The sequence below is a fragment of the Micromonospora sp. NPDC005324 genome, from assembly GCF_040607155.1.
In the GTDB taxonomy this organism is placed as follows: Bacteria; Actinomycetota; Actinomycetes; order Mycobacteriales; family Micromonosporaceae; genus Micromonospora; species Micromonospora trifolii.
Genome location: NZ_JBEXGE010000041.1, coordinates 1 through 55897 on the forward strand (window position 1 = coordinate 1; position 55897 = coordinate 55897).

The following is a 55897-nucleotide window of genomic DNA, read 5'->3' on the forward strand; positions in this document are numbered from 1 at the left end:
GACCTGCCCGTCCTTCACGAACACCCGCTGACCACAACCCACAGCGCAGTACGGGCAGACGGACCGGGCCATCGAATCGGCGGTATCGGTACGGGCGGTGAGCGCACGGGACCCGTCGGACTTCGCCGCGGCGCCCCGGCCCAGCGGGTCCGTGCCGGTGAGCTGGCGGTAGACCGGCCAACCCTCGAACCAGCTGCGCACCCCCATCGCCGCACCTTCCCGACCAATCCCGCCAAATATGAACACTCTGACGTTAGATGAGGTGCCGGCCCGGTCGCAGCGGGATCACCAACAGTCATGCCTCCCCCGGCCCTTGGTGTGGGCCGGAAGAGGCATGGAGTACGGCGTTGGTCAGTGCGGTTGCAGCTGGTCGCTGAAGGTCCGGTAGCGGCGCAGCTCCCAGAACAACCAGCCGATGCTGATGATCGCCAACACGACGAAGACCAGTGAGCCGGAGAAGGTGTCCCAGAGGGTGTGCAGGACGACGACACCGACGAACGTGCCGATGAACCCGAAGAGCCGAGCGACGCTCGGGCTCGCCAGCAACGCCCAGAGCGCGCCGGCGGTCAGCCCCGTCCAGGCGGTGTGGCCGGCGGGCGCCGTCAGACCTCGAATGAAGAGCGTCTGCTCCACCGCGCCGATGTTGCCCTGCGAACTCAGCAGCGCGCTGAACGCGTAGCCCATCGTCTCCAGCGCAGCGAAACCCATGCCGGCGGCGATGCCGATGATCAGCCCGTCGGAGGGAACCCGGCGACGGCGCTGGGCCACCACCGTGAACAGCAGCACCACCGGGACGATCAGCTTCGCCGACTCCTCGATCAGTGCCACGAACAGCATCGGCAGGGTGCCGAGGCCGCGCAGGGTGTCGTACTCCAGGGTGCCGGCGACCACAGTGCCGATCACACCGCCGAAGAACGCCGACGTCACCAACACCGACGCCGGCACCTGCCACCGCCCGGTGCGAGCCTGCGCGAACGTCAGGAACGTCAACGGCACCAACGTCGCCCCGAGCAGGATCAACGCCGGTACGAAATTCGGATTCTTGGTGCTGACCAGGGTCCGCAGCACGGCCAGATAGAGGACCAGCCCGACGACGAGCACCCCGACCCACGCCCACCGGCGCCAACGATCACCCATACCGCGCAGTCTGGCGGACCCAGATTACGAAGACCAGCCCCGGCATCGAGATCCTGACGACTCCGCACGTGCGCGCCACCGGGTGGTGCTGGTCCCTTGATCGTTGGCAGCTGAGCTGTTCGACACGCCGAGCGGCGCCCTGCTGAGCTGCCACCGATCGACGTGGCGATCCCGCGCACGGGGGACGATCATCCGGGGGGAGCAGGTTGGGCAGGGCCGCCGGGCTGCGGTCGGCGATCCCACAGCACCAGGCCGGTGAGCAGCATCGCGACGCCCAGCCCGACCATCGCCAACCCCACCGTCGTGCGCGCGCCCCCGTCCAGGTGGCCCGCCACGATCCACCCGCTGTCCATCCCGAACGCCAGCGGCATCAACCCCTGCGGGATGACCGGTATCCACCCGACCGTCAGCAACCCCAGTGCCCACGCGGTCGACGTGTTCTCCCGATACCACTGCACGTCCCAGGTCAGCGGGAGCACCGTCTCCGGGGGTCGGCTCCGCTGACCGGCCGCGGCGAGCACCGCCGTGCCGCGCCGAGCGAGCCGCTCGTCGGCCAGCCACACGCCACCCCACCAGGCTGCGGCGCCTCCGAGCAGCCCGACCAGCGGCAGCAGCGGTGCCGTCTCCGGCGGACCCCAGACCACCAGGGCGAGCACCGGCGCCGAGGCGAGCAGCCCAGCAGCGGTGGCGACCAGCACGCTGACGATGTCGGTCGGGTTGTCGGCAGCGGTGGGATGCCGCGGGTCGGCCACCGGGCGTACGCGCAGCAGCGACACCCACACCGGCACCGCGGCGCCCGCGCCGAGCAGGGCCGGCAGGGCGCAGAGCGCGGCCAGCGGGTCGACGTCGGGGGCGAGGAGGATGCCCGCGACGGTCAGCAGCACCCCGATCGGGGTGACCAGAACCAGCCACGCCAGGGCCCGACCCCGGACCTCGGCCCGTTCGCCGCCGGGCGTGGTGAGCGGCAGCCACAACGCGGTGCCGTCCAGCCCGACCAGCCCGGCGGACATCGCCGCCGCGCCGAGCACGGCGAGCGGCCCGGCCCACGGCAGCAGCAGGTCCACGTCGGACAGCAGCGGCAGTCCGGCGAGCAGCGCCCCGTACACCACAGCGAACGCCAGATACTGCAACCGCAGCGGATGCCGTGTCCAGGCACGCAGCTCACGGCCGACGACCGCCCGCGTCGCGGCCGGCACCCACCCCAGCCACTCGCGCTCAGCCGCGGCCGGTGACACCGCCGTGGTTCGGCGCGGCCGGAACGGCGCGCCGGCGGCGATCACCTTTCGGACAAGCATGATGTACGCGGCGGCGCAGAGCGCCACGATGCCCACCAGGGCCGCCATCCTGCGCACCCCTTGCCCGGTTGGCCCGGTCACGGCGGCGACCGGCCAGGCGCTCGGCACGTACGCCATGGCCCGGACCACCTCCTGCGGCGCTGCCACGAGCACTACCGACACCCACGGAAAGACCGCCCAGAGCGACCCGGCGACACCCATCGCCGTACCGGTGAAGATGCCGGTGAGCAGCGCCCCGGGCCGGGCCGCCGGCGTGGCCGACGACCTCCAGAGCGATGGCCGAGCCGATCAGCCCGAGCAGCCAGAGCAGCACCGCGCCGCCGGCGGTGACAAGGACCGCGACGGCGCCGTACCGGGCGGCGTGCACCGGCAGCGCGGCGAGTGCCACCAGCGAGACGGCCGGGCCGATGCCGATCGCCGACGCGGCGAGCAGACCGATCGCGGCCGGGACTCCGCCGATCGGCTCCAACCGCAGGTGGGCCGGCCGGACCCGGCCGCGGCCGCCGCCGAGCAGCAGCGGCAACACGATCCAGCCGAGAACCCACGTCCCGGCGAGCAGGCCGAGCGTGTGCGGGTCGCCGTGGAGCGCGTACCGGATCAACCAGGCGGCGGCGAGCAGGCCGACCAGGCCGGCCACAGTGGGGCCGGGGTGCTCGCGCAGCGAGCGACGCAGCATCGTCGCGCGCATCCGGGCCGGTACCGCGATCGCGCCGAGGGTGCCGCCCAGCCGACCGGGGGCGACGGGTTGCGCGCTCATCGTGCCCCGGTCAGCCAGTCCAGACCGGCGCTGCCGGAGGCTTCGGCGCCGACCAACTCGACGAACCGGTCCTCCAGGCTGCTGCCGGCGGCAACCTCGACGACCGACCCGGCGGCGACGACCCGGCCCTGATGGATCACGGTGACCTCGTCGCACATCTGCTCGACGAGCAGCATCGAGTGGGTGGACAGCACACAGGTGCCGCCACCGGCCACGAATCGGCGCAGCACCCGGCGGATGGTGGCCGCGGAGACCGGGTCGACCGCCTCGAACGGTTCGTCGAGCACGAGCAGCCGGGGCGCGTGCAGCAGCGCCTGGGCGAGACCGAGCTTCTTGCGGGTGCCGGTGGAGCAGTCGGCCAGTGGGGTGCCGGCGCCCTTGGCCAGGCCGAGCACGTCGATCAGTTCGGCGGCACGGTCGGTGGCCGAGGCCCGGGGTAGCCCGCGCAGGCCGGCGCTGTAGCGCAGCAGTTCGGCGCCGGTGAGGCGTTCCGGGAAGTCGAGGCCGTCGGGCAGCACGCCGGTCAGCGCGCGGGTCAGTCGACGCTCGCGCAGCGCGTCGTGGCCGAGGATCCGGATCTGCCCGGAATCCGGGGTGACCAGGCCGACGGCCATCCCGATGGTGGTGGACTTGCCGGCGCCGTTGGGCCCGACGATGCCGTGGAACGTGCCGGGGTGGACGGTCAGATCGATGCCGTCCACCGCGCGATGTGCCGCGAAGGTCTTGACCAGGCCACGGATCTCGAGTGCCGGGGGGATCACGCGCCGAGCATAGGTGACCTTGCACGGCGGCGCGGCCCGCCGCTCGACAGTCCACAGTGGACGCGGCCGCTCATACGACGTGTACCAGCCGGAAGCGTTCGGTCACCACCAGGGTGTCGTCGTCCACCGTGAAGCCGGGGTCGCCCAGCTCGGCACGCACCTCGGCGCTGTGCCAGAACGTCTCGTGCCCCGCACGCCACTGGGCCACCGACTCGTCGCCCTCCCCCTCGGCCAGGGCGTGCGGCAGGTCGACCTCGGCGAGCCGGACCACCCGTACGTCGGTCAGCTCGATGGCCGCGACCCGACGGCCGGCGGAGTCCACCACGGCGGACAGTTGACCCACCTCGGGCAGCGGCTCGTTCGCGCACTCGTACCCGACCAGCAGGCCGGTCGTCGACGTCTTCGCCCCGGACAGGATCGCGCCCACGAGCTTGTCCCGCAGGGGCCCCGGAAACGCGAACTCGGCAAGAGGTAGTTCGTCGAGGTGCATCCGCGGAGCGTACGCGACCCGGCGCGTGTGAGGGACCGTCGCACCACATCTTCATGATCGACCGGACCAGACCGCGCCGACGAGTCGGCCGTCGGTCAGGTGTGGTGGATCGGGGTCGCCAGGTCGCTGAGCGGGCGACCCGAGCCGCCCCAGGTCTGGGCGGTGATCTCGGCGGCGATCGCCACGGCCGTCTCCTCCGGTGTCCGCGCGCCCAGGTCCAGCCCGATCGGCGAGCAGAGTCGGGCCAGCCCGCTCTCCGGGACACCCGCCTCACGCAGCCGGCGCATCCGATCGTCGTGCGCGCGCCGGCTGCCCATCGCGCCGATGTAACGGGCTGGCGTGGCGAGGGCGACCTGGAGCAGGGGCACGTCGAACTTGGGGTCGTGGGTCAGGACGCAGAGCACGGTGCGGTCGTCGACGCTGGTCGACTCCAGGTACGCGTGCGGCCAGCGGACGACGAGGTCGTCGACGTCCGGGAAACGCGCACGGGTGGCGAACACCGGGCGGGCGTCGCAGACAGTGACGTGGTAGCCGAGGAACTTCCCGATCCGGGCCATCGCGGCGGCGAAGTCGATCGCACCGAAGATGATCATCCGGGGTGGTGGCACGTACGACTGGACGAACACGGCCACCTCGTCGCCGCGCTGCTGCCCCTGCCGGCCCAGGTGGATCGTGCCGGTGACGCCGAGGGCGAGCATCCCGGTCGCCTGCCGGGCCGCCGCGTCGTCCAGGTCGGGTGCGCCGAGGCTGCCCGCGACCCGATCGGGCCAGATCACCAGTTGGGCGTTCTCGGCCGATGCGGTGGCGACCGGGCGGCCGTCGCGGATCGCGGCGAGGATTTCGTCGAACTCGGTCATCGCGACGCTCGGTTGCACCAGGACCTGGATGGTGCCGCCGCAGGTCAGCCCGACGTCCAACGCGTCGTCGTCGTTGACGCCGAAGGTCTGGGTGTGCGCCGCGCCGGTCTGGATCGCGGTCCGGCAGAGTTCGTAGACGGCGCCCTCGACGCAGCCGCCCGAGATGCTGCCCACCACGTCGCCGTGCGCCGAGACGGCCATCGCCGCGCCAGGTTGCCGGGGCGCGGACTGCCAGGTCCGCGCGACGGTCGCGACGGCGAACGCGACGCCCGCGGCACGCCAGCCGGCCAGCCCGTCGACGATGTCCCGCATGGCCGCACGATCCGCGAGCCCTGGCAGCAGCGTCAACGGCGACCTAAGCAGTTGCTTAGGTCGCCGTTGACTTTGACCAGCGCCGGGCAGAGATTTTGCCGGACTGCGGAGGTGCGACATGCAGGTGCCGGCACCGTTCGAGTACGAGCGAGCCACCAGTGTGGACCATGCGATCAGCCTGCTGGAGCGGCTGGGCGGGACAGCCCGCCTGATCGCCGGCGGGCACAGCCTGCTGCCGATGATGAAGCTCCGGCTGGCCAACTTCGACTATCTGATCGACATCAACGACCTGCACGGCGAGTTGGGCTACGTCGAGGCGGGCCCCGACGAGGTCCGCGTCGGTGCGCTGACCCGGCATCGGGAGCTCCTCGAATCACCCGTGCTGGCGGCAGCGTTCCCGATCTTCGCCGACGCCGAGCGGGTGATCGCCGACCCGGTGGTGCGCAACCGGGGCACGCTGGGCGGCTCACTGTGCCAGGCCGACCCGTCCGAAGATCTGTCGGCGGTCTGCACGACGCTGGACGCGCGGTGCGTGATCCGTGGGCCGGGCGGCGCGGAGCGGGTCGTGTCGATGGAGGAGTTCCACGTCGGGCCGTACGAGACGGCCGTCGCGGACGACGAGATCCTGGTCGAGATCCGGCTACCGGTACGTCCCGGCTGTGGCAGCGCGTACGCCAAGGTCGAGCGCCGGGCCGGCGACTGGGCCGTGGTGTCGGCCGGCGCTGCGGTGTGGCTCGACGGCGGCGCGATCGTCGACGCCCGGGTCGGGCTCGCGGCGGTCGGCCCCAACACCACTGGCATCCCGGAGATCTCGGCGGCGCTGCGTGGGCAGGAACCCTCGGAGAGTCTCTACGAGCAGGCCGGGGCGATCGCGGCGGACAGCTGCGACCCGGTGACCGACCAGCGCGGCAGCGCGGACTACAAGCGGCATCTGGCCGCCGAGCTGACCCGGCGGACCCTGCGCCGGGCCGTCGATCGGGCGAGGAGCTGAGCATGCAGGTCACCATGACCGTCAACGACGTCGAGGTCACCCGGGAGATCGAGGCCCGGCTGCTGCTGGTGCACTTCCTGCGCGACGTGCTGGGTCTGACCGGCACGCACTGGGGCTGCGACACCAGCAACTGCGGCACCTGTGTGGTCTGGCTAGACGGCGAGCCGGTGAAGTCGTGCACGGTGCTCGCGGCCATGGCCGGCGGCCACCAGGTGCGGACCGTCGAGGGCCTCGCCAAGGGCGCCGAGCTGGACCCGATCCAGCAGGGGTTCATGCAGTGCCACGGTCTGCAGTGCGGTTTCTGCACGCCGGGGATGATGATGACCGCGCGGGCGCTGCTCGACCGCAACCCCGACCCGAGCGAGACGGAGATCCGGGAGGCGATCTCGGGTCAGATCTGCCGGTGCACGGGTTACGCCACCATCGTGCGCTCGGTCCGCTGGGCCGCCGTGGCCGAGGCGCAGGCCGCGGCCCAGGTCACCGAGACCACCGAATCGACCGAGGCCGGCGAGATCGACAACGCCGGCCAGCCCGCGGAGGCCGTCGCATGACCACGGTTCACGAGCGCGTGGACACGTTCCACGACAACGACCAGAAGCCCGTCGGGTACGGCCGGATGCTACGCAAGGAGGACCCTCGCTTCCTGCGTGGGCGCGGCCGGTACGTCGACGACGTCCAACTGCCCGGCATGCTGCATCTCGCGATCCTCCGGTCACCGGTGGCGCATGCCCGGATCGTCAGCATCGACACCAGCGCCGCCGAGGCGTCGCCCGGGGTGAAGGCGGTGGTGACCGGGGCAGCCCTGGCGCAGCAGAACCTGGCCTGGATGCCGACGCTCTCCAACGACGTGCAGGCCGTGCTCGCCACCGACAAGGTGCGTTTCCAGGGCCAGGAGGTGGCCTTCGTCGTCGCCGAGGACCGGTACGCGGCGCGTGACGCGCTGGAGCTGATCGACGTCGAGTACAACGTCCTCGACCCGGTGATCGACGCGCGCCGGGCGTTGGCGCCGGACGCACCGCTGATCCGCGACGACCTGGACGGCAAGACGAACAACCACTGCTTCGACTGGGAGACCGGCGACGAGGCGGCCACCGAGGCGGTCTTCGCCCGCGCCGACGTCGTGGTCAGCCAGGATCTCGTCTACCCCCGGGTGCACCCGGCGCCGATGGAGACGTGCGGGGCTGTCGCCGACTACGACGCTGTCGACGGCAAGCTGCGACTCTGGTCGACCACCCAGGCCCCGCACGCGCACCGCACGCTCTACGCCATCGTGGCGGGCCTGCCCGAGCACAAGATCCAGGTGATCGCGCCGGACATCGGCGGCGGGTTCGGCAACAAGGTCCCGATCTACCCCGGGTACGTCTGCGCGATCGTCGCCTCGATCGTCACCGGCAAGCCGGTGAAGTGGATGGAGGACCGCTCGGAGAACCTGATCAGCACGGGGTTCGCCCGTGACTACATCATGCGGGGGGAGATCGCCGCGACCCGCGACGGCCGGATCCTCGGCATCCGCACCAACGTGCTGGCCGACCACGGCGCGTTCAACGGCACCGCCGCCCCGGTGAAGTACCCGGCCGGTTTCTTCGGGGTCTTCACCGGCAGCTACGACATCGAGGCCGCGTACTGCAAGATGACTGCGGTCTACACCAACAAGGCGCCCGGCGGCGTCGCGTACGCCTGCTCGTTCCGGATCACCGAGGCGGTCTACCTGGTCGAGCGGATCGTCGACTGCCTCGCCGACGAACTCGGCATGGACCCAGCCGAGCTGCGGTTGAAGAACTTCATCCAGCCGGAGCAGTTCCCGTACACGACGAAGACCGGCTGGGTGTACGACTCGGGCAACTACGAGCCGACGATGCGGCTGGCGATGGAGATGGCCGGCTACGACGAGTTGCGCCGCGAGCAGGCCGAGAAGCGGGCCCGGGGCGAGCTGATGGGCATCGGCATAGCGTTCTTCACCGAGGCCGTCGGCGCCGGGCCGCGCAAGGACATGGACATTCTCGGGCTGGGCATGGCGGACGGCTGCGAGCTGCGCGTCCACCCGACCGGAAAAGCAGTGGTACGCCTCAGCGTGCAGTCGCAGGGTCAGGGCCACGAGACGACGTTCGCGCAGATCGTCGCCGAGGAGATCGGGATCCCCCCGGCGGACATTGAGGTGCTGCACGGCGACACCGACAACACCCCGTTCGGCCTCGGCACGTACGGCAGCCGCTCGACGCCCGTCTCGGGCGCTGCGGCGGCCCTGGTGGCCCGGAAGGTTCGCGACAAGGCCCGGATCATCGCCTCGGGAATGCTCGAGGTGTCGGTCGCCGACCTGGAGTGGGAGAAGGGCGCGTTCCACGTCGCCGGTGACCCGGGCAGGTCCGTCACCATCCAGGACATCGCCCTGCGCGCGCACGGCGCGGGCGACCTCCCCGAGGGCATCGAGGGTGGCCTGGAGGCGCAGATCTGCTACAACCCGTCGAACCTGACCTACCCGCACGGCGCGTACATCTGCGTGGTGGACATCGATCCCGGCACGGCGCAGGTGACGGTCCGACGGTTCATCGCCGTCGACGACTGCGGCACCCGGATCAACCCGATGATCATCGAGGGGCAGGTGCACGGCGGGCTGACCGACGGGGTCGGCATGGCCCTGATGGAGATGATCGCGTTCGACGAGGACGGCAACTGCCTCGGCGCGTCCCTGATGGACTACCTGATCCCGACGTCGCTTGAGGTGCCCGACTGGGAGACCGGCTTCACCGTGACACCGTCGCCGCACCACCCGATCGGCGCGAAGGGCGTGGGCGAGTCGGCGACGGTGGGTTCACCGCCCGCGATCGTCAACGCGGTCATCGACGCCCTGAAGCCCTTCGGCGTCCGACACGCCGACATGCCGCTGACGCCGTCGCGGGTCTGGGACGCGATGCGCGGCCAGGCCCGGCCGCCGATCTGAGGAGCCGAGGATGACCACCATCGCCGACCGCGCCCGGGAGCTGACCGACACCCGGGAGCCGTTCGTCCACGCCACAGTGGTCCGCGCGCAGGATCCGACGTCGGCCCGACCGGGCGACGACGCGGTGATCCGGTCCGACGGCTCGATCGAGGGCTTCGTGGGCGGGGTGTGCGCCGAGAGTTCGGTGCGGGCCGCCGCCCTCGACGCCCTGCGCGACGGCAGCGCCCTGCTGCTGCGGGTGCTGCCGGAGGGCGCGACCCCGTTTCCGGACACGCCGGGGGCGCGGGTGGTGGTCAACCCGTGCCACTCCGGTGGGGCGATCGAGGTCTTCCTCCGACCGATGCTGCCGGCGCCGGCAGTGCGCGTGGTCGGTGACACCCCGATCAGCGCCGCCGTCGCGACCCTGGCCGCTTTCCTCGACTTCGACGTCGTCGCCGCCGACGACAGCACCGGCTGCACCGCGGTCGTGGTGGCCGGGTTGGGCCGGGGCGAGCCGGAGGCGATCCGGGCCGCACTCGACGCCGACGTCGGGTTCATCGCGCTGGTCGCCAGCGGCAAACGTGGCGTGGCCCTGCTCGACGACCTGGGGTTGACCGACGCGGAACGCGCCCGCGTCCACACCCCGGCCGGGCTGGAGATCGGCGCGCGTACACCGGCGGAGATCGCCCTGGCGATCATGGGTGAGGTGGTCCGGGCCATCCGGGTGGACGGCTTGGCCCCGGCCTCCGGCGCACCGGCCGCCCGACCGCAGCAGGCCGTCGACCCGGTGTGCGGAATGACCGTGCTGGTCGGGGTGGAGACGCCGCACGCGCGCGTCGACGGGCAGGACTTCTGGTTCTGCTGCGCCGGTTGCCTCGCGAGTTACACGGCGGCGTGACAGGTGTTCCTGACCGGCGTGGTGCTCGCGGCGGGTGCCTCGATGCGGTTCGGCGAGGCCAAGCAACTGCTCCCGTACCGGGGGCGGACGCTGCTCGACGCCACACTCGACCTGGCCCGCTCGTGCGGCTTCGACCAGCTGCTCGTCACGGTGGGCGGCGCGGCGGACGGCATCCGCGAGCGGGTGGACCTGACCGGCTGCCAGGTCGTGCAGAACCCGGCGTTCAGCACCGGCTGCGGGTCGTCGGTGCGCACCGCCGCGCGCGCTGTGGACCCGCGCGCCGACGCGCTCGTGCTGCTCCTCGGCGACCAGCCCGGCGTCCGTGCCGCGGACGTCCGCCGGGTCGCCGCGGCGGCCACCCCGCTGGCCGTCTGCCGGTACGCGGACGGCCTGGGCCATCCCTTCCGCTTCGGACGTGAGGTGCTGCCCGAGTTGTCCGACCTGCACGGCGACAAGGCCGTCTGGAAGCTCCTGCACTCCGGGCGCCACCCGGTGACCGAGGTGACAGTCGACGGGCCGGTGCCGATCGACGTGGACACTCGAGCCGACTACGAGCGCCTGCTGGCGGGCGAGGCATGAAGGACGCTCAGGCCGTCCGGCACCGCCTCGACGCCGTCGACTACCTGGTCGACGACGGCATGGCGATGGCCCTGTTCCTGGCCCTGCGCCTCGGCCGGCCCCTGCTGCTGGAGGGCGAGCCGGGGGTCGGCAAGACCGCCGCCGCGAAGGCGTTGGCCCGCGCGCTGGAGACACCGCTGATCCGGTTGCAGTGCTACGAGGGGCTCACCGCCGGCGAGGCGCTCTACGAGTGGAACTACCAGCGGCAACTGCTGGCGATCCGGCTCGCCGAGGCGCACCACACCCGGCTCACCGACGCGGACCTGTTCAGCGCGGAGTACCTCCAGGAACGCCCGATCCTGCGGGCCGTACGCCACCGGGGGCCGGTCCCGCCGGTGCTGCTGATCGACGAGATCGACCGGGCCGACGACGAATTCGAGGCGCTGCTGTTCGAGTTCCTCGGCGAGGCCGGCATCACGATTCCCGAACTCGGCACCTTCACCGCCCGCACCCCACCCGTCGTGGTGCTCACCTCCAACCGCAGCCGGGAGTTGCACGACGCGCTGCGCCGCCGCTGCCTGTACCACTGGATCGACTTCCCCGAGCCGGCCCGCGCCGTGGAGATCGTCCGCCGGGCCGTACCGGGCGCGACCGGACCACTGATCCAGACGGCCGTGCAGTTCGTCGGCGACGTACGCCACCGGGAGTTGGAGAAGGCGCCCGGGATGGCGGAGACCATCGACTGGGTGGGCGCGCTGTCGGTGCTGGGCGTCGCCGACCTGGCTGCCGACGGTGTCGTACAGACCATCGGCACCATCGCCAAGACCCCCGACGACCGCGTCGTGGTCGCCGCCGCGCTCGGCGCCTACCAGGAGAGTCCGCCATGAAGATCACCAACGAGTTCGCGGTCACCGTTCCGATCGAACGGGCCTGGGCGGTGCTCACCGACCTGGAAGGGCTCGCGCCGTGCCTGCCGGGCGCTCGGTTGACCGGCGTCGACGGCGACGTCCACCAGGGCCGGGTGCGGGTCAAGGTCGGGCCGGTCGTCTCGGAGTTCGCGGGCACCGCCCGGTTCGTCGAGAAGGACGACGCCGCGTACCGCGGGGTGATCGACGCGAAGGGCCGTGACGCCCGCTCAGCCGGCACCGCGTCCGCGCTGGTCACCGCCCACCTGCGGCCGGACGGCGACCGGACGTTGGTCAGTGTGGACACCGACCTGAAGATCTCCGGCAGGCTGGCCCAGTTCGGCAGCGGCATGATCAAGGAGGTGTCGGGCAAGCTTCTGGCCCAGTTCGTCGCCAACCTGGAGGCCAAGCTGGCCGCCGAGGTGCCGGCCCCGCATCCGAGCTCGGAACCCGTGGCGGCCACGTTCGCCGCGCCGCCCGAGGCGACCCCGGTCGCGTCCGCCACGGCGGTCGCGACCACCCCCGCCACCGCCGCCGTCGCACCCTCACCCGTCGAGCCGTCGCCGGTCGGGTCGTCGCCGGTCGGGCCGTCGCCGGTCGGGCCGTCACCCGTCGGGCCGACGGCCGATGCCGTACGTGTCGCGCCGACCGCCGAGCCGGAGGCGCTCGACCTGCTCAGCATTGCCGGCGGGTCGGTCACCAAGCGCCTCGTACCGGTGCTCGTCGGTCTGGTCGCGGTCGGCGCGGTGATCGCCTGGCTGGTCGCGCGCCGATGAGCCCGGGTGTGCTGCGCGGCGTCGACCGGGCCGCGTTCGCGGTGGCGATCGCCGGCCGACTGCGCCGAGCCGGCGTCCCGGCCGGGCTGACCACAGTCGACGACTTCGTCCGGGCGCTCGCCGCCAGCCCACCCGACTCGATGTCGTCGCTCTACTGGGCCGCCCGGATCAGCCTGGTGCGACGGCACACCGACGTCCCCGCGTTCGACCGGGTCTTCGCGGCGATCTTCGCGGACCCACCGCCCTTGCCCCGACCGCAGCGGTCGGCGCCCCGGGCGAACGGACCCGACGACGTGTACGTCCGGGTGCCGGCCGACACCGACGACGCGGGGTCGGGCGGCGGGCTGCCGTGGGCGACAGTGCCGCCGGAGGTCGCCGAGACACCCGAACACGACAGCGTGCTGCGGCTGCCCGAGCGGCGTCCGAGCGCTCACACCGGGCTCGCCGACCGTCCGTTCGACGAACTCGACGCGGCACAGGTCACGCAGCTCGGCGACGCCCTGCGCGCGGCCGTCGCCGGCTGGCCGACCCGACGCACCCGGCGGCACACCGTCGGCTCGGCCGGCGCCCGGATAGCGTTGCGGGCCACCATCGCCCGGGCCCGGCGTACCGGCTGGGAGCCCGTCGAGGTCGTCCGCGCTCACCCGGTACGGCGGCCACGCCGGGTCGTGCTGCTCTGTGACGTCAGCGAGTCGATGCGGACGCAGGCAACCGCGTACCTGCATCTGATGCGGGCGTTCGCGGTGGTCGCCGACGCGGAGGTGTTCGCGTTCGCCACGACGCTGACCCGGCTCACTGTGGTGCTCCGGCACACCTCGGCGGCCGAGGCGGTAGCGCAGGCCAGCGCCGCCGTGACCGACCGGTACGGGGGCACCCGGATCGCCACGAACCTGCGCGCCCTGCTCACCTCCCACCACGCGGAGTCCGTACGCGGGGCGGTGGTGGTGATCGGGTCGGACGGTTGGGACAGCGATCCGCCCGCCGACCTGGCGGCGGTGATGGCCCGCCTGAACCGCCGCGCGTACCGGGTCGTCTGGTTGAATCCGCGCGCCGGCGCACCCGGCTTCGCCCCCCGGGTCGGCGGCATGGCCGCCGCGCTCCCCTACTGCGACCGTCTGCTGCCGGCCGGCACTTTCCAGGACCTGCTGGTCGTCGCCCGTCAGCTCCAGAGCGTCACGTGCACCGACGGCCGGAAGTGGCCGACGCTCACGCCCGCGCCGCGCATCATCGCCTGAATCGCCCTCGGCGTCGACGAGAAGCGCGACAGCTCCTCGGCGGCCGACATCGAACCGGGGGTGGCGAGCACCTGCGCATGCCACACCGCCTCCATCGTCGCGTGTGGCCCCACCACCTGCCCGAGCTGGCCCTGACGGACGTCCGTCGCGACGGTGAACGCGAGGGCTGGTGCCACCCCCCTGCCCCGTTTGGCCTCCCCCAGCGCGGCCGCGTGGCTCTGGAAGATCTGCTGCCGCTCGTCCGGCACGGCCAGCCGACGCAGCAGCGCCGGGACCGCGCCCCACTCCGTGGCGGCCGACGGCCCGAGCAGCCAGGTCTGCTCCCGCAGCTGCCCTGGGGACGCCGCCAGGCCGGCCAGTGGATGTTCCGGACCGACGGCGATCACGAGCCGGTAGTTCATCACCGGCCGGCAGCCGATGGCGCTGTCGACGACCGACGGTTGCGGCCCGATCGCGATGTCCGCGGCACGGGTCAGCAACAGCGACTCGAACGACCCCGGGTTGCGCACGCTCAACTCGACGTCGAGGTCGGCGGCCCGCTTGGCGAAGAGTTCGATCAGCCCCGGCGCGGCGAACTCGGCGAACAGGCTCGACGCGGCGACCCGCAGCAGCCGTCGGCCGCGCTTCGCGGCGCTGACCTCCAGCATGGTGCGGTCCTGAAGGCCCAGCAGTTCCGCCGCGCGACTGGCCAGCCGCAGCCCACCCGGAGTGAACGCGAGGCCCGCCGCCGTCCGGGCGAAGAGCTTGTCGCCGAACTCCCTGCGCAGCTGGGCGATGTGCAGCGACACCGCCGACTCGGAGACCTGGAGCTCCGCGGCGGCCTGTTTGACCGAGCCCAGCCGGACCACGGCGACGTACGCGCGCAGCTGTGTCGGGGTCATCGGCGTCACCCACTTCCCCGCGATCGCGTGGCTCGGCTCGGCGTCGAGACGAACGTCGATCATCTCCCGCTGGTCCGGCCCACCGCCAGCGGCCGATCATCTGATCGTCGGGCCCGGTGCCGTTCACCATGGACCGGAGCAGTGACGACTGCTCCGGTCAGCTCTCGGTGGTGGCCGCCTGGTTCCCGGACACGCAGTACACGTCGCCGGAGTTCGCGGCGTGCGGCAGGTCGTGCAGGTGCGTCGCCAGGTCGGTCGCGGACATCCAACGTCGGAAGGTCATCGACTTGTCGTCGCCCACCGCCACGTCGAAGCCGTCGAAGCCGAGCGCGGTCAGGCGGTCGAGACACCGATCGGCGACCGCGCGCGCGATGGTGGTGAACTCGAACGACAACGCGGGCAGCGGGCGGCTCAGGCCGGCCAGCACCTCGTCCTCGAAACCCTCGACGTCGATCTTGGTGAAGGTGGGCACGCCGTACGTCTCGATCAGCGCGTCGACGGTGACCACCGGGACCTCGATGTCGGCGTCCCACACCTGGCCCTCCCACCCGCCCGCGCCCTCCGCCGCCCGGACGAAGTCCGGTGAGGCGGTCGACACGGTGGGGTTGGCGGAGTTGACGTGCAACCGGGTGCGCCCGGGAAGCCCGCCACACACGGCGTCGACAACTGTCACCCGGTCGTCGTCGGCGTAGATCGCCCGCAGTGCGCGCAGACACAGCGGCTGCGGTTCCACGGCGACCACCCGGGCACCGAGGCGGCGGAAGCTGGCGATGTGGTCGCCCACGTGCGAGCCGATGTCGAAGACGAGGTCCCCGCTGCTGACGAAGCGGGAGTAGAAGGCGTCCATCCTCGCGTCCCGCTCGGGATCGCCGTAGTAGACGTCGAGCGACCGGTGCAGCAGGGCCAGGGCCGGGTCGGTCCGGAGCGCGGCGATCCTGGCGTCGGTGGTAGCCGTCATCTGTCTGCGTCCAGTCCGTAGAGGTGGCCGGGTCACGGCCCGAAGGCGGTCAGGAACCGGTCCCGGAAGGCGTCCATCCGCCAGACCGGCGCCTGCGGCCCGGGCTTCAGCCCGTCCTGCCAGCCCCACCCGGAGATGCGGTCCAGCACGGCCCGGTCCCGGGTGATGATCGAGATCGGGACGTCGTGGCTGGCGTTCTCGCCGGTGACGACCGCTGCGGGTTGGTGGTCACCGAGGACGATGAACACGAGGTCGTCGTCTCCGTAGGTCCGCACGTAGGAGATGAGCGCGCCGAGGGTGTACTCGATGGACTTCCGGTAGTCCGCCCGGATCTGGGTGGTGTTGCGGCGCTTGTCGTCCGACCTGCCCGCGGTCCCGCGGTAGACCGCGCCGTCGCCGACGTCGGCCCAGTCGAGCAGCGGCGGGACGGGCGTCCACGGCGCGTGACTCGACACCAGCGCCAGCTCGGTCATCACGGTGCCGTCGCGCTTCGCCTGCTCCAGGCGCTGCCAGCTGGCCAGTGTGTACTGGTCAGGCGGGGTGCCGAAGCTGAACTTCGGGCCACGGTACGCGAGTGTCCTGGCGTCGTAGAACCGGTCGTAGCCGAAGAAGGAACCCTCCGGCCACGCCCTGGTGACGGCGGGCATCACGCCGACGGTCTGCCAGTTCGCCCGTCGGAAGGCGCCGTTGAGGGTCATCCGGTCGCTGGCCAGCAAGGTGCGGTGCCGCTGGTCGTTGTCGATCCAGAGGCCGGAGAGCAGCGTGTCGTGCGCGAGCCAACTACCGCCGCCGAAGGTCGGCGAGGTGAGGAAGCCGCTCTGCGCGGCGAAACCGGCCGCGCCCAGTTCGCCGGCGCCGCGGTCGAGGACGGCACCGACCTGCGGCGCGAACTCCGGGTCCTCGACGGCGTCCCGGCCGTAGCTCTCCACGAAGGCGACGACCACGTTCTTGCCGCGCAACGCGGTCAGTAGCTGGTCGCCAGGGGTGTCGCCGAACCTGTCGGCCTCGATCAGGGCCCCGAACGTCTCGCGATCGTCGAGGCGAAGGCGCACCTGGAAGCCGTGACCGTTGGCCAGGGTGGTGGCGGACGTGTCGGCGACCGGCACACCCTCGACCACCCGCACGTTGAACGCGGCGCAGGCCACCCAGACGACCACCAGCGCGGCCACGATCCGGGTGGTCCCGGTGCGGTGCCGGACCACCAGCCGCCGCAGTCGCCGCATCGACAGCGTGACCAGTGTGGGCAGGCCCACGAGCACCACCGCCAGGGTGATGGCGACGCCGATGGCGGCGGGTCGACCGTACGACTCGCTGAGGAAGGCGAACCCCTCGTCGAGGAGCGCCCAGTCGAGCACCGGGTCGAACGCCCGGCTCAGCGAGGCGGTGAACCCCAGGTCGAGCAGCTTCAACAGGCCGAGCAGACCGAGGGCCACGCCGGCGAGCGTCGCGACCAGTCGGCTGCCACGAGACGGCAGGGCGAGCAGGAGGGCCACGACCAGCAGCGCCTCCAGGGGGATCCGCGCGAACGCCGCCGGGCTGAGCCGGCCGAAGTCGTACGGCATGGTGAGGACGAGCAGCACGAGCAGCGCGGCCAGCACGGTCGTCAGCCGGGCCGCGATGGAGCGTTTCGGCCGATCCTCGACGTCGGTGCCGTCGGCGGTACCGCCCGCGACCTCGCCCCTCATCGCCCTCCGTCCCTGGCTCGGCAGCTGACGTACGCGCGTCAAGAGCGACAACCCGGGCATCCTTCCATGATCTTTGTTGGGCGCGGCATCCGGGCGGCTCAGACGCGGGCGATCCCGCGTCGGGCCACTGTGACAGTGGGGCGGTCCGACCAGGGCAGCCCGTCCGGCCGGCCCGAGCCCAGCGCCGTTGCGGCGCTCGGGGCACTGTGGCTCGCCGAGTTGCTCGCGTGAACCATCGCGGCCGGGGTGACGGGGCGGCGGCGGTGCCGGGTCGTCCAGAGCCACGTCACATCACGCCCGAACGACTCGACCAGCAGCGCCACCGACAGCACCAGCACCATTGTCGTCAGTGGCGCGGGCAGCACGTCGGCCATCGCCACCGTCAACACCACGCCCTGGATCGCGGCGACGACCTTGCTCCAGTAACGCGGCGGCGCGGATCCCCGCATCCACCCGAACACCCAGGTCGCGGCGCCGAAGAGGTAGCGCATCGCGCCGATCACGAGCACCCAGCCACCCACCGCGGGGGCCACGTGCAGGCAGAGCACCAGGACCAGGAAGGAGTCGATCTCCATGTCGAAGCGCGCGCCGAGCTCGCTGGTGGTCCCGGTGCGGCGGGCCGTGTACCCGTCCACGGCGTCGAGGGCCAACGCCACGCTGGTGAGGACGACCATCACTGTGACCGGCGCCGATCGGCCGATCGAGTCGGCGGCCAGGGCCGTCACGCCGCCGACGAGGATCGCCCGGCTCAGGGTCACCCGGTCGGCCGGGCTGAGCGTACCCGCGCCCGAGCGGGACATCCCCCGGCTGAGCAGGGCGCACAGGACCGACCCGTACGCCAGCCCCGCCACCCAGCCCGCCGCGCCCAGACCGACAGTCTCCGCCAGCACCGCCAGCAGGCCGATCTGCACGAGCAGTCCGATGACCGGACCAGTTCGAACCGTTGACATCGTGCCTCCGTGACTCTGGTGGGTGACCCTGACCGTCATCACGGAAAATATGACCGATCGGTTCATTCTGAACGCGACCCGGCAGGGTCCCGCGGAGGGACGTGCCCCTTCGGCGGCCGGTTAATCGTCCACCGTGGGCGCAGGCCGACCGCCGGGCCGTCGGTCAGGGTGTCGGCAGGGTCAGCACGTCCGCGCCGTCGTCGGTGATGGCGATGGTGTGCTCACTGTGCGCCGTCCGGCAGCCCGTCGCGCTGCGGAGGGTCCAGCCGTCGGCGTCGGTGACGAGCGTGGCGGTGTCCGCCATCACCCACGGCTCCAGTGCCAGCAGCAGCCCCGGGCGCAGCCGGTATCCCCGGCCGGGACGCCCCGTGTTGGAGACGTGCGGGTCCTGGTGCATCGTCGAGCCGACGCCGTGGCCGCCGAACTCGGTGTTCACCGAATATCCCGCCGCGTGAAGGACCGAGCCGATCGCGTGGGAGATGTCACCGATGCGCACGCCGGGGCCGGCGGCGGCGATCCCCGCCTGCAACGCGCGCTCGGTCGCGTCGATCAGCCCGACGCTTCCCGCTGGCCGCACGTCTCCCACGATGAAGCTGATGGCCGAGTCCGCGACGACTCCCCCCTGGGAGACGGCGAGGTCGAGCGAGAGCAGGTCGCCGTCGGCGAGCGCGTAGTCGTGCGGCAACCCGTGCAGCACGGCGTCATTCACCGACGTGCAGATGTAGTGGCCGAACGGTCCGCGCCCGAAGGACGGCTCGTAGTCGACGTAGCAGGACTGCGCCCCGGCCTCGGCGATCATGGCCTGCGCCCACCGGTCGATGTCCAGGAGGTTGGTGCCGACCACGCAGCGGCTCTTCAGCGTCTGCAGGATGCCGGCGACCAGCGCGCCGGTGTCCTTCGCTCGCAGCACGTCGGTGGGGCTCAGGATCTCGATCATGCAGCGCCTTCCTCGGGTCACCAATAAGTATCCCGGCCATATTATCCCGGTACTAGAATCGGGTCATGGTCAGGTTGCCGCTCACTCCCGAAGAGCTCGAACGCGGACAGCGCCTCGGCGCGCTCCTGCGTCGAGCCCGTGGAGAGCGTTCGATGCTCCTCACCGCGCTGGACGCCGGCGTCTCGCCGGAAACCCTCCGAAAGATCGAGTCCGGCCGGATAGCCACCCCCGCCTTCCCGACCATCGCGGCGATCGCCGACGTCCTCGGCCTCTCCCTCGACGCCGTCTGGTCGGAGATCAACACGTCGGACGGCGGCGCCGAACTCCCCCGACCGACGCGCACCGCGCGCGAGCGGTTGGCCTCCTAGTCTCGACCCCGCTGGCGCGGGACGACGCGTCGGCCGGCGACCGCCAGACGACGCTGGCCCCGGCCGATGAACGACCGGGACCAGCGGGTGGTGCGCTCAGGAGGCGGCGATGCCCTCCATGCCGATGCCGTCGGCGAACGTCGGCAGACCCTCGACAGTGGTGACGAGATTCAGGGACCCGTCCTCGTGCACCTTGTAGCCCTGCACGTTGCCGGCGGTGGCGTTCTGCACGTACAGGAAGCCGTCGCTGGTGGTCATGTCGATCGACCCGCCGTTGGTGTCGGCGGCGACGTTCCTGACGATTTCGAGCTTGCCGTCGTCGTTGACCCGGTAGGAGCTGATGGTGGAGCTGCCGGCGTTGGCGACGAAGAAGTAGTCGCCGACGCGCTGGATCCAGCACGTCGCCTGCTGGCCGTTGGGCACCGACGGGCCGACCTGGTCGAGGGCGCCGTCGTCCTCCAACTCGAACCGGCTGACCGCGTTCGCGCCCGACTCGGTGACCAGCAGCGAGTCCTCGGTGTCGAAGGTGAAGCCGAACGGGGTGTTGCCCGCGTCGCTGATGACGGGGTTGCGGGACAGTTTCCCGTCGCGGCCGATCTCGTAGCTGAACATGACGTTGGCACCCTTTGTCGACACCAGGACGAACTCGCTGTCCGGGTCGATCTTGACCTGGGCCGGGGCGGTCCCGAACGCGGGCGGGTTGCCGTTGTGCAGCCCGAGCGAGCGGTTGGCGTCCTCGATGCGCGACAGGCGCCCCTTGCGCAGCTCGAAGCCCTGCACCGAGCCCTCGCCACCGGCGTTGAGGACGTAGACGAGGTCGCCACGGGCCGCGACGCTGACCGGCAGCAGACCGCCGGACCAGATGACCTGGAGCTTGTGCAGCTTGGTGCCCTCCACCCGGAAGACCGTCACGGTGTTGCTGCCGGCGTTCACCGCGAACAGCAGTCCGCGGTGGTAGGTCAGAGAGCCCTGCGAGGCCAGCGCGTCGAGCGGCGCTCCGATGGTGAAGCCGCCCAGCCCGCCGGTCTCGTACTCGCCCGCCTTGGTGAGCTTGCCGTCCTCGTCGCGGTCGTACACCTTGATGGTGTTGCCCTCGGCCTTGTTGGTCTGGACGAAGACCGCGCCCTCGTCGCCGTGGTGGTGATCACCCCCCTTGCGGTCGTCGTGGTATCCGGGGCCACCGCCATCGGCGAAGGCGGTCCCGGGGATCGATCCGATGCTGGTCAGACCTGCCAGGAGGGCTGCCGCGAGCGCGACACTGCGCTTCATCACTGACTCCTTGTGCACCCGAAGGGAGGAATACGAGTTTTCCTCTCCTTCGAAAGCTATCGGAGCAGGTAAGCGTCATGCCCTCACTTACCCTAAAGCGGTAATTTCGTGCCGTTCTGTGAAATCACCAGACGAACACGCGACAGTGGCCTACGGCGAAGCGGACCTTCGGCGGGCGACGGCGAAGCGGGGCAGCAGCGCCACGGCCCGCGCCCGATGAGCCGCGCATCTTGGCCGGCGCGCGGGAAGGTCCGGGTCAGCGGGGATCGGGCCACCACGGTTCGAGGAACGTGGGGTCGGCGACGTACTGCGCCACCTGCGTCCGCTGCTCCGAGGTCAGCGACAGCGCCTGGAATCGGGCGCCCCACTCGGGCACTCGGTCGGCCTTGTCCAACGCGGTGGCCAGCTCGATCAGGCCGGCCAGCGCCATCGCCTGCTCGACCACCGGGGCGTCCTCGGCGCGGCGGCGCATCCCCGAGTCGAGCGCCCGGTAGGCGGCCCGGTCGTCCATCTTGAACTCGCGCAGGATCCGCGCGTTGTCGAGCACCCGGGCCAGCCCGTCAAGCTCCTTCGACCCGCCGTACTCCACGTCGTTCGGCTCGTCCCGCTGGATGAAGACGATGGAGTTGCCCGACGGGTCGACGATGCTGAACCGCGACGACCCGGCGCGGTAGCGGGTCATCCGGGGTAGACCCTTGACCAGCACCTTGCCGTAGCTGCGGCGCATCGCCTCGGCGAACACCGCGTGGTACGACGCCACGGCGTCCACCATCACCAGGCAGCCGCCGGAATGCTCCTTCGCCGGGTCCAGGTCTTTGGGCGCCGGGCCGTAGTGCAGCTGGAACCCACTCCAGGTGAGGGCCAGGTACACATATGGCCTGAGTTGTTCATATGCCACCTCGAACCCGAGGGCTCGCCAGAACGCCAGGGTCTCCTCCGGGGCCGCGCAGTGCAGTAACGGAACAGTGGTCTCGTTCGGTTGGACGCGGTCCTCGATGGTCGTCATGGTCACTCCCGGTCCGGTCGGCAGGTCGGCCATTGTGCCAGCACCACCGAGCACTTTCGACCACTTCCGCCTCCTACCGAGGGAGGAGGCGCGCTCCGACCAGCAGCCGCAACCGGGGCTCGGGGTCGGACGCGATCCGCGGGCGCGACCGCGAACATCTACAGACATGACTACCGATGTGCGCCGGGCGACGCGCTGGAGCCGCCCACTGATGTTCCTGGTGTCCGTGATGGCGGTGCTCGGCGTCGTCGCCGTCGTCGGCATCCTCGTCGACCCGCGCGTCCTCACCGGGGTGCCGATCTGGCTCAAGCCGTTCAAGTTCGCTGTGTCGTTCGTGCTGTACGGCGCGACGCTCGCCTGGATGCTCTCCCTGCTGCCGCGCCGCAGCCGGGCCGTCGAGAGGGCGGTCGTCGTCATCGTCGCGGTGGCGGTCGTCGAGAACGCGTGGATCGTCGGTCAGGTGGTACGCGGGCAGGCCAGCCACTTCAACGACAGCACCCCGGTGAACACCGCGCTGTTCGCGGCGATGGGAGCGGCCATCATGGTGCTGTTCTTCGCGCACCTCGTCATCGGGATCGTGGTCCTGATCCAGCGGATCCCCGATCGGGTCGCCGCGACCGCCGTCGGCTGGGGGCTCGGCCTGTCCCTGCTGGGCATGCTCGCGGCGGTGCCGATGGCGCTGCCGATGCAGGACCCGGGGATCGAGGGAATCGGCGGGGCGCACAGCGTCGGCGTGCCCGACGGTGGGCCGGGGTTGCCGATCGTCGGCTGGAGCACCACCGGCGGTGACCTGCGGATCGGGCACTTCGTGGGGCTGCACGCCCTCCAGGCGTTGCCGATCCTGGCGATCCTGCTGAGCCGGTTCGCCACCCGGTTGGACGAGCGCACCCGCGCCCGGCTGCTGGTCGTCGCTGGCGGCGCGTACGGCGTACTCACAGTGCTGTTGACCTGGCAGGCCCTGCGCGAACAGCCGCTGCTGCGGCCGGACGCCGTCACCCTCGCCGCGGTCGCGGCCCTGGTGGTCGCGACGGCGACCGCGACCGGCCTGGTGCTGGCCCGCCGACGTCGCCCGGAACTGGCGCTGGCCGCGTGACCGCCACGCTGTTCTCGCTGACGTTCGCGGTAGCCGCGCCGTTCTGGGCGCTGATGATCCTGCTGCCCCGCTGGTCGTGGACCGCCCGGATCATCGCCTCGCCGCTGATCGTGCTGCCGGTCGTGGTGATCTACGCGCTGCTGGTGCTCCCGGCGTTCGGCGACGTGCTGCCGGCCGTGACGTCGCCGACCCTGGCCGGGGTGCGCGACCTGCTCGGCACCTCCGACGGGGCGGCGGCGGGTTGGGCGCACATGATCGCGTTCGATCTGTTCGTCGGACGGTGGGCGTGGTTGGACAGCCGGGATCGGGGGGTGCCGGCGCTGGTGATGGCTCCGGTGCTGCTGCTGACCATCCTGCTCGGACCGCTCGGCCTGGCCGCCTACCTCGCGGTCCGGGCCCGGTGGCGGCGGCCGGCGGCCGCCGCGACCGGCCCGCAGCACCTAGGCTGACCACCGTGAGCTGGCCGGGGCGACTGTTCGACATGCGGGACCCGGTTGTGCGGATGGCGCTGCTCATCCTCGCCGGGGTGCAGTACCTGCTCTTCGTCCCCCACGCGGACCGCCCACCCACGCCGACACAGTGGATCCTCGGGGTGCTCGCGTTCACAGTGGGGCTGGCAGTACACCGTTGGCCGGTGGTCAACCTGTCGGCGCAGGCCGCACTGCTGACGGTCGCGATCAGCCTGGTCGACGACTACACGATCAACCAGGTTGGCGCCAGCTGGGCCCTGCTCGAGGTCACCATGCGCGCGCGTCGCGCCCGGACCATCTGGCTGTCCTCGGCGCTGCTGGTCGTGGTCGACCTGACCGACTCGGTCGGCGACCCGGTCGGCCAGGTCGCCTCCGGCGTCGTCGGGCTGGCTCTCGAGGTCGGGGTGCCGGTGCTGCTGGGCCTCGTCATCCGCGCCAACCGGGAGCTGAGTCGACAGGCCGTGGAGCGGGCCCTGGCCGAGCAACGCCAGCACGAGTCGGAGAGCCGCGCGGCCCGCGCCGACGAACGCAGCGCCATCGCCCGCGAGCTGCACGACGTCGTCGCGCACCATGTGGCGTCGATGGTCCTGCGGGTCGGCGTCGCACGGCACGTGCTCACCGACCTGGACCCCCGGGTGGGCGAGGTGTTCGACGACGTGCACGGCACCGGCAGCGCGGCCCTGACGGAGCTGCGCCGGCTGGTCGCGGTGCTGCGCAACCCCGACGGGGTACGCGGCGACGCGGCGCTGACCGCTATCGAACCGTCCGCGCTGCCGGCGGCGATCGGCGCGTCCATCGACCGGGCCCGGCAGGCGGGTGTCACGGTGGAGGCCGATCTCGATCCGGCGATCGGTTCACTCGACGCGGTGCGCGGCATGGCGGTGCTGCGACTGACCCAGGAGGCGCTGACCAACGTGGCCAAACACGCGGGGACGTCCGCGCTCGCGCACCTCGTGGTCGCCGTCCGGGACGGCTCCGTGCACTGGGAGGTCACCGACAACGGGCGCGGCGGGGTGCCGGCGGGCGTGCCGGCCGGTGGCGGGCACGGCATCACCGGGATGCGCGAGCGCGTCGAGGTCCTCGGCGGCCGGTTGGAGGCGGGCCCGACCGGCGCCGGGTGGCGGGTGCGTACCGTCCTTCCGGCCGTGGCCGCAGCGTCCGCCGACGCGCCGGTCGGATCGGTGCCCCGCGAGCGGGAGGCCCCGGCCGGGTCGCCCGCGCCGGGGCCGGCGTGATCCGGGTGCTGCTGGTCGATGACCAGCACCTCATCCGAGCCGGGCTGCGCATGCTCTGCGACGCCCAACCCGACATCGAGGTCGTCGGGGAGGCCGACAGCGGCCGTGAGGCGATCCCGCTGGCCGGGCGGCTCCTCCCCGACGTCGTCGTCATGGACCTGCGGATGCCCGGTGTCGACGGGATCACCGCGACCAGCCGGATCCTCGCCGAACGCCCCACCACCCGCGTCCTGGTGCTGACCACGTTCGGCGACGACGACCACCTCTACCCCGCGCTGACCGCCGGAGCGTGCGGGTTCCTGCTCAAGGACGCGCCCCCGACCGAGCTGCTGGACGGCATCCGCCGGGCCGCCGTCGGTGACAGCCCGTTCAGCCCGGAGGTGCTGCGCCGCCTCGTGCAGCGCGCGGTGCACGCCCGCCCCGGGTCACCACCGGCCCTGCCGGGCCTGACCGCCAGGGAACGGGACGTGCTCAACCTGGTCGCCGAGGGCCTGTCCAACACCGAGATCGCCGACCAGCTCCACATCGGTGTCACCACGGTCAAGACCCACATCACCAGCCTGATGACAAAGACCGACAGCCCCAACCGGGTACGCCTGGCCCTGTTCGCCCGCGGCGTCTGACGCTCAGGCCCGCATCCGGGCGGACACGGCGATGACGAGCGCCAGCGGCACGATCAGCAGGGCCGGGGCGACGACCGGCAGGTGCAGGGCGACCAGGGCGCCGACCGCCGCGCCGACCATGAGGGCCAGCAGCACCTGAACCTTGGGGCGCAGGCTGGCCCACGGGCTGCGCGCGGCGACCCCGGCGATCAGGCTGGTGAGCGTGCCGGTCAGGTACGTGGAGGACAGGCCGGACACGCCGAAGCGTTGGATGGCACTGCTCTGCACGCCCAGCGCGACAGCGGACAGCATCAGCAGCGCCAGGTGGACACCCCCGTCGGGGGTGTGCAGCGTGACCTCCCAGACAACGGCGAACACCACGAACACCGCCAGCTCCAGGACCAACGCCCAGGTGACCCGCCGAGGCCAGACCGGATCGTCCGGCTGTGCCGAGCCGACGACGCGTGCGCCCGCCAGGACACCGACGATGAAGCTGACAATGGCGCAGCCCGAGGTCAGGGCCAGGTCGGCTTCACCCCGGCCGGCCGAGAGCCCGAGCAGGACCATGTTGCCGGTCATCACGCTGGCGAAGGCGCCGCCGAGGGCGAGGAAACCGAGAGCGTCGGCGCTCCCGGTGAGGAAGGTGAGGACGACGACGAGCGCCTGCCGTCGCCGCAGCAGTTGCTCGTTCCCGTGCGGGGCGACGCGGGGGCGGGTGACGCGGGGCGCTGTGCTCGACACTGTCGGCCGCCTTCCAGTGATTGTTCTTCGTATACACTTTGTCCGGACACGTTCACGGAGAGGCGACCAGGTGGCTGAAGACCTACGGGACAAGCTCGGCGCGCAACACCTGCCGCTCCGCGATCAGGTCCTCGCCGCGCTGCGGACCGCCATCATCGACGGCGACTACCTTCCCGGGGAACGGTTGACCGAGGACCGGCTCGCCGAGGACTTCGGCGTCTCCCGCAACCCCGTCCGAGAGGCGCTGCGCGTCGCCGAGGCGGAGGGGTTCGTCGTGATCCTCCCCCGCCGGGGAGCTGTCGTCGCCTCACCGAGCAGCGGGACCATCACCGACATGTTCGCCGTGCGCGGGCGCCTGGAGACGCTTGCCGCCCGGCTGGCCGCCGAGCGGGCCACCGCAGCCGACGTGGCGTCCCTGCGCGACCTGCTCGACCAGGGCCGCGAGGCGACGCAGCGCCACGACCTGGCCCGGGTCGCCGAACTGAACAGCACGCTGCACCTGCGCATCCTCCAGATCAGCGGAAACCCCTGGCTGTCGTCGATCGCCAAGTCGCTCTACCTCCATGTCCAGTGGGTCTTCCGGCTCGGGGCGGCCGAACGCGCGCCACACTCGTGGGCCGAGCACATCCAACTCGTCGACGCCATCGAGTCAGGCGACGGTGACCGCGCCGAACGGGCCGCGCTCGACCACCTCGACGCGGCATCCGCCGCGGCGTACGAGAACGCCGAGGGCGGCTACGGCGCCCGCTGACGGGACCGCGGCCACGGCACCCGCTACCGGCCGCACGCGTAGCCCTGCATTCCCCGGGGGTTCGCACCGGCGGCCAGCACGCCCGTCGCCGGGTCACGGGTCACCGCGCAGAGCCGACCGAGGCTCCACCCGTCGGTGACCCGCACCTCGTGCCCGTACGCCCGCAGGGCCGCCAGCACGCCCTCGTCGAGCCGGTCCTCCACCACCAGGACACCGGGCTCCATGTCGCGGGGATAGAAGGACCCCGGCAGGCTGACCGTGTGCCACGCCGGCGCGTCGATGGCCTCCTGGAGGCTCTGACCACCGACGAGGTGCCGCAGCAGGAACGGCAGCTGCCACTGGTCCTGCTGGTCGCCACCGGGAGTGCCGCAGGCCAGCACCGGCTCGCCGTCGCGGTGCACCATCGTCGGGCTCAACGTCGTCCGCGGGCGGCGGCCCGGCGCCAGCGACGAGGCGAGCCCCTCCTCCAGCCAGAACATCTGCAACCTGCTGCCCAGCGGGAAGCCCAGCTCCGGAATCGTCGGGGAACTCTGCAACCAGCCACCACTGGGCGTAGCGGAGATCATGTTGCCCCAGCGGTCGACCACGTCCACGTGACAGGTGTCGCCCCGGGTCACCCCGTCCGACTGCACTGTCGGCTCCCCCGTGGTGGCATCCGTCGGCCTGGCACGCCGCCCGGCACCCTGTCGAACGTGGGCCGGAAGGCGCGGCTGCGCGCCATCCGGACGCCCCGGCCGCAACTCCGCCGACGCGCGATCGCCGATCAGGGCGGCCCGCTCCCGCGCGTACTGCGGGGAGAGCAGCGCCTTGGCGGGCACGTCCACACCGTCGCCGTACCAGGCCTCCCGGTCGGCGAAGGCGAGCTTGAGCGCCTCGACCTGGGCGTGCACGCCCGCAGCGGTCCCCGGGTCGTACGCGCCCGGGTCGTCGAGCGCGTCCAGTGTGGCCAGTGACTCCAGCAGCACCGGGCCCTGACCCCAGAAACCGGTCTTCGCCACCGAGTAGCCGTGCCAGTCGAGGGTGGCGGGCTGCTCCCAGCTCGCCGAGTACCCGGCCAGGTCGTCGCCGGTGACCAGCCCGGCGTGCGGGCGTCCGCTGGAGTCCTGGAACGGTCGTCGGCTGAACGCGTCGATCGCCTCGGCGACGAAACCCGTGCTCCAGGCCCGGCGGGCGGCCTCGATCTGGGCCTCCCGGTCGACGCCGGCCGCCCGTCCCGCCTCGACGAGCCGGCGCAGGGTGTCCGCGTACGCCGGGTTGGTGACCAACTCTCCCGCGGCCGGTGGCCGGCCGCCGCGCAGCCAGAGCGCGGCGGAGGTGGGCCAGTGTTCCTCGAACAAGGAACGGACGGCCGCCACTGTGTCACCGACCCGGCCCACCAGTGGGTGCCCGGCGCCGGCGTAGCCGATCGCCGGCTCCAGCACCTCGGCGAGGGTGAGCGTGCCGTGCTCGCGCAGCAGCAGGAGCCAGGCGTCCACAGCGCCGGGTACGGCCGCCGCGAGCGGCCCGGCGCCCGGGATGAGGTCCATGCCGAGGGACCGGAAGTGCGCGATGGTGGCGCCGGCCGGGGCCGGCCCCTGCCCGCACAGCACCTTGGGTCGGGGGTCCCGGGCGGTGGCCACGATGGCCGGCACCTCGCCGCCCGGCCCGTTCAGGTGCGGCTCGACGACGTGCAGCACGAACCCCGCGGTGACAGCGGCGTCGAAGGCGTTGCCCCCACGTTCCAGGACGCCCATCGCCGCCTGGCTGGCGAGCCAGTGGGTGGAGGACACCATGCCGAAGGTGCCCTGCAACGTGGGTCGGGTGGTGAACGTCATGACAACACCTCACTGGGATCTGCGGTACGAACGTCGGGACCGGTGCCGTCCGGCCGGACCAGGTGGCACGCGGCCATGCCGTCGCCGATCGCGGTCTGCGCCGGCACCTCCGTCGCGCACCTGTCGAAGGCGAGCGGGCACCGGGTCCGGAACCGGCAACCGGACGGCGGGTCGAGCGCGGACGGCAGGTCGTCGCCGAGCAGCACCGGCTGACTGTGGCGCTGACGCACGGGGTCGGCCACCGGCGCGGCGGAGAGCAGAGCCTGCGTGTACGGGTGGGCGGGCCGGGCGAAGATCCGCTCGCGGCTACCGGTCTCGACGAGTTGACCCAGGTACATGACCGCGATGTCGTCGGCCAGGTACTCGACAGCGGAGAGGTCGTGGGTGATGAACAGGCAGGCGAACCCGATGTCGCGTTGCAGGTCGGCGAGGAGGTTGAGCACCGACGCCTGCACTGACACGTCGAGCGCGCTGGTGGGCTCGTCAGCGATGAGCAGCATGGGCTCGGAGATCAGGGCCCGCGCGATGCTGACCCGTTGGCGTTGCCCGCCGGACAACTCGTGGGGATAGCGACGGGCCACCTCGGCGCGCAGGCCCACCCGTTCGAGTTGGGGGGCGACGCGGGCGTCCCGGTCACGCCGGGAGATCCGCTTGCCGGCCAGCCGCAGCGGCTCGGCCACGATCTCGCCCACCAGCATGCGTGGGTCCAGTGACGCGGCCGGGTCCTGGAAGACGATCGACACCGCGCCGCGATGAGGGCGCAGTCGGCGTCGGGACAGGTGGGTGACGTCGGTGCCCGCGATCCGGACCGTTCCCGCTGTCGGTTCGACGAGCCGCACCACGCATCGGCCCACCGTCGACTTTCCGGAACCGCTCTCCCCCACCAGGGCCGTGACCCGGCCGCGCGGGATGGTCAGGGACACCCCGTCCACGGCCCGCACCGGGCCGAAGTGCATCACCAGGTCCGCGATCTCCAGGGCGTTCGGCTGCGGCGTCATCGGTTCGCCTCCTGAGCTGCCGTCGGTGCCGTTGTGCAGGGGTGCCAACAGGCAGCGACATGGTCGGTGCCACCGATGCCCTCCAGCGGCGGGGCGGCCGCCCGGCACTGCTCGTCGGCGGCCGGGCAGCGGTCCGCGAAGGTGCAGGCGTCGGGTTGGCTGGCCAGGACGGGCACCAGCCCGGGGATCTCGGTCAACCGGTCCGTGCCGGCGTGCCGGCCAGGCTGCGGTGACGCCGACAGCAGCCCGGCCGTGTACCGGTGCCGGGGGTGGGCGAACAGGTCGTCCACCGGCGCCCGTTCCACCACCCGGCCCGCGTACATGACGACGACACGGTCGGCGATGTCGGCGATCACGCCGAGGTCGTGGGTGATGATGAGGACGCTGGTGCCGAGCCGGTCGCGCAGGTCCCGCAGCACCTGGAGGATGCCGGCCTGGACGGTGACGTCCAGCGCTGTGGTCGGCTCGTCGGCCACCAGCACCTTCGGGCCGCAGGCCACGGCCATCGCGATCATCACGCGCTGGCGCATGCCGCCGGAGAGCTGGTGCGGATAGCCGTCGACCCGCTGGGCCGCGGACGGGATTCCGACGAGCGTCAACAGCTCGACGGCGCGCGCCCGCGCCGCCCGTCGGGACATCCGCTCGTGGACCTGGAGCACCTCCCCGATCTGCCGCCCGACGGTGAGCACCGGGTTCAACGACGTCATCGGCTCCTGGAAGATGTAGGCGATCTCCCGGCCACGGACCCGACGCAGGGCCGACTCACGGGCCCCGACCAGCTGGGTGCCGTCCAGGCGCACCGAACCGGTGACCCGGGCGCTGCCCGGGAGCAGCCCGGCGATGCTCATCGCGGTGACGCTCTTTCCGCACCCCGACTCGCCCACCATCCCGACGATCTCCCCGGCTGCGAGGTCCAGGCTGACCCCGTCGACAGCGGAGACGGTGCCGGTCTCGGTCGGGAACGACACCGACAGGTCGCGGATCTCCAGCACCGGCGCGGAGGCGGTGGTCATCGCCGGTCTCCCTTCGGGTCGAGGGCGTCGCGCAGGGCGTCACCGAAGACGTTGAACGCCAGCGCCAGACCCATGATCACGACGCCCGGGAAGACGGCGGCCCACGGTGCCCGGGCGGCGAACTGCTGGGCGGTGGCCAGCATGGTGCCGAGACTGGGCGCCGGGGGCTGGATGCCGAGGCCGAGGAAGGACAGCACCGCCTCGCCGAGGATCGCGGCCGGGATGGCGACAGTGGCCTGCACCAGGATCACCGAGGTCGCGTTCGGCAGGATGTGCCGGGCCAGCACCCACAGGTCGCTCGCGCCGTCCACGACGGCCGCCGCGACGAAGTCCAGCGACTTGAGGCGCAGCGTGTCCGAGCGGACGACCCTGATCACCCCGGGGATCTGGGCGATGCCGATGGCCACAGCGGCGTTGCCGAGGCTGGCGCCCCGGATGGCCGCCAACCCCACCGCCATGATCAGGAACGGAAACGCCAGCAGCAGGTCGGTGAAGCGCGAGATCACCGCGTCCCAGGCCCGGAAGTAGCCGGCGGCCAGCCCGAGGGGCACCCCGATGACCAGCGACGTGGCCACCGCCAGGAGCCCCACCTGCAACGACGCCCGCGCACCGAGCATGATGCGGGAGAGGACGTCGCGGCCGAGGTCGTCGGTGCCCAGCAGGTGCCCGGCGGTGCCGGGAGGCGCGAACGTACGGGCGAAGTCGGTCTGGTCGACCGAGTACGGCGCGAGCCAGGGTGAGAGCAGCGCGATGACGCCGGCCAGCGCGAGCACGACGAAGCTCACCACGGCGAGCGGGTTGCGCCGCAGCCGCCGCAGCACCCGGGTACGCCGGGTGATGCTGGCGGTGCCGGTCTCCGCCATCGGTACGGTGAGGACGGTCATGCCGGATCTCCCGTCACCCGGATGCGTGGATCGATGACCGAGTAGAGCAGGTCCAAGAAGAAGTTGATCACGATGTAGGCCGCCGCGGTGAGCAGGACGACGGCCTGGATCACCGGGTAGTCCCGTTGGAACACCGCGTCGATGGTCATCTTTCCGAAGCCCGGCAGCCCGAAGATCTGTTCGGTGACGACAGCGCCCGAGATCAGCCCGCCGAGTTGGAGACCCACGACGGTCACCACCACGATGAGGCTGTTGCGCAGGGCGTGCCGGGTGATGACGGCGCGCGGTCGCAGGCCCTTCGCCTTCGCCGTGCGTACGTAGTCGGAGGAGAGCGAGTCCAGCATCGCCGACCGGGTCTGCCGCATGATGATGGCGGCGAGGCCGGTGCCGAGGATCACGGCCGGCAGGACGATGTGGTGCAGGTTGTCCACGGGGTCCTCCAGGATCGGCACGAAGCCGGAGGCGGGGAAGAGCCCGGTCGCCACGGACAGGTAGAGGATCGCCAGCAGCCCCAACCAGAAGTGAGGCACCGACAGGCCGATCAGGGCCAGTCCGTTGGCGAGCCACTCCGCCGGACGTCCACGACGGACCGCCGCGAGCACCCCGGCGCCGACGCCGAGCGCCGACGCGATGAGGATCGCCAGGACGGACAGCTCGACGGTCACCGGCAGGGCTGTCGTGAGCATCGACGAGACCGGTGTGCCGGTGCGGATCGACACCCCGAAGTCACCCTGCGCCATGCGCTCCACGTACTGGGCGAACTGCACGGGCAGCGGCTGGTCCAGCCCGTAGTGCCGGCGGATGGCCTCCAGGGCCTCCGGCGACCGGTCCTCCCCGGCCAGGGCGAGGGCCGGGTCGCCGGGGAGCGCCCGTACGCCGACGAAGACCACGATCGTCGACAACAGCAGGGTCAGCGCCGACTGCCAGGCGCGGGTGAGCAGGTATCGGGCCACGACGGCCTACTTGCCGAAGCCGGCGAAGGCCGCCCGGATCACGCCGTCCGGGTAGACCTGAAGGCCCTGGATCTGCTTGCTGACGGCGGTCAGGTTGCGCTGCCGGTAGAGGTAGATCAAAGCGTCGTCCTGCTGGAGGAGCGTGACCGCCTGCCCGTACAGCTTCCTGCGCTCCTCGACGTCGCCGGCCTGGCGGGCCTGGGTCAGCAGCGTGTCGAGCTGCGGGTTGCTGTAGCCGGCGACGTTCTGGCTGGCGCCGGTGCCGACGAAGTTCGTGATGTTGGCGTCCGGGTCGATCCGTCCGCTCCAGCCCAGTTGCAGCAGCTCGAAGTTGCCGCGGTCCTGCTCGTCGAGGAGTGACGAGTACTCCACCGGGTTGATCTTCAGGTCGAAGCCGCCGTCCTTGACCATGGACTGCAACGCCTGCGCGAGGCGCAGAGTGTCGGGGCTGTTCGAGGCGAGCATCGTCACCGTGTACGGCGTCTGCACGCCGGCCTCGGCCAGCAACTGCTTGGCCTTGGCGGGGTCGTGCGCCGGGCAGGTCTGCGCCTCGGGGGACGAGAACGTGCTCGCCGGTGAGATCGGAGAACAGGCCACGGCGTGCTCACCGTTGAAGACTGCGTCGACCAGGGCCTTGCGGTCGATGGCGTGCTCGAAGGCCTGCCGCACCTTGGCGTTCTGGGCGAGGGGGCGGTTGATGGGCTTTGCGGTGGTGCCGACGCCGTCGACGTTGCCGATGTTGATGGTCAGGCCCTGGTAGCCGAGGGACTGCGACTGGAGCACGGAGACCGCCGCGTCCTGCCGGAGCGAGGCGACGTCCTGGGTGGAGACCGAGTCGGCGACCTGCACATCGCCGGAGCGCAGGTTGGCCGCGCGGATGCTCGCGTCGGTCAGGATCCGCCACGAGATGCCGTCCAGGTGCACCTTGCTCGCGTCGTAGAAGTTCGGGTCCCGCACCACCTCGATGGAGTTCTGCGGCACCCGCTTCGCGAACTTGAAGGGGCCGACGCAGACCGGCGCCGAGGCGAAGTCGTCGCCCGTGGCCCGCAGCGCCTGCGCACTCATGATCATTCCGGCCCGGTCGGCGAGGGCGCCGAGCAGCGGTGCGAACGGCTGCTTCAGCCGCAGGACGACTGTCTGCGCGTCCGGGGTGTCGACGCCGTCGATGGGGCCGAGTTCGCTCTTACGCGCCGAGCGGGCGTTGGTGAGGTGGCGTTGCAGGGTGGCCTTCACCGCGGCCGAGTCGAACGCCGTGCCGTCCGCGAAGCGCACGCCGGGTCGCAATGGGATGGTCACCGTCCGGCCGTCGCCGCTCGTGGTGGGCAGGGCCGTCGCGAGCTGCGGTACGACCTGCGCCTGCTCGTTGACGTCGTAGAGCTTCTGGCACATGGCCTGGAAGACGTAGCGGGAGTAGAGGCTTCTCGACAGCGTCGGGTCCAGCGCGTCGGGCTCGGCGGAGAGGGCGATGACCAGCTTGCCTCCCTGCTTCACGGCGGCGGGGTCTGCGGGCGTACCGAAGGAATCCTGGCCTGCCGACTGGTTGCCACCGGACGGGTCGCCGCCGTCGTTGTCCGACACCGGTGAGCAGGCGGCGACAGTGCAGACGACGGCGGCCGCCGCCACTGCGGCCCGGAGCACCCGGCGGCGGGGCAGGGTCGTGTCGCGGACGGAGAGGTTCGTCATGGAGAGCTCCTCAAGTGGGCGATTCGGGGAGCGTATGTTGTATACGATGACCGCCGCAAGACCTCAGTGAATGGCTCGCCAGGCACTCCTGATGCCCGGAACGGGCCCGGCCGCCGATCAGCTCGCGGGCCGCGTCCGGCCGCCCCGAACCAGGTTGAGCAGGACGACCAGCGCGAGCACCGCCACCACCGCGCTGAAGACCTCGCCGGCCGGGCGCAGACCGATCGTCTGGATCAGCAGACCGACAGCGACCGCCGGCACACCGAGCATGGCGAACAGGATGGCGAAGAAGGTCGACACCGCCTCGGCCCGGTGCTGCGGCTCGGTCCTCATCGTGATCGTCGCGATGCCGTCGCCGACCGCCACCCCGGACGCGACACCGATGATCGCCGCGCTGATGATGAGCGTCGCCAGCGACGCCATCCACATGCTGAACGCGAGCAGGCCCGCCCCCACGACCAGGCCGGCGCAGGCGCTGGCCAGCGCGGCACGCGAGGACAGCACGCGGGTCAGCAGCTGACCGAACGCCGCGCCGGTGAACGCCACGAAGACCACCAGCGCGGCCACTGTGTGTGAGGTCTCGTGCAGGACCGTGCCGAGGAACAGCCCGCTCACCGACGTGAGCACCCCGAGGGCGGCGAAGCCCGCGCCGGCGGTGAGCGCCGAACGGACGAAGGCGCCGCGAATGGTCGCCGGCACGTGCAACCTCTGCACCCGCACTGTCACCGGTGAGCGTTCCCGGACCGTCTCCGGCACCCCGCGCAGCGCGATGATCGCTATCACCGCCAGGATCAGCACGATCACCCAGGGCAGCCGGAGCGGTTCGGGCGCCACGTCCGACACGATCCCGGACAGCAGGGTGCCGGTGGCCAGGCCACCCAGGTTCGCGAAGATCGACACGGTGGCGGCACGCTTCGGGTGCCGAGGGTCGATCAGCTCCGCCAACGCCGCGGTCGCCGTGCCGATGATCAGTGCGGCGGACAGCCCGGCGAGGATCCGACCCACGATGATCATCGCCAGGTCCACGGCGGCCAGGAACACGGCGTCGGCGGCGACCGAGAGCAGCAGCGCGATGAGGATGACCGGGCGTCGGCCGATCTGGTCGGAGAGCCGACCGAAGACCAGCAGCCCGACCACGACTCCCAGCGCGTACAGCGCGTCGACCACTGTCACTGTCAACGACGAGAAGCCGAACTCCAGCTCGTAGAGCGGGTACAGGGGGGTCGGCACCGTGGTGCCCACGAGCGTGATCCAGAAGGCGAACGCGACCCGTACCGCGCCGGACGTGGAACCGGACCGTGTCACCCGTTCAGCATGGATGTCGGTCCCGGGCCGAGGTGCGGTAACGAACCTAAAGGCCCGCATCAGGTGGCAGCGCGGGGGCACGGTGGGAAGCGGAGCCGCATAACGCCGCTTCCCACCGCGTACTCCTAGGAGTTGTACGCCTGCGCGGTCACCGTGACCTGGCGGGCGAGGCCCGACCGGGCCGGCCAGGAGATCCGCACCTCGCGGCTCTCCCCCGGCAGGAGCCAGAAGTAGTTGTCGTCGTAGCGGGCCGGCAGGACCCGCTCACCGCGCTGGTCGCGCACGGCGAGCCGGACCAAGGCAGCGACCGTACGGCCCTGGTTGCGGACCGTCGTGGTGACGGTGTTGCGCCCGTCCACGGCGCGCACCGTGCTCGACGACGTCGACAGGCGGGTGCTCGGCACGTCGTTGAGCGCCCGCACCTGCTCGGCCTTGTCGTAGCGCCAGTAGGTGTTCTCCGCGAGCAGACGGTCGCGGCTGTCCCGTAGCTCCAGTCGCACCAGGTGCAGCCCGCCGCCGTCCGGCGCGGCGAGCGTGAAGACCGCCGTGGTGGCCGAGCGGGCCACGTCCACCCGCTGCCGCTGGGGCGAACCCAGCGACCGGCCGCTCAGGTCGTAGCGTCGGGCGCGCACGGTGACCCCGCTGAGCGGGGCCGCGGTGTGGTTGACCACCCGGACCTGCCAGGTGCCCGGGTCGGCCTGGACGTGCACCGGTTCGCACCCCTTGCGGGCGCCGTAGTAGGCACCGTTCACGTCGAGGTCGTAGTCGTAGGTCTGCCAGACGGTGCTGTGCCACGCCGGGTGCGACATCCACAGCAGCAGACCGGTGGCGTCCTGCCACAGGTTGGCGTTCCACGCCTCGAACATGGCGCGGTGGCTCTCGTAGTTGACGAACTGCGCCCGGGTGGCGAACTCGTCGAGTGAGTCGGACTCACCGAGCCGCGCGTCGATCGCCGCCTGGTACGTGCCGACGCGCTGGTTACCGATCGTCGACCAGTCGTGGTAGTTCCACACCTCGCCGATCGGCCACTCCGGCGCGTCACCGACGAGGTTGCGCATGCTCTCGACCACCGACACCACCGGCATGCCGATCTCGGTGTGGAAACCGAACGCGTCAGTGTCGTAGGTGTTCCTGTTGTTGTACGTCGCCGGCTCCACCCAGTGGTACGGGCCGTGGCCGCTGACGATGCCGCCGGCCGAGTTGGGGATGTAGAGGATCTCCGGGTGCTCGGTGGCCGCGGCCTGCTTGAGCCCGGCGTCAACGATCGGCGGCGGGTCACCCTCGTTCGCGCCACACCACACCACGATGCTCGGGTGGTGGCGGAACCGCCGGATCGTGTCGGCGGCGATGTCGACGTAGCCGGGCGGGTTGGGCAGGAACGCGCCCGCCTGCCAGAAGTCGTTCCACACCAGGATGCCCTGCTCGTCGCAGGCCCGGTACAGCTCCTCGCGGTTGCTGCTGCCGAGCCAGTTGCGGATCATCGTGAAGTTCATGTCGCGGTGCATCTCGACCGTGTCGGCCAGCCGGTCGGGCAGCACCCGACGCAGCAGTTCGTCCCAGCCCCAGTTGCCGCCCCGGGCGAACACCGGCACACCGTTCACGCTGATCGTGAGTTGGGTGACGGCGTTGCTGGCCGACTTCACGTCGGTCCACCGCTGCCCGTCGTCCGAGACCTGGATGACGAAGTCACGGGCGTACGCCTGCTCCCAGACGATGGTGACCTGGTCGAAGCTGACCGGAGCGCCGAGGTCGACCTGGATCCACTGGTTGTCCTCGAACGTCGACGACCAGCGGGTCCGGGGGTTGCCGTCGACGGCCCGGTCCGGGCCGTTCGAGTCGCTGTCGGACGACGACGCGGTGGCGGTCCGGCGCAGGGCCAGGTCGACGTCCGGCTCGGCCTGCCGCTGCACCGAGAGGGCCCACATGGACACGCCCCACGAGGTCACCCGCGCACCGGTCTGGATGCGCAGGTGCTGCGCGGTCTGGCTGGCGAACGTCTCGACCTGGGTGGCGCGGCTGCCCAGCGGGGTGTCGTTGCTGACCGACGTCACGTCGTTCCAGGTGTCCCCGTCGGCGGAGACCTGCACGCGGTAGTCCAGCGCGTACGCCTGCTCCCACACGAGGGTGACGCGGTCGAAGTCGACCGCCGCGCCGAGGTCGACCTGGATCCACTGGTTGTCCTCGGCCTGCGAGGCCCAGCGGGTCGCCGCGTCGCCGTCGACGGCCTTGCCGGGACCGTTGCCCTCGTTCTCCGAGGACGACGCGGTGGCGTCGCGGCGCAGGGCGAGGTCCGGGCCGGCGCCGTCGGCCACCGACAGCGAGAACATCGAGATGCCCCACCCGGTGGCGCGCTGGCCGGCCTGGATGCGCACGTGCCGGGCGTGCTGCCGGTCGAACGTGACAGTCTGGGTCGCCGCGCCGTCGACGAACTCCAGCGCGGGCCTGCCGGGCGGCGAAATGACGATCGGCTGGTGCCAGTCGTAGGCGAACTCGCGGACACCGAAGTGGAGCGCACGCTGGTCGCTGACCGCGCGCTTGACGGTGGCGGTGAGCGTGAGGTCGTACAGGTGGGGGTCGCCGTAGCCGTTGGGCCACCAGAGCCGGGGGTTGCGCAGCCGCAGCGCGCGGAAACGCTCCGGCGTGAACGTGACTGTGGTGCTCCCGCCGGCGGGGACGGTCACCGTGGACTCGACGCGTACCTTGTCGAACTCCGCGCGGACGGTGACAGTGGTGGCGCTGGCCGCCGCGTTGCGGACCGGCACCCGGATGGTGACCTCGGCGGTGTCGGTGCCGGGCAGGTCGGGCAGCGTGGTCTGCACGTGCGGGTCGCCGATGACCACCGCGCCGGTGCTGCGCAGGCGCACGTGGTCCCAGAGGCCGGTGACCCGGTCGCGGACGGCCGGCATCCAGTCCCACCCGGACACCGCCAGGTAGGTCGGCGCGTCCAGGTAGTGGTGGGCCGACTGAAGGAAGGTACGACCGTCGGGGCCCTTGTCGCCGGGGGTGCCCGGGTGCGGCATCGGGGCGACCCGGACGGCGAGGACGTGCTCGCCACGGTGACCGGCCAACGCGTCGGTGATGTCGAAGGCCGCCCGCGCGAACGGGTGCTTGACGCTGCCGACCTGCACACCGTTGACCCAGGCGGTCGCCTCGTGGTTGATCCCGTCGAACTCCAGCCAGATCCGTCGGCCGGCCGAGGTGTCCAGGTCGCGCGGCAGCCGCAGCGCGCGCCGGTACCACCAGGTGTGCCGCGACAGCGCCTCCGGGATGCGCATGTTGTTGAAGCCGGCCACCGGGTCGGGCAGGTGACCCTGCTCGACCAGGGTGCCCAGCACGGTGCCGGGCACCGTCGCCGGCAGCCAGGACCGGACGTCGACGCCGGCGCGGGAGAGCTCGGCGCCGTCGACGGTGCCGGCGAAGTCGTCCATCGTCAACGACCAGCCCGACTCCAGTGGCACCGTGCCGTCGGCGGCGACCCTCAGCTCGGGGGCCGGGCCGGTGTTGCCACCCTCCCAACTGGTCCAGCCCTCGGCCTTCGGCCGGCCTTCCAGCGGTACGCCGTAGACCTGGAAGCCGTTGAGGCCGACCGGTTTGCTGTTCGAGCGCTTCGTGGCGGTCATCCGGATCCACCGGGCGGTGACCGGCTCGGGCAGCTTGATGGTCTGCGAGCCGCCCTGGCCCTCCCTGGTCTCGTACACCGACCGCCAGGCACGGCCGTCGGTGGAGACCTCGATCCGGTACGCCGTCGCGGCGCTGGAGAGGATCTCGTCACCGTCGGTGTCGGTGTAGTTGCCATCGAACGGCCCGTCGGTGAGCGTGGCCTCGAAGACCAGGGAGACGGCCTCGATCCGGCACAGCGCCTGGAGGTCCACCGAGATCCACTGTGGATCGCCGTTGGCGGCGCGCCATCCACTCCCCGGACGCCGACCCGCGGCAGGCCATCCACGGCGAAGGTGGCCGGCGTCGGCGCGTAGTCGGTCGAGGAGACCGCCACCGGGCGGTACCGGGCGAGGTCGGTGGCGGTCGGCGCCGGGACGGCGGCGGACGCGAAGGCGTCCGGGAGGGCCGCGGTCACCCCGACCGACGCCAGCAGCGTCGCACCGGCGGAGAGGAAGGTACGCCGTGAGACCGGCGATGGCTCGGACATCTTGCCTCCAGACATGACAACGTTGTCAGATGACGGAGGTCTGTGACAACGTTGTCAGATGGTGGCTCGATGTTTCCCGAGAGTCAAGGGTCCCGGCCCGGCGGGCGATCTCCTCCAGCGGAGCCTCCGCGCCCTGCTCGGCGAAGGCGGCCCGGGCCGCCGCCAGGATCGCGTCGTAGTTGCGGGCGGCGTCGGCCCGGTGCGGACGGGCCACGCGCAGGTGGGTGAGGGCCGTCACGACTCCGACTCCCGCTTCCCGTCGCGGGATCGCCCTGGCGCTCATCCTCGGCTCGCAGCTGATGATGACGCTGGACACCTCTGTCATCACGACCGCGCTGCCGCACGTGCAGCGGCAGTTCGGCTTCTCCCAGTCCGGGCTCTCCTGGGTGCAGAACGCCTACGTCCTGGCGTTCGGCGGCCTGCTCCTGCTCGGCGCCCGAGCCGGCGACCTGCTCGGCCGCCGCCGCGTCTTCCTCGCCGGGATCACAGTGTTCACCGCGGCGTCCCTCGCCGCTGGCCTCGCCCAGAACGGCAGCTGGCTGATCACCGCCCGCGTCGTGCAGGGTCTCGCCGCCGCGCTCGCGGTGCCCTCCACGCTCGCGCTGCTGGTCGCCGACCACCCCCAACCGGGGGCCCGTGCCAGGGTGATCGCCCTCTACAGCGCGGTCATCGGCGCCGGCGGCAGCGTCGGCATCGTCATCGGCGGCGTCTTCACCGACCTGCTCTCCTGGCGCTGGGGAATGCTCGTCAACGTGCCGATCGGCATCGCCATCGCGCTGCTCGCACCACGGTTCCTGGCCGAGACCGAACGCCGCGCCGGCACGTTCGACCTCGGCGGGGCACTGACCTCCACCGCCGGCATGACCGCCCTGGTGTACGGCTTCATCCAGGCCGCCGCGGCCGGCTGGAACGCACCGGGCACCGTCGTCTCGTTGGGCCTCGGCGCCGTCCTCCTGAGCGCCTTCGTGCTGATCGAACACCGGGCACCGCAGCCCATCACCCCGCTGCGACTCTTCCGCAGCCTGGAGCGCTCCGGGGCGTACGCCGGGCGGATCCTGATCGTCGGCGCCACCTTCTCCACCTTCTACTTCCTCAGCCAGTACCTACAGGAGGTGCTGCACCTCAGCGCCCTACAGACCGGCTTCGCGTACGTGCCCATCACCGGCATGTTCTTCGCCATGGTGTACGCCATCCGGCCCCTGCAGAACCGGCTCGAACGTCCCATCCTGCTGGTGGCGTCCCTCGTCCTCGCGCTCGTCGGCATTGCGTGGCTGTCGCGCATCTCGACCGGCTCCAGCTACTTCCCGGACGTGCTGCTGCCCCTGCTGGTGATCGGAATCGGCCAGGGCATCGCCATCATCCTGATGACCCAGGGCGGCGTCGCCGGAGTCGAACCGCAGGACGCCGGCGCCGCGTCCGGCCTCGTCAACGTCGCCCATCAACTCGGCGGCTCACTCGGCATCGCGATCCTCACCATCGCGTACACAGGGGCCAGCTCCACCACCGACCCGACGGCGGGCTTCCACGCGGCTTTCACCGGCGCGGACGTCTTCTTCCTGATCGCCCTGGCCCTGGCCGTCGTCGTAGCCGTCGCGGGCCGCCGCGCCAACCGGCTGGCCGCCCTCCCGGTCACCTGACCGCCCGCGGCGCCTGGGCCGCGGCGCGGGCTGCCGGGCCCCTGGCTGCGGGGCCCCGGCTCGCAGGGCCCTGGGCTGCACGGCCCTGGGCTGTGGGGCGCTGGGGTGTGGAGCGCTGGGGCGGTGGGGCGCTGGGGTGTGGGGCTGGGCTGTGGCGCCCTGCCTTTGGAGCTGATGCCGCAAACGAATCAGACCGAATGCCTGCCGCTTCCGCCTCCCGGCTACAAACCCGCAGTCCGCAGCGCCGCCCCGTCGGTGATGTCGCAAACGATTCAGCTCCAAAGGAGCCGACCAACACTCCCGCACCCCGCGACGCCGCGGCGGATCGGAGGTCACGGCGACGGGCCCCGTTGATCCAGCGACGCCGCGACCGCCGGGGGGTGAGCGAGGCGTCCCTCCGTACCCGTGGTCGTAGCGGCACCGACCGCGGCGCTCGTCGGTCAGCTCGCCGGCCCGGCCTCGCGGCGGCCGGGATCCCGAGGGTGGTACTCGGGGCGGAGTTTCGCGCTCGCGAACGCCGCCTTCACCGCCGCCGAGAGCGCGGCGATGTCGTACGCGCCGTGGTGTCGCCGGCCGTTGATGAAGAAGGTCGGGGTGCCGGTGACGCCGCTGAGGTCGGCGGAGTCGACGTCCTCGGCGATCCGGTCGACGCCCATCCGCTTCACCATGTGCTCCCGGAACCCGTCCAGGTCCAGGCCGAGCTGTTCGGCGTAGCCGAGCACCTGGACGGGGTCGAGAGCGTCCTGGTGGGCGAGCAGCAGGTCGTGCATCTCCCAGAACGCGCCCTGCTCCCCCGCCGCCTCGGCCGCCTCGGCGGCGAGTTGGGCATGCGGGTGGACGTCGGTGAGCGGCAGGTGCCGCCAGACGTACCGGATGTTGGCGAAGTCCGCCAACAGCTCCCGGACCACCGGCTCGGCCTGCCCGCAGTAGGGGCACTCGAAGTCGCCGTACTCCACCACCGTCACCGGCGCATCCAGCGACCCGCGCATGTGGTCGCGATGGGCGTCGACCGGCAGCATCAGGTCGACGATGCCCTCGGTGACGCCCAGCAGCGCGCGGGTCCGCCGCGCCGGCGAGAGCCGTCCGACGGAGCGGAACACCAGCCAGGTGACGACTGACGCGCCGAGCGTCGCCACGAGGATGCCGAACTTCGCCTCGTCCAGCGCCGGGCCGCTCAGGGCGTGGGTGGCGATCAGGAGCGCGACGGTGAACCCGATGCCGGAGATCGCGCCGACCCCCGCGACGGCAACCCAACCGACGGGTGGCCGGAACCGGTTGCCGCTGAGCCGGGTCACCAACCACGCGGTGGCCACGATCCCGGCCGGCTTCCCGACGACGTACGCGACAACGACCCCCAGCGTGACCGGGGAGGCCACGGCCCTGGCCAGCAGGTCACCGTCGATCACGATGCCGGCGTTGGCCAGTGCGAAGAGCGGCACCACCACGTAGCTCGCCAACGGGTGGTAGAGCGTCTGCAGCCGCTCGTTCGGCGACAGCGCCGAGGTGAGCCCGGCCCGGGCCATCCGGGCGAGTTGCGGCGTGGGCTGTTCCCGGAAGAGGCGGAACTGGTCGCTGGCCCGCTCCAGGTCGCCTCGGCCGGGAGCGTAGGCGTAGGTCAGCAACCCCATCACCAGGCCCACCGCGACCGGGTCGACACCGGACATCGAGACGGCGAGCCAGGCCGCCACCCCGAGCAGCGCGTAGATCGGGCCGAACCGCACCCCGCAGCCCCGGACGAGCAGGACGACGCCGAAGATCGCCGCCGCGACGATCAGCGCCGTCAGCGAGGGGTGGTGCGGGTACGCGATGGCCAGCACCGCGATCGCCACCACATCGTCGACGACGGCGACGGTCAGCAGGAAACCCCGCAGCCGTTCCGAGAAGCGTGGCCCGAAGACAGCAAGCGCGCCGAGCGCGAGCGCCGTGTCGGTGGCCATCACGGCACCCCAGCCCGCCGCTGTGGTGTGCCCGGCGTTGATGGCGAGGTAGATCGCGACCGGCACGAGCATGCCGCCGACCCCGGCCAGCATCGGCAACGCCAGGCGACGCCGTTCACGCAGCTCACCGATGTCGAACTCGCGGCGCAACTCCAGCCCTGCGACCAGGAAGAAGAACGTCATCAGGCCGCTGTTGACCCAGGTGCGCACGTCGTGCGCCACCTGCCAGTCGCCGAGCCGGATTGATAAGGGGGTGCTCCAGACCGACTCGTACGACGAAGCGCCGAGGTTCGCCCAGACGAGAGCCGCCACCGCGGCGATCAGCACCACCCGCGCGCCACCGGTCTCGGTACGCAGGAACGAGCGCAGCGGGGCGTTGAACCGCCTGTCCCAGACGGTCCGGCTGGTCCAGCCCCGGGGCGCGTTGTCGCTCGTCACGGGAACAATCTTCGTCGACCTGACCGTCACGTGGTTCGGATTGCTACTCCTCCTCGGTGAAGACGGCCGCGCGGCGCTGGCGAATCGTCGGGAGGACGGCGACGACGAGCGCGATGACGGCAAGGGCCAGGAGCGCCGCCGAGATCGGTCGGGTCAGGAAGACCGACGGGTCGCCGCGGGAAATGATGAGCGCGCGGCGCAGGTTCTCCTCCAGCAGCGGGCCGAGGACGAAGCCGAGCAGCAGGGGCGCCGGCTCGCACCCGCACTTGATCAGGATGTAGCCCAGGATCCCGAAGAACGCGATCGCGTAGACGTCGTACGCGTTGGAGTTCAGTGAGTAGGTGCCGATCGCGGCGAACAGGATGATCATCGGGAAGAGCACCTGGTACGGGATGCGCAGCATGCGCACCCAGAGGCCGATGAGCGGCAGGTTCAGCAGCAACAGGAGCACGTTGCCGATCCACATCGACGCGATCAGGCCCCAGAACAGCGCCGGCTCGTCGTTGATGACGTTCGGGCCCGGGGTGATGCCGTGCACGATGAACGCACCGATCATCAGTGCCATCACCGGGTGGGCGGGCAGGCCCAGGGTGAGCAGCGGAATGAACGACGTCTGCGCTGCGGCGTTGTTCGCCGACTCGGGGCCGGCGACACCCTCGATCGCGCCCCGCCCGAACTCCTGCGGCCGCTTCGAGATGCGCTTCTCGACGGCGTACGAGGTGAACGAGGCCAGCACGTGGCCGCCGCCGGGCAGCACACCGAGCGCGGCGCCGAGACCGGTGCCCCGCAGGATCGGGGCGACGATCCGACGCCGGTCCTCACGGGTCGGCCAGAGGTTGGTCACCTTGCTGACGATCGCCGTACGGGTCTGCTCGTTCTCCAGGTTGCGCAGGATCTCGGCCACCCCGAACAGGCCCACGGCGACCGACACGAAGTCGATGCCGCCGTACAGCTCACGCTGCTCGAACACGAAGCGGGGCGTTCCGGTGTAGATGTCCTGGCCGACAGTGCCGAGCAGCACGCCGAGTGCGATCATCGCCAGTGCCTTGAGGGCGGTGCCCCGTGCCAGCGCGATCGACACGATCAGGCCGAACAGCACGAGCGAGAAGTAGTCGGCCGGGCCGAACTTCAACGCGACGCTGGCCAGTGGCGGGGCGGCGGCGGCCAGCACGACAGTGGCCACCGTACCCGCGACGAAGGACCCGATCGCCGCGGCCGCCAGGGCCGGCCCGGCTCGGCCCTGGCGGGCCATCTCGTGCCCGTCCAGCGCGGTGACCGCCGCGGACGACTCACCGGGCAGGTTGATCAAAATGGCGGTCGTCGAGCCGCCGTACTGTGCCCCGTAGTAGATGCCGGCCAGCATGATCAGAGCCGTGACCGGCTCGAAGCTGAACGTGATCGGCAGCAGCATCGCCACAGTCGCCGTCGGCCCGATGCCGGGCAGCACGCCGACGGCGGTCCCGAGCAGCACTCCCACGAAGCAGTAGAGGACGTTCTGGACCAGCAGGGCCGTCGAGAAGCCCAGCGCGAGGTTGTCGAGGAGTTCCATGCCTCAATCCGGTTGCCGCGTCAGAACCCCAGCCAGGGGCCCCACAGCGGGATCCGCAGCTGAAGTCCGACGACGAAGATGAGCGTGCTGGCCACTGTCAGCCCGGAGGCCACTGCCACCGCCGTGAGCAGCCTTACGCGGGCGCTGGCCAGTGTGGTGAGCAGTGCGGTCACCGCCGTCGTCGGTACGAAACCGAGTCGCCGGATGGTGAACCCGAAGAACACGATCGCGAGCACGATGACGGCGACCGCTCGCCACGGGATCGGCCCGAACGAGACCACCTCACCGGCGACGAGGCCCTTGCCGGCGATCGCCAGGCCCAGGGCGACCACTGCCGCGCCGACCAGCAGCGGGAAGGCGCCCGGGCCCATCCGGGTCGGGGTGCCCAGCTCGTAGCCGAGCGCCCCCACCACGAATGCGCCACCGATCAGGACGAAGATCCCCCCGGCGAGGACGTCCGGGAACGACCGACGGCGCTCCACCTCAGGAGACCTTGACCCCGGAGTCGGCAATGATCTTCGCCCAGGTGCCGAGCTGCTCGTCGAGCTTCGCCCGGTGCGCGTCCGGAGTCGCGTCCTGGGCCGAAACCGGCGCGGTGCCCAGCTTGGCCATCTGGTCGATGACTCCCTGGTCGGCCAGTGCCACCTTCAACGCCTCGGACAGCTTCTGCACGATCTCCGGCGGGGTGTCGGCCGGCACGTAGAGACCGTGCCACACGCTGACCTTCAGTTGCGGCAGCCCGGCCTCGGTGGTGGTGGGCAGGTCGGGAAGGCTCTTCACCCGCTCGGGCGTGGTGACCGCGTACGCCTTCACCTTTCCCGCGGCGATCTGGCCGCTGGTGTTTGTCGTCTGGTCGCACATGAAGTCGACCTGGCCGCCGACGAGGTCGGTCAGCGCGGGACCGGTGCCCTGGTACGGGACCTCCTGGAGCTTCACACCGGTGGTGCTCTGGAACAGCAGACCGCACAGGTGCGACGCGGCGCCGATGCCGGCGTTGGCGAGCGTGACCTTGTTGGCGTTCGCCTTCACGTGGGTCACGAGGTCCTGGAGGGTCGCGGGCGCGAAGTCCTTACGGGCGACGATCGTCATCGGCACCTCGGTGACGAGCCCGACCGTCTCGAAGTCCTCCAGGGGCTTGTAGCCCAGGCTCTTGTAGAGGGCGGGCGCCGTCGACATGCCGATGTGGTGCATGAGCACCGTGTAACCGTCCGGCTTGGCCCGCGCGACGTCGCCGGCGCCGACAGTGCCGCCGGCACCCTCGACATTCTGGACGACGATCTTGCCACCGAGCTTCGCGGCCATCGGCTCGGCGATCATCCGGGTGACGGTGTCCGTCGGGCCGCCCGCGCTGAACGGCACGACGATCGTGATGTTCTCGTCCGGGTAACTCTCGGCGTCGCCGCCACCGCTGGCACCCCCGTTGCCGGAACAGGCGGCGGCGAGCGAGACGACACCGATCGCGGCGATCATCCGCGCGGTGGCCCGGTATCTGCTGGTCGTTCGCATACGGCGACCTCCCCATCAACGCATGGACATCTCTCAGCACGTCAGTGGCCCCCAGTCTGGGCTGGTCGGGGCCCGGATGGTGTCAGAAAAATCCCAAGAACCCGGGCCGGCACGAGCACCGGTCCGGCCCGTACAATTCGCCGGTATGCGGATAACCGTCATCGAGGATGACGACCGCGTGGCGCGGGGTCTGGTGACCGTCCTGACCCAGGCGGGCTTCGAGGTTCACCGCGTCGCCACCGCCGCGGAGGCCGAGCGCGCCGCGCCGTCCGACGTGGTCCTCGTCGACCTGGGTCTCCCCGACGGCGACGGGCTCGACGTGATCCGCAAGTTGCGCGACCACCCGCAGACCGCCGTCATCGCAGTGACAGCGCGATCCGAGGAGCACGAGCGGGTCCGTGGCCTGCGCGCCGGCGCCGACGACTACATCGTCAAGCCGTTCGGCGTCCCCGAGTTGCTCGCCCGGATCGACGCCGTCCTGCGGCGCACCCGGGCCGCTCGTGCCCTCGGCCAGACCGACGAGCCGCTCGTCCTCGGCCCGATGCGGATCGGCGTCGGCACCCGCGAGGTCACCGTCGACGGCGGGCTCGTGCCGTTGACCCGCAAGGAGTTCGAGCTGCTCCTGCTCCTGGCCCGGCGAGCGCCCAACGTGGTCAGCCGCGACGTCATCCTCGACCAGATCTGGGGCGCGTCCTGGGAGTCGTCGAGCCGCACACTGGACACCCACATCGCGGCGCTGCGGCACAAGCTGGGGCCGGACGTGGTCATCCGGACCGTCCACGGCGTCGGCTATCGGCTGCTGGCCGACCAGCCGGAGCTGATCGGCTGACAGGCCGTGCACCGCCGGCTGCTCGTCGTCCTGGTCCCCCTCGCGGTGCTGCTCGTCGCAGCGCTCGGGGTGCCGCTCAGCATCACAGTGGCCGAACGGGAGATGCAGGAGACGTACGTCAACCGGCTCAACGACGTCGGCCGGTTCGCCTCGCTGGCCGAAACCGCGCTGTCGACCGGCCGCACCGAGGCGTTACAGCAGGAGCTGACGCGGTACCACGAGCTCTACGGAATCCCGGTCGCGCTGATCGACACGTCGGGCGCTGTGCTGCTCGGCCCGGCCGACGCGTACCGGACGGCGGCGCGCGCCGAGGCGACGTTGCCCCGGATCGTGACCGCGGCACTTGCCGGCGCGCGCTCCGAACCGTCCTGGGAGTGGGCGCCGTGGGACGACTCCGCACTCGTCGTGGCGGAACCGGTCGGCCGGGACAGTGAGGTCGTCGGCGCCGTCGTGACCATCTCCGACCTGTCCCGGACGCGCGAGCTCATCCTCGTACGCTGGGCCCGGCTGGCCGGGCTCGGGCTGTTGCCGTTGCTCGCGCTGACGGCCGTCGCCTGGCCGGTGTCGGCGTGGGTCCTACGGCCGGTGCGGAAACTCGATGCGGCGACCTCGCGGATCTCCGAGGGTGACCTGACCATCCGCGCCGACGCCGAGGCCGGCCCCATCGAGCTGCGGCGGCTGGCGCTGTCGTTCAACACCATGATGGACGCCGTCGAGAACGCCGCCCAGCGGCAGCGCGCTTTCGTCTCCGACGCGTCACACCAGTTGCGCAACCCGCTGACCAGCCTGAGGCTCGCGGTGGAGAGCCTCGCACCACACCTGCGGCCCGAGGGCGACGGGCAGCAGGTGTACGACGTCGCCGTCGACGAGCTGAAGGCGATGCAGCGGATGCTGAACTCGCTCCAGGCCAGCGCACGGATGGAGAGCCTGCGGACGGCGTCGCCGGTGGACCTCGACGAGGTGCTGGCCACCCGGGTGGACCGGTGGCGGGCCCTGACTGCCACGGCCGGGCAGACCCTGGCAGTCGAGGTACCGCCGGGGTTTCGGTTGCTGGAGCCACCGGGCGGCCTGGGCAGCATCCTGGACGAGCTGATCAGCAACGCGTTACGGCTGTCCGGCGCGCAGGCCGTGGAGGTGGCTGCGCGGGTTGTCTCCGCTGGTGCGGCGGTCGCTATCGCCGTCCGGGACGACGGCCAGGGCATCGACGTGCCCGAACGGGCCCAGGCGTTGCAACGGTTCTGGCGCTCACCTCGGCACCAGAACGTTCCCGGGACCGGCCTGGGTCTGGCGATCTGCGCCGACCTCATCGGGGCGGCCGGCGGTGAGCTGCGGCTGGAGGAGGGCCTGCCGCGTCCGGACGGCTCCGGGCACGGGCTCGCCGCGGTGGTGGTGTTGCCGGTCGCGCCCGCGTCGACGCCGGTCTGACAACCGCCGGGTCAGCGTTTGCGGTCGCGGAACCAGGCCGCCGCACCCGGGTGGAGCGGGACCGACGCGGTGGAGATTCCGGTACGCACGTTGATCTGCCACGCCTCCGGAAGGGCCTCGGCGTCGTCGCGGCCAGCGGAGGTGATCGACCCGGTGTGCCGGAAGACCGTGTCGGTGATGGCGTAGACCAGATCGTCAGGCAGGTCGTCGCGCGCGAGCAGCACGTTCGGTACGGCGACGGTCCGGGTGGCCGGGACCCCGGCGTAGGCAGCCGCGTGGATCATCGCCGGGGCGTAGGGACCCGGGTACGCCGTGAAGAGCCCGTCCGCCTGCGCGTCCAACGGAATCAACCGGATCGGGTGCCGCTGCGCCAACTCGGTGATCGCGGGCGTCGGGACGCCGGTCAGGGAGAACATCGCGTCGATCGTGCCGTCGCGCAGCGCCCCCGCCGACCCGGCCTGGCTGAGGTTCCAGCCGTCGGCTTTGAGCGGGCCGAGCTTCAAGACCCGCAACGACGTGAACTCCGTGCCGGAGTCGTGGGCACCGAGGGATACGCGTTTGCCCGCAAGGTCCCGAAACTCGCCGATCGCCGAACCGGCCATGACCACGAGATGCAGATGGCTGTCGTAGAGCCGGCAGATCGCCGACAGCCCCCCGGGCGCGCTGCCGTCGCTGGTGATCAGCGCGTCCAGGCTGGTCAGCCCCAGGTGCACCTCGCCAGCCCGCAGCATCCGGATGTTGTCGGTGGACGCCCCGCTCGGCACGGTGGTCACCGTGACACCCGGCACCTGCTCGGAGATGTGCTCGGCCAACGCCCCACCGATCCGCCGGTAGACCGCCCCCGCCGGCCCGGTAGCCAGTCGCAGGTGGACCGGGTCCGCCTCATGCTGCCGCGAACAACCGACGAGCAGCCCACTGCCGGCCAGCAACACCGCCCGCCGACTGAACCGCGCCATGCCGAAATGATACGGACGGATGCTCGCGGCCCATTGCGTCGATCTTGCACTTTCGGTCGTCGATGCGCGGTGCTATGCGTCATTTGCGGCGACAGTAAGTGCAAGATCGCGGCCTGAATTGGTCGATCATGGAGTTGTGGTGCCCGGTCTAGCACCGTAACGGGCGCTTTGTCGCCCACCACAACTCCATGATCGGCGAGGCGGCGCGGGTTGACAGACCGCCTGCTCCGCCTAGCGTGACGTTCTTGGCATTCACACTGGGGGGCATGCACGCAGCGCCACCGATTGGTAGCGTGCCGGTGATGTCGCCGGTTGCCGTCGGCAGTGGTCCCCTGGGGAGGGTCGACGTGTGGGCGGACGACGCTGCGCTCGACGCGGCGGAGCGCCGGCTCGACGAGTGGGAATCATCGCTCGCCGAGCGGGCAGAACGAGCGAAGACCCTGCCGGCGACGATGCGGGATCTGACCGGCACCGCCCGCAACCCCGATCGGACTGTCGAGGTCACCGTCGACTCGGCCGGCCTGCTGATCGACCTCCGGCTCGACGAGCGCATCCGGCAACAACCCGCCTCGCACACCGCTCGGCAGATCCTGGAGACCACCACTGCCGCGCGCGCCGACCTGCTCCGACAGGTCAGCGACGCAGCCACGGAGTCGTTGGGCGACGACGTGAGCGCCCAGGCCATCATCGACTCGTACCGCAGCCGGCTTCTTCCCGACCCGGATCCAAACGATGCCCGCCGGTGACGGCATCCAGGTCGACCCGGACGACCTGACCGCCCACGCCGCGCGCCTCGAGCGCTGTGCCAGCAGCCTCGAGACCGCCCAGCAGGCAGGCCAGCGCGTCCGGTTGGGTGCCGACGCCTACGGGCAGCTCTGCGCGATGATGCCGGTGCTGCTCGACGGCCTCCAGCGGACCCTGGTCGAGGGCATCGGCGCCGCCGCCGCATCGGTACGGGACACCGCCGGCAAGCTGCGGGTCGGAGCGGACCGGTACCGAGAGTCCGACGCCCACGCCAAGCAGCTGCTCGACGGGGTGCGGCGGCACAGGTGACGGCCAACCCGCTCGTCGCCGCCGCTGCGGACACCCCACCCAGCGCCTGGGCGGGCGTGTGGATCTGCGAGGACATCGAACTCATCGCCCAGGGCGTCCGCACCGGCAGTTGGATCGACGGCAGCCTCGGCGTCGTGAGCGCGAGCCTGGACGCCCTCGCCTTAGTCTCCGACCCGGTCGGCGCCCTGCTCCAGTACGGGATCGCCTGGCTCATTGAACACGTCAAGCCGCTCAGTGAGGCGCTGGACTGGCTCGCCGGAGACCCGGCGCAGATCACCGCACACGCGCAGACCTGGCGCAACGTCGCCGGGTCGCTCCGCGACGACGCCGCCGAACTGGCTCGCGCCGTCCGCACGGACGTCGCCGGCTGGGGCGGCAGCGCCGGCCCCGCCTACCGGGCCTGGGCCGCCGAACAGCAACAGTCCATCACCGGCCTCGCCCAGGGCGCCGACACCATGGCCGCGATCACCGAGGGCGCCGCCGGCCTGGTGGCCGCCGTCCGGCTCCTGGTCCGCGACGCCATCGCGGCCTGCGTGTCCCGCATCATCGTGTACGCGGGCGAACTCCTCATCACCGGCGGACTGGCCGCACCGCTGGTCGTGGAGCAGGTCACGACGCTGGTGGCGTCGTGGGGGGCGCGGATCGCGCGGTTGTTGCGAGGACTGCTGGCCAGCCTGCGGCGGCTCATTCCGGAGATGCGCCGGCTCGGCGACCTCATCGAGAAACTCAAGCAGGCGCTGGGGCGACTCCTGAAAGGTGAGTCGCCACCGAGCCGGAACACGCCAGAGCCTGAGCCGCCTCGCGAGACCCCAGGTCATGCGATGACGGAGCAGCAACGAGTCCACGATCTTGGCATGGATCCGGCCACCGGGAGGTTTCGTCCGGGCGAGGCGGAGACGGCGGTCCGTTTGGAGCAGGAATTGGGCGTAAGGCTGCAGCGCGCTCCGGCAGACTCCTCTGCCGACTGGGTCGACGAGGCCGGACGGACCTACGATGCGGTGGGGAACTTTCCGGCCCAGTTCTTTGACCGTCAGTGGCCGCAACTGCAGTATCAGATTGAGCGACATTTAGACAAAGCAGACCTGGTGCCGGTGGACGTCGCGCAGTTCAACCCGGAACAGGTGGCCCGTATCGAGCAGTTCCTTACGGACCGGAGCCTCGGTCCGCGAGTATTTATCGTGGGGAAATAATGGCTAGCCTCATCGTGCTGAAACCCGGCGTTGACTGGACCGCAACCGGAGGGCTGTTCGACTGGACGCTCGAGTTCCTGATCTCCCGCCTCTCAGACCGGCAGACCGCCAACCACCTGCAGGAGATCGTCGACAACAACCTCGGCTCGTTTTGGATCGACGAGTTGTCCGACGCAGCACAGCAGGAGATCGTCAGCCACTGGCGCAACGGACTGGTGATGGCGGGCGAGCAACATCTGCCGGAGACCGAGCACAAGATCGACGCCATCCAGCATCTTCAGGAGCTGGTGAACGCGACCTACTCAGCCGGGTTCCCGGAATCGAGTGACCCGGGTAGTCAATGATGTCGCGCTGGTGGGGCTACCAACTCTAAAGAGTCGCCGTAAATCGAGCATCCCTCAATGTTCTGCACGTCAACGGCGTAGGCGGCGGGAGCAGGCGCCGTCGTGGCCGTCGCGAAGCAGGCAACGCCGGCCGGCTGGCATTCGCAGGTCACAGAAGACCCGGTGCCGGACGAGCTGATGGTCCTCTTCGGAGACGGTGCTCTCCCCCGGGTCGGTCATCAGCAGCACCAGCATCCACCGGCCGATGACCCGGGCCAGGCGTTGCGCGGCGGGCAGATCAGTGGCGACCACAGGTAGGTGGATGACGTACCGCTGGCTCATCGGGCCTGACCCCGCTCGTTGCGGGCGCGGGCCTGGTCGGTCTGCCAGCGACGCAGCCCGGCCTTGATCCGGGCGGTCTCGCGGCGGCTCTCGGCGAGGGCGGCGTAGACGGCGGCCATGTCGACGGCGACCCGGTCGAGAAAGGCGTACACGTCGTCGGGGTTCAGACCGCGACGCCCGAACCCGACCGGCGGGAAGCGGCGCTCACGCACCTGCCACGGCAACAGACTGGTGTACGCGGCGGAGCGGTAGGTCGCGCCACCGCCCTCCGTGGATGGTCGCTGGTTACGAGCGGTCATGTCCGTCCGCCTTCCTGGTCGATTGCCCTGCCCGGCCCGGCCGCGTGCTGTGACCAGCCTGCGACAGTCCGCAGCGGAAACGCAACGTTCAATACCGCAATTTCCCTGTTGTGCATTGACTTTCTTTGCTGAAACCCGTACGAGTTGCAGGAGCAGGTCACGCAGTGTTGCGTGACGGAACCAGGGAGTGTGCGGATGCCCGAAGACATCGGATCGACCGTGCCGCGCCGGCAACTCGGCCGGCTGCTGCGGCAGTTCCGCAACGAGGCCGGAGTGACACTCGACGCCGCCGCCGAAGCCCTCGAATACAGCCGACAGAAGATCTGGCGCCTCGAATGCGGCCAGGGCTCGGTGCGGGTCCTCGACGTCAAGGCAATGTGCGAGCTGTACGGGGTGTCGCCCGAGATGACCGAGGCGATGCGCGGGCTGGCCGTGGAGACGAAGTCGAAGGGCTGGTGGCACGCGTACGGCGATGCGGTGCCGAACTGGTTCGAGCTGTACGTGGGCCTGGAATCCGCCGCCTCCCGCCTCCGTCGTTACGACGAGTCGCTCATCCCGGGGATTCTTCAGACCAAGGAGTACGCTCACGCGCTCTATCGCCTTGGCGGGATGCTGAGCGAGGAAGATCGCGAGCGGGCGGTTGAGGTCCGACTCCAACGGCAGGCGTTGCTCTTCCGGCGACTGCCGACTGCTCCCAGGCTGGAGTCCGTGCTGTCTGAGGCGGTCCTCCGCCGTGGCGTCGGCGGGCCGATGGTCATGACCGCGCAGCTCGACCACTTGACCAAGCTGTCCGAGCTGCCGAACGTCAGCGTTAGGGTGTTGCCACTGGCGGCCGGACCGCAGCCCGGCGCAGTTGCGGGGTCGTTTGTGATCCTCGACTTTCCGCAAACCAAGGGCGGTCGCGCCGCTCCGGAACCGTCGGTGGTCTACAGCGAATCGTTGACCGGGGCGCTCTACCTCGACAAGCCCGACGAGTTGGCGGCCTACGAGCGCGTCTGGAGAGGGCTGGATGGTCTGACCCTCGGCGAGGCAGAATCGAAGGACATGATCAAGAGGATCGCTGGGGAGATGCGGCATGACTGACCTGACCGGCGCCGTCTGGCGCAAGAGCACCCGCAGCGGCGACAACGGCGGCGACTGCGTCGAGGTCGCCACGAAACTCACCGAGGTTGTCGCCGTCCGCGACTCGAAGGACTCCACGGGACCGGTGCTCACCTTCACCGCCCGGGCCTGGACCGACTTCATCGCGGCTGCCAAACATGGAGGACGTGTCAGCTGAGGTCCGCTTCGCGTCGGCACGAGGACAGCGGCCCGACCCATGCGGTCGGCGCAGCGTCATCCACATCGACCGTACGCCAATTGCGCGTCCGGGAGTTGCACGTCGATGACTGACGTCAAACAAGCCCGCCTTATTGACAGCGGTCAACAATTGTCCGACCAACGACAGGGTCCATTTGAGCCGGATAGCTGACAGGACCATTCTTCGACGACCGCGCTAATCTGCCTTCGGCGGTTCTTCTGAAACACGCGACTACCCCGAAGGAGAATGTCATGTTCATCGTGGCGACGCAGGATCCGAATACCCGAGGCCAATCTGCAGGGCCCGATTCGGGAGCGGCTGCCTGGGGTGCCCTCCTGCCCATCGACGCCGGGCTCACGCAGGCCGAGGCGGATCGACAGTTGGCCACCTACCTGGCCGGGGTGCAGGCGGGCGAGCCGCTGTGCATTCGCGCGCACGGCAACGACGAGGAGATCGGTGACGCCGAGGCCGGCGCCAAGGACTGGGGCTGGACCTACAAGAAGCTGGCCAGGATGCTGGCCACTCACCTGACCGCCACTCCGAGCGTCGTTCTGATCCGGTCGTGCGCGGAAGAGGTGACCAACTTCCCTACTCAGATGGCGGTCCGCCTGGAGTCGAACTGGCCGGGCGCGAACCACCTCGACGGGGTCGTCATCTACGGCTACAACACGTCTGTCAACATCAGCACACCGATCCCCTCGCCGCAGCAGCTGACCAAGAATGTCCAGGTCCAGCCGGTTATCGTCTCGTTGTGACCGGCGAGTGTCCCTAGCCATTCAATCCGTACGGCGATTTCTTTCAGCGCTTCGATATTTCCGCATCGAGTTGGCGCATTCGCACGAGATGAACACTCCAGATTCTTCGAACAGTCCGAGTTCCGGTCTCGTGCGGTGCGTCGATAGTCGCAGCTGCTCTCGTGTCACGTCACCGGCTTCCATCCACACCCAGCAGCTTCCTCGCCCGTGCCGGCAGCTGCACTGCATCGACCGGAACCTTGTCCACATGGACGTCGGCGGTTGGCGGCAGGTTCGGCTGCGGGCCGGGGGGAAGTGCGAAACCGGACCGCAGCCACACCTCGAACACGGGGGCAACAACAGCGAGGTCGACTTTGCCGAGACCGCCCAGGTCGGCCCAGAACACCGGGCCTACGCCACCGTCGCACCTGAGCCGGAATCCCCGATCGCCTTCTTGGCCGATCATGAGGTAGGTCGGCGACGACGTCGTCGGCGACCGACGCCAACCACCGCTGGTAGGCGGCATCAGCCCGGGAAACAAGCTGCTCGACCATCTCCACCGCGGCCTCCTAACCCAGCCCTCGTCCACTGTTTCAGGGCCAGTCAGGGGGCCGAACCATGCCGGCTCGTCGAGACGGTCCACGAGGCGGCAACGGACGACCACCTGAGCTGATCGACCGGTTGGTCTCGGCAGCCCAATCCGTGCGGGTAGGGTCCAGTCACGGTCGACGGAAGGCAGATCAACCA

General features: G+C 71.1%; 54 protein-coding genes and 2 pseudogenes (1 of these 56 cut by a window edge). 25 read left to right on the forward strand and 31 right to left on the reverse strand.

Going from position 1 to position 55897, the window contains the following annotated elements; all coding sequences use genetic code 11:
- The 6 genes from ABZS40_RS30340 to ABZS40_RS30365 form a co-directional block, all read right to left on the reverse strand.
- The coding region (locus ABZS40_RS30340; protein WP_354947193.1) for a hypothetical protein at nt 1–207 on the reverse strand (207 nt) is incomplete at its 3' end.
- Between the two features lie 144 nt (nt 208–351).
- On the reverse strand, nt 352–1137 hold the full coding sequence (locus ABZS40_RS30345) for a PrsW family intramembrane metalloprotease (RefSeq protein ID WP_354947195.1): 786 nt from the start codon (nt 1135–1137) through the stop codon (nt 352–354).
- 188 nt (nt 1138–1325) lie between these two features.
- Entirely contained in the window at nt 1326–2480 is a 1155-nt protein-coding gene (locus ABZS40_RS30350) for a hypothetical protein (protein ID WP_354947197.1), read from the reverse strand.
- A 705-nt stretch (nt 2481–3185) separates the two neighbouring features.
- The gene (locus ABZS40_RS30355; protein WP_354947198.1) at nt 3186–3950 is read right to left on the reverse strand and encodes an ABC transporter ATP-binding protein; all 765 of its coding nucleotides are present in this window, start codon (nt 3948–3950) and stop codon (nt 3186–3188) included.
- A 70-nt stretch (nt 3951–4020) separates the two neighbouring features.
- Nucleotides 4021–4440 (reverse strand): ASCH domain-containing protein, encoded by a 420-nt coding sequence (locus tag ABZS40_RS30360; RefSeq protein ID WP_354947199.1) that lies wholly within the window; start codon nt 4438–4440, stop codon nt 4021–4023.
- Between the two features lie 95 nt (nt 4441–4535).
- Nucleotides 4536–5609 (reverse strand): XdhC/CoxI family protein, encoded by a 1074-nt coding sequence (locus ABZS40_RS30365; RefSeq protein ID WP_354947201.1) that lies wholly within the window; start codon nt 5607–5609, stop codon nt 4536–4538.
- A 118-nt stretch (nt 5610–5727) separates the two neighbouring features.
- Here ABZS40_RS30365 and ABZS40_RS30370 point away from each other — a divergent pair, with 118 nt between their 5' ends.
- From ABZS40_RS30370 to ABZS40_RS30405, 8 genes are read left to right on the forward strand one after another with little or no spacing between them, the layout of a single operon-like run.
- Nucleotides 5728–6600, forward strand: coding sequence for a xanthine dehydrogenase family protein subunit M (locus tag ABZS40_RS30370; protein WP_354947203.1), 873 nt, complete (start codon nt 5728–5730; stop codon nt 6598–6600).
- A gap of 2 nt (nt 6601–6602) precedes the next feature.
- Nucleotides 6603–7151, forward strand: a complete 549-nt coding sequence (locus ABZS40_RS30375; protein WP_088948676.1) for a (2Fe-2S)-binding protein — start codon at nt 6603–6605, stop codon at nt 7149–7151.
- Nucleotides 7148–9538, forward strand: coding sequence for an aerobic carbon-monoxide dehydrogenase large subunit (locus ABZS40_RS30380; RefSeq protein WP_354947205.1), 2391 nt, complete (start codon nt 7148–7150; stop codon nt 9536–9538). Before ABZS40_RS30375 ends, ABZS40_RS30380 begins: the two co-directional genes overlap by 4 nt.
- 10 nt (nt 9539–9548) lie before the next feature.
- The gene (locus tag ABZS40_RS30385; protein ID WP_354947207.1) at nt 9549–10415 is read left to right on the forward strand and encodes an XdhC family protein; all 867 of its coding nucleotides are present in this window, start codon (nt 9549–9551) and stop codon (nt 10413–10415) included.
- Nucleotides 10416–10418: 3 nt separating this feature from the next.
- Nucleotides 10419–10994 carry a nucleotidyltransferase family protein gene (locus ABZS40_RS30390; protein ID WP_354947209.1) on the forward strand — a complete coding sequence of 192 codons (576 nt, stop codon included), beginning with the start codon at nt 10419–10421 and terminating at the stop codon, nt 10992–10994.
- Nucleotides 10991–11860: a MoxR family ATPase gene (locus ABZS40_RS30395; RefSeq protein ID WP_354947211.1), complete on the forward strand. Its 870-nt coding sequence runs from the start codon at nt 10991–10993 to the stop codon at nt 11858–11860. Before ABZS40_RS30390 ends, ABZS40_RS30395 begins: the two co-directional genes overlap by 4 nt.
- Entirely contained in the window at nt 11857–12654 is a 798-nt protein-coding gene (locus ABZS40_RS30400; protein ID WP_354947213.1) for an SRPBCC domain-containing protein, read from the forward strand. Before ABZS40_RS30395 ends, ABZS40_RS30400 begins: the two co-directional genes overlap by 4 nt.
- Nucleotides 12651–13889 (forward strand): VWA domain-containing protein, encoded by a 1239-nt coding sequence (locus ABZS40_RS30405; RefSeq protein ID WP_354947215.1) that lies wholly within the window; start codon nt 12651–12653, stop codon nt 13887–13889. The genes ABZS40_RS30400 and ABZS40_RS30405 overlap by 4 nt, the downstream gene beginning before the upstream one ends.
- Here ABZS40_RS30405 and ABZS40_RS30410 read toward each other — a convergent pair.
- From ABZS40_RS30410 to map, 5 genes and pseudogenes are all read right to left on the reverse strand, one after another.
- The gene (locus tag ABZS40_RS30410) at nt 13814–14833 is read right to left on the reverse strand and encodes a LysR family transcriptional regulator (RefSeq protein WP_354947217.1); all 1020 of its coding nucleotides are present in this window, start codon (nt 14831–14833) and stop codon (nt 13814–13816) included. The two genes, ABZS40_RS30405 and ABZS40_RS30410, sit on opposite strands and share 76 nt — an antisense overlap.
- Before the next feature lie 94 nt (nt 14834–14927).
- A complete protein-coding gene (locus tag ABZS40_RS30415) occupies nt 14928–15728 on the reverse strand; it encodes an FkbM family methyltransferase (protein ID WP_354947219.1) in 801 nt (266 codons plus the stop codon).
- Between the two features lie 32 nt (nt 15729–15760).
- The gene (locus ABZS40_RS30420; RefSeq protein ID WP_354947221.1) at nt 15761–17413 is read right to left on the reverse strand and encodes a sulfatase-like hydrolase/transferase; all 1653 of its coding nucleotides are present in this window, start codon (nt 17411–17413) and stop codon (nt 15761–15763) included.
- Between the two features lie 275 nt (nt 17414–17688).
- Nucleotides 17689–18363, reverse strand: a pseudogene (locus tag ABZS40_RS30425) (CDP-alcohol phosphatidyltransferase family protein); the annotation flags it as partial.
- A gap of 163 nt (nt 18364–18526) precedes the next feature.
- Nucleotides 18527–19300, reverse strand: a complete 774-nt coding sequence (map, locus tag ABZS40_RS30430; RefSeq protein ID WP_354947223.1) for a type I methionyl aminopeptidase — start codon at nt 19298–19300, stop codon at nt 18527–18529.
- Between the two features lie 65 nt (nt 19301–19365).
- On the opposite strand from map, the gene ABZS40_RS30435 reads away from it, so the two are divergent.
- Entirely contained in the window at nt 19366–19668 is a 303-nt protein-coding gene (locus ABZS40_RS30435; RefSeq protein ID WP_354947225.1) for a helix-turn-helix transcriptional regulator, read from the forward strand.
- Between the two features lie 96 nt (nt 19669–19764).
- On the opposite strand, the gene ABZS40_RS30440 is transcribed toward ABZS40_RS30435, so the two are convergent.
- On the reverse strand, nt 19765–20937 hold the full coding sequence (locus ABZS40_RS30440) for a beta-propeller fold lactonase family protein (RefSeq protein ID WP_354947227.1): 1173 nt from the start codon (nt 20935–20937) through the stop codon (nt 19765–19767).
- A gap of 256 nt (nt 20938–21193) precedes the next feature.
- Complete coding sequence (locus ABZS40_RS30445; protein WP_354947229.1) at nt 21194–21943, reverse strand: glyoxalase; 750 nt, start codon at nt 21941–21943, stop codon at nt 21194–21196.
- Nucleotides 21944–22109: 166 nt separating this feature from the next.
- Here ABZS40_RS30445 and ABZS40_RS30450 point away from each other — a divergent pair, with 166 nt between their 5' ends.
- The 4 genes from ABZS40_RS30450 to ABZS40_RS30465 are packed head-to-tail and all read left to right on the forward strand — an operon-like array spanning nt 22110 to nt 25364.
- The gene (locus tag ABZS40_RS30450; protein WP_354947231.1) at nt 22110–23036 is read left to right on the forward strand and encodes a hypothetical protein; all 927 of its coding nucleotides are present in this window, start codon (nt 22110–22112) and stop codon (nt 23034–23036) included.
- The gene (locus tag ABZS40_RS30455; RefSeq protein ID WP_354947233.1) at nt 23033–23485 is read left to right on the forward strand and encodes an ABA4-like family protein; all 453 of its coding nucleotides are present in this window, start codon (nt 23033–23035) and stop codon (nt 23483–23485) included. Before ABZS40_RS30450 ends, ABZS40_RS30455 begins: the two co-directional genes overlap by 4 nt.
- Nucleotides 23486–23490: 5 nt before the next feature.
- Nucleotides 23491–24741, forward strand: a complete 1251-nt coding sequence (locus tag ABZS40_RS30460) for a histidine kinase (protein ID WP_354947235.1) — start codon at nt 23491–23493, stop codon at nt 24739–24741.
- Nucleotides 24738–25364 carry a response regulator transcription factor gene (locus ABZS40_RS30465; RefSeq protein WP_124856139.1) on the forward strand — a complete coding sequence of 209 codons (627 nt, stop codon included), beginning with the start codon at nt 24738–24740 and terminating at the stop codon, nt 25362–25364. Before ABZS40_RS30460 ends, ABZS40_RS30465 begins: the two co-directional genes overlap by 4 nt.
- A 3-nt stretch (nt 25365–25367) precedes the next feature.
- On the opposite strand, the gene ABZS40_RS30470 is transcribed toward ABZS40_RS30465, so the two are convergent.
- Complete coding sequence (locus tag ABZS40_RS30470) at nt 25368–26084, reverse strand: YoaK family protein (RefSeq protein WP_354947237.1); 717 nt, start codon at nt 26082–26084, stop codon at nt 25368–25370.
- 70 nt (nt 26085–26154) lie between these two features.
- Here ABZS40_RS30470 and ABZS40_RS30475 point away from each other — a divergent pair, with 70 nt between their 5' ends.
- The gene (locus tag ABZS40_RS30475) at nt 26155–26835 is read left to right on the forward strand and encodes a GntR family transcriptional regulator (RefSeq protein ID WP_354947239.1); all 681 of its coding nucleotides are present in this window, start codon (nt 26155–26157) and stop codon (nt 26833–26835) included.
- Between the two features lie 23 nt (nt 26836–26858).
- Here the strand turns inward: ABZS40_RS30475 and ABZS40_RS30480 are convergent, their stop codons facing one another.
- The 9 genes and pseudogenes from ABZS40_RS30480 to ABZS40_RS30520 form a co-directional block, all read right to left on the reverse strand.
- Nucleotides 26859–28649 carry a gamma-glutamyltransferase family protein gene (locus tag ABZS40_RS30480; protein ID WP_354947241.1) on the reverse strand — a complete coding sequence of 597 codons (1791 nt, stop codon included), beginning with the start codon at nt 28647–28649 and terminating at the stop codon, nt 26859–26861.
- A complete protein-coding gene (locus ABZS40_RS30485) occupies nt 28646–29647 on the reverse strand; it encodes an oligopeptide/dipeptide ABC transporter ATP-binding protein (RefSeq protein WP_354947243.1) in 1002 nt (333 codons plus the stop codon). Before ABZS40_RS30485 ends, ABZS40_RS30480 begins: the two co-directional genes overlap by 4 nt.
- Entirely contained in the window at nt 29644–30660 is a 1017-nt protein-coding gene (locus ABZS40_RS30490; RefSeq protein WP_354947245.1) for an ABC transporter ATP-binding protein, read from the reverse strand. Before ABZS40_RS30490 ends, ABZS40_RS30485 begins: the two co-directional genes overlap by 4 nt.
- Nucleotides 30657–31544: an ABC transporter permease gene (locus tag ABZS40_RS30495; protein ID WP_091399349.1), complete on the reverse strand. Its 888-nt coding sequence runs from the start codon at nt 31542–31544 to the stop codon at nt 30657–30659. The genes ABZS40_RS30490 and ABZS40_RS30495 overlap by 4 nt, the downstream gene beginning before the upstream one ends.
- The gene (locus ABZS40_RS30500; RefSeq protein ID WP_354947247.1) at nt 31541–32497 is read right to left on the reverse strand and encodes an ABC transporter permease; all 957 of its coding nucleotides are present in this window, start codon (nt 32495–32497) and stop codon (nt 31541–31543) included. Before ABZS40_RS30500 ends, ABZS40_RS30495 begins: the two co-directional genes overlap by 4 nt.
- A 6-nt stretch (nt 32498–32503) precedes the next feature.
- On the reverse strand, nt 32504–34180 hold the full coding sequence (locus ABZS40_RS30505; protein ID WP_354947249.1) for an ABC transporter substrate-binding protein: 1677 nt from the start codon (nt 34178–34180) through the stop codon (nt 32504–32506).
- A 117-nt stretch (nt 34181–34297) separates the two neighbouring features.
- Nucleotides 34298–35485 carry an MFS transporter gene (locus ABZS40_RS30510; protein ID WP_354947251.1) on the reverse strand — a complete coding sequence of 396 codons (1188 nt, stop codon included), beginning with the start codon at nt 35483–35485 and terminating at the stop codon, nt 34298–34300.
- Between the two features lie 125 nt (nt 35486–35610).
- Nucleotides 35611–39621 (reverse strand): discoidin domain-containing protein, encoded by a 4011-nt coding sequence (locus ABZS40_RS30515; protein ID WP_354947306.1) that lies wholly within the window; start codon nt 39619–39621, stop codon nt 35611–35613.
- A 102-nt stretch (nt 39622–39723) separates the two neighbouring features.
- A pseudogene (locus ABZS40_RS30520) lies at nt 39724–39915 on the reverse strand (hypothetical protein); the annotation flags it as partial.
- Here ABZS40_RS30520 and ABZS40_RS30525 point away from each other — a divergent pair.
- Nucleotides 39857–41269 carry an MFS transporter gene (locus tag ABZS40_RS30525; protein ID WP_354947253.1) on the forward strand — a complete coding sequence of 471 codons (1413 nt, stop codon included), beginning with the start codon at nt 39857–39859 and terminating at the stop codon, nt 41267–41269. The pseudogene ABZS40_RS30520 and the gene ABZS40_RS30525 sit on opposite strands and share 59 nt — an antisense overlap.
- 440 nt (nt 41270–41709) lie before the next feature.
- Here the strand turns inward: ABZS40_RS30525 and ABZS40_RS30530 are convergent, their stop codons facing one another.
- The 4 genes from ABZS40_RS30530 to ABZS40_RS30545 are packed head-to-tail and all read right to left on the reverse strand — an operon-like array spanning nt 41710 to nt 46699.
- Complete coding sequence (locus ABZS40_RS30530; protein ID WP_354947255.1) at nt 41710–43644, reverse strand: Na+/H+ antiporter NhaA; 1935 nt, start codon at nt 43642–43644, stop codon at nt 41710–41712.
- Between the two features lie 43 nt (nt 43645–43687).
- Nucleotides 43688–45193 carry a tripartite tricarboxylate transporter permease gene (locus ABZS40_RS30535; RefSeq protein ID WP_354947257.1) on the reverse strand — a complete coding sequence of 502 codons (1506 nt, stop codon included), beginning with the start codon at nt 45191–45193 and terminating at the stop codon, nt 43688–43690.
- Between the two features lie 20 nt (nt 45194–45213).
- Complete coding sequence (locus tag ABZS40_RS30540; RefSeq protein WP_354947259.1) at nt 45214–45675, reverse strand: tripartite tricarboxylate transporter TctB family protein; 462 nt, start codon at nt 45673–45675, stop codon at nt 45214–45216.
- Between the two features lies 1 nt (nt 45676).
- The gene (locus ABZS40_RS30545) at nt 45677–46699 is read right to left on the reverse strand and encodes a tripartite tricarboxylate transporter substrate-binding protein (protein WP_354947260.1); all 1023 of its coding nucleotides are present in this window, start codon (nt 46697–46699) and stop codon (nt 45677–45679) included.
- A gap of 145 nt (nt 46700–46844) precedes the next feature.
- On the opposite strand from ABZS40_RS30545, the gene ABZS40_RS30550 reads away from it, so the two are divergent.
- Together ABZS40_RS30550 and ABZS40_RS30555 are read left to right on the forward strand one after the other, a co-directional pair.
- On the forward strand, nt 46845–47528 hold the full coding sequence (locus ABZS40_RS30550; RefSeq protein ID WP_354947262.1) for a response regulator transcription factor: 684 nt from the start codon (nt 46845–46847) through the stop codon (nt 47526–47528).
- A gap of 6 nt (nt 47529–47534) precedes the next feature.
- Complete coding sequence (locus ABZS40_RS30555; protein WP_354947265.1) at nt 47535–48953, forward strand: HAMP domain-containing sensor histidine kinase; 1419 nt, start codon at nt 47535–47537, stop codon at nt 48951–48953.
- Nucleotides 48954–48964: 11 nt separating this feature from the next.
- Here the strand turns inward: ABZS40_RS30555 and ABZS40_RS30560 are convergent, their stop codons facing one another.
- Entirely contained in the window at nt 48965–49909 is a 945-nt protein-coding gene (locus tag ABZS40_RS30560) for a TAXI family TRAP transporter solute-binding subunit (protein WP_354947267.1), read from the reverse strand.
- Between the two features lie 302 nt (nt 49910–50211).
- On the opposite strand from ABZS40_RS30560, the gene ABZS40_RS30565 reads away from it, so the two are divergent.
- From ABZS40_RS30565 to ABZS40_RS30580, 4 genes are read left to right on the forward strand one after another with little or no spacing between them, the layout of a single operon-like run.
- Nucleotides 50212–50655 carry a YbaB/EbfC family DNA-binding protein gene (locus ABZS40_RS30565; protein ID WP_354947269.1) on the forward strand — a complete coding sequence of 148 codons (444 nt, stop codon included), beginning with the start codon at nt 50212–50214 and terminating at the stop codon, nt 50653–50655.
- Nucleotides 50642–50962, forward strand: coding sequence for a type VII secretion target (locus tag ABZS40_RS30570; protein ID WP_354947271.1), 321 nt, complete (start codon nt 50642–50644; stop codon nt 50960–50962). The genes ABZS40_RS30565 and ABZS40_RS30570 overlap by 14 nt, the downstream gene beginning before the upstream one ends.
- Nucleotides 50959–52152, forward strand: a complete 1194-nt coding sequence (locus tag ABZS40_RS30575; protein ID WP_354947273.1) for a WXG100 family type VII secretion target — start codon at nt 50959–50961, stop codon at nt 52150–52152. The genes ABZS40_RS30570 and ABZS40_RS30575 overlap by 4 nt, the downstream gene beginning before the upstream one ends.
- Entirely contained in the window at nt 52152–52496 is a 345-nt protein-coding gene (locus ABZS40_RS30580) for a hypothetical protein (RefSeq protein ID WP_354947275.1), read from the forward strand. The genes ABZS40_RS30575 and ABZS40_RS30580 overlap by 1 nt, the downstream gene beginning before the upstream one ends.
- A 69-nt stretch (nt 52497–52565) precedes the next feature.
- On the opposite strand, the gene ABZS40_RS30585 is transcribed toward ABZS40_RS30580, so the two are convergent.
- A complete protein-coding gene (locus tag ABZS40_RS30585; protein ID WP_354947277.1) occupies nt 52566–52817 on the reverse strand; it encodes a hypothetical protein in 252 nt (83 codons plus the stop codon).
- A complete protein-coding gene (locus ABZS40_RS30590) occupies nt 52814–53116 on the reverse strand; it encodes a DivIVA domain-containing protein (protein ID WP_354947279.1) in 303 nt (100 codons plus the stop codon). The genes ABZS40_RS30585 and ABZS40_RS30590 overlap by 4 nt, the downstream gene beginning before the upstream one ends.
- Nucleotides 53117–53311: 195 nt before the next feature.
- Between ABZS40_RS30590 and ABZS40_RS30595 the strand changes: the two genes are divergently transcribed.
- The 3 genes from ABZS40_RS30595 (at nt 53312) to ABZS40_RS30605 (ending at nt 55171) form a co-directional block, all read left to right on the forward strand.
- Nucleotides 53312–54199 (forward strand): helix-turn-helix transcriptional regulator, encoded by an 888-nt coding sequence (locus ABZS40_RS30595; protein WP_354947308.1) that lies wholly within the window; start codon nt 53312–53314, stop codon nt 54197–54199.
- Complete coding sequence (locus ABZS40_RS30600) at nt 54192–54395, forward strand: DUF397 domain-containing protein (protein WP_354947280.1); 204 nt, start codon at nt 54192–54194, stop codon at nt 54393–54395. Before ABZS40_RS30595 ends, ABZS40_RS30600 begins: the two co-directional genes overlap by 8 nt.
- Nucleotides 54396–54667: 272 nt before the next feature.
- Nucleotides 54668–55171 (forward strand): hypothetical protein, encoded by a 504-nt coding sequence (locus ABZS40_RS30605; RefSeq protein ID WP_238676915.1) that lies wholly within the window; start codon nt 54668–54670, stop codon nt 55169–55171.
- Nucleotides 55172–55340: 169 nt separating this feature from the next.
- Here the strand turns inward: ABZS40_RS30605 and ABZS40_RS30610 are convergent, their stop codons facing one another.
- Nucleotides 55341–55556: a hypothetical protein gene (locus ABZS40_RS30610; RefSeq protein ID WP_354947282.1), complete on the reverse strand. Its 216-nt coding sequence runs from the start codon at nt 55554–55556 to the stop codon at nt 55341–55343.
- Nucleotides 55557–55896: 340 nt separating this feature from the next.
- Here ABZS40_RS30610 and ABZS40_RS30615 point away from each other — a divergent pair, with 340 nt between their 5' ends.
- On the forward strand, nt 55897 holds a 1-nt sliver of the coding sequence (locus ABZS40_RS30615) for an aldo/keto reductase (protein ID WP_354947284.1). It continues 836 nt past the right edge of the window; only 1 of the gene's 837 nt is visible here; the start codon is cut by the window's right edge — 1 of its three bases falls inside, at nt 55897; its stop codon lies off the right edge, out of view.

Bases quoted from the DNA above. Each gene is read 5' to 3' on its own strand.
- ABZS40_RS30345 (WP_354947195.1), bottom strand. From the start codon at position 1,137: ATGGGTGATCGTTGGCGCCGGTGGGCGTGGGTCGGGGTGCTCGTCGTC.
- ABZS40_RS30350 (WP_354947197.1), bottom strand. From the start codon at position 2,480: ATGGCGGCCCTGGTGGGCATCGTGGCGCTCTGCGCCGCCGCGTACATC.
- ABZS40_RS30360 (WP_354947199.1), bottom strand. From the start codon at position 4,440: ATGCACCTCGACGAACTACCTCTTGCCGAGTTCGCGTTTCCGGGGCCC.
- ABZS40_RS30365 (WP_354947201.1), bottom strand. From the start codon at position 5,609: ATGCGGGACATCGTCGACGGGCTGGCCGGCTGGCGTGCCGCGGGCGTC.
- ABZS40_RS30370 (WP_354947203.1), top strand. From the start codon at position 5,728: ATGCAGGTGCCGGCACCGTTCGAGTACGAGCGAGCCACCAGTGTGGAC.
- ABZS40_RS30375 (WP_088948676.1), top strand. From the start codon at position 6,603: ATGCAGGTCACCATGACCGTCAACGACGTCGAGGTCACCCGGGAGATC.
- ABZS40_RS30380 (WP_354947205.1), top strand. From the start codon at position 7,148: ATGACCACGGTTCACGAGCGCGTGGACACGTTCCACGACAACGACCAG.
- ABZS40_RS30385 (WP_354947207.1), top strand. From the start codon at position 9,549: ATGACCACCATCGCCGACCGCGCCCGGGAGCTGACCGACACCCGGGAG.
- ABZS40_RS30395 (WP_354947211.1), top strand. From the start codon at position 10,991: ATGAAGGACGCTCAGGCCGTCCGGCACCGCCTCGACGCCGTCGACTAC.
- ABZS40_RS30400 (WP_354947213.1), top strand. From the start codon at position 11,857: ATGAAGATCACCAACGAGTTCGCGGTCACCGTTCCGATCGAACGGGCC.
- ABZS40_RS30405 (WP_354947215.1), top strand. From the start codon at position 12,651: ATGAGCCCGGGTGTGCTGCGCGGCGTCGACCGGGCCGCGTTCGCGGTG.
- ABZS40_RS30410 (WP_354947217.1), bottom strand. From the start codon at position 14,833: ATGATCGACGTTCGTCTCGACGCCGAGCCGAGCCACGCGATCGCGGGG.
- ABZS40_RS30415 (WP_354947219.1), bottom strand. From the start codon at position 15,728: ATGACGGCTACCACCGACGCCAGGATCGCCGCGCTCCGGACCGACCCG.
- ABZS40_RS30420 (WP_354947221.1), bottom strand. From the start codon at position 17,413: ATGAGGGGCGAGGTCGCGGGCGGTACCGCCGACGGCACCGACGTCGAG.
- map (WP_354947223.1), bottom strand. From the start codon at position 19,300: ATGATCGAGATCCTGAGCCCCACCGACGTGCTGCGAGCGAAGGACACC.
- ABZS40_RS30435 (WP_354947225.1), top strand. From the start codon at position 19,366: ATGGTCAGGTTGCCGCTCACTCCCGAAGAGCTCGAACGCGGACAGCGC.
- ABZS40_RS30440 (WP_354947227.1), bottom strand. From the start codon at position 20,937: ATGAAGCGCAGTGTCGCGCTCGCGGCAGCCCTCCTGGCAGGTCTGACC.
- ABZS40_RS30445 (WP_354947229.1), bottom strand. From the start codon at position 21,943: ATGACGACCATCGAGGACCGCGTCCAACCGAACGAGACCACTGTTCCG.
- ABZS40_RS30450 (WP_354947231.1), top strand. From the start codon at position 22,110: ATGACTACCGATGTGCGCCGGGCGACGCGCTGGAGCCGCCCACTGATG.
- ABZS40_RS30480 (WP_354947241.1), bottom strand. From the start codon at position 28,649: ATGACGTTCACCACCCGACCCACGTTGCAGGGCACCTTCGGCATGGTG.
- ABZS40_RS30485 (WP_354947243.1), bottom strand. From the start codon at position 29,647: ATGACGCCGCAGCCGAACGCCCTGGAGATCGCGGACCTGGTGATGCAC.
- ABZS40_RS30490 (WP_354947245.1), bottom strand. From the start codon at position 30,660: ATGACCACCGCCTCCGCGCCGGTGCTGGAGATCCGCGACCTGTCGGTG.
- ABZS40_RS30495 (WP_091399349.1), bottom strand. From the start codon at position 31,544: ATGACCGTCCTCACCGTACCGATGGCGGAGACCGGCACCGCCAGCATC.
- ABZS40_RS30505 (WP_354947249.1), bottom strand. From the start codon at position 34,180: ATGACGAACCTCTCCGTCCGCGACACGACCCTGCCCCGCCGCCGGGTG.
- ABZS40_RS30535 (WP_354947257.1), bottom strand. From the start codon at position 45,193: ATGGAACTCCTCGACAACCTCGCGCTGGGCTTCTCGACGGCCCTGCTG.
- ABZS40_RS30545 (WP_354947260.1), bottom strand. From the start codon at position 46,699: ATGCGAACGACCAGCAGATACCGGGCCACCGCGCGGATGATCGCCGCG.
- ABZS40_RS30550 (WP_354947262.1), top strand. From the start codon at position 46,845: ATGCGGATAACCGTCATCGAGGATGACGACCGCGTGGCGCGGGGTCTG.
- ABZS40_RS30560 (WP_354947267.1), bottom strand. From the start codon at position 49,909: ATGGCGCGGTTCAGTCGGCGGGCGGTGTTGCTGGCCGGCAGTGGGCTG.
- ABZS40_RS30565 (WP_354947269.1), top strand. From the start codon at position 50,212: ATGTCGCCGGTTGCCGTCGGCAGTGGTCCCCTGGGGAGGGTCGACGTG.
- ABZS40_RS30570 (WP_354947271.1), top strand. From the start codon at position 50,642: ATGCCCGCCGGTGACGGCATCCAGGTCGACCCGGACGACCTGACCGCC.
- ABZS40_RS30580 (WP_354947275.1), top strand. From the start codon at position 52,152: ATGGCTAGCCTCATCGTGCTGAAACCCGGCGTTGACTGGACCGCAACC.
- ABZS40_RS30585 (WP_354947277.1), bottom strand. From the start codon at position 52,817: ATGAGCCAGCGGTACGTCATCCACCTACCTGTGGTCGCCACTGATCTG.
- ABZS40_RS30590 (WP_354947279.1), bottom strand. From the start codon at position 53,116: ATGACCGCTCGTAACCAGCGACCATCCACGGAGGGCGGTGGCGCGACC.
- ABZS40_RS30595 (WP_354947308.1), top strand. From the start codon at position 53,312: ATGCCCGAAGACATCGGATCGACCGTGCCGCGCCGGCAACTCGGCCGG.
- ABZS40_RS30600 (WP_354947280.1), top strand. From the start codon at position 54,192: ATGACTGACCTGACCGGCGCCGTCTGGCGCAAGAGCACCCGCAGCGGC.
- ABZS40_RS30605 (WP_238676915.1), top strand. From the start codon at position 54,668: ATGTTCATCGTGGCGACGCAGGATCCGAATACCCGAGGCCAATCTGCA.